Annotated in this window: 27 protein-coding genes and 1 pseudogene; 16 read left to right on the top strand and 12 right to left on the bottom strand. The window is 59.4% G+C overall.

Translation table 11 applies throughout. The features are described 5' to 3' along the window. The coding region (locus JZY06_RS11825) for a hypothetical protein (protein ID WP_207279753.1) at positions 1–290 on the top strand (290 nt) is incomplete at its 5' end. A gap of 1,025 nt (positions 291–1,315) precedes the next feature. On the opposite strand, the gene JZY06_RS11820 is transcribed toward JZY06_RS11825, so the two are convergent. After that, positions 1,316–2,569, bottom strand: a complete 1,254-nt coding sequence (locus tag JZY06_RS11820; protein ID WP_242517024.1) for an ROK family transcriptional regulator — start codon at positions 2,567–2,569, stop codon at positions 1,316–1,318. A gap of 266 nt (positions 2,570–2,835) precedes the next feature. On the opposite strand from JZY06_RS11820, the gene JZY06_RS11815 reads away from it, so the two are divergent. From JZY06_RS11815 to JZY06_RS11795, 5 genes are all read left to right on the top strand, one after another. After that, on the top strand, positions 2,836–4,275 hold the full coding sequence (locus JZY06_RS11815; RefSeq protein ID WP_207279779.1) for a xylulokinase: 1,440 nt from the start codon (positions 2,836–2,838) through the stop codon (positions 4,273–4,275). Next, the gene (locus tag JZY06_RS11810; protein WP_207279751.1) at positions 4,272–5,399 is read left to right on the top strand and encodes an ABC transporter permease; all 1,128 of its coding nucleotides are present in this window, start codon (positions 4,272–4,274) and stop codon (positions 5,397–5,399) included. Before JZY06_RS11815 ends, JZY06_RS11810 begins: the two co-directional genes overlap by 4 nt. Positions 5,400–5,568: 169 nt before the next feature. Further along, positions 5,569–6,597 carry a substrate-binding domain-containing protein gene (locus JZY06_RS11805; protein WP_207279750.1) on the top strand — a complete coding sequence of 343 codons (1,029 nt, stop codon included), beginning with the start codon at positions 5,569–5,571 and terminating at the stop codon, positions 6,595–6,597. Positions 6,598–6,603: 6 nt separating this feature from the next. Next, complete coding sequence (locus JZY06_RS11800; RefSeq protein WP_207279749.1) at positions 6,604–8,127, top strand: sugar ABC transporter ATP-binding protein; 1,524 nt, start codon at positions 6,604–6,606, stop codon at positions 8,125–8,127. Positions 8,128–9,619: 1,492 nt separating this feature from the next. Further along, on the top strand, positions 9,620–12,391 hold the full coding sequence (locus tag JZY06_RS11795) for a polysaccharide lyase family 8 super-sandwich domain-containing protein (protein WP_207279748.1): 2,772 nt from the start codon (positions 9,620–9,622) through the stop codon (positions 12,389–12,391). A gap of 292 nt (positions 12,392–12,683) precedes the next feature. On the opposite strand, the gene JZY06_RS11790 is transcribed toward JZY06_RS11795, so the two are convergent. The 4 genes from JZY06_RS11790 to JZY06_RS11775 all read right to left on the bottom strand — a co-directional run bounded on the left by JZY06_RS11790 (position 12,684) and on the right by JZY06_RS11775 (position 16,719). Then, positions 12,684–13,841: an EcsC family protein gene (locus JZY06_RS11790; RefSeq protein ID WP_207279747.1), complete on the bottom strand. Its 1,158-nt coding sequence runs from the start codon at positions 13,839–13,841 to the stop codon at positions 12,684–12,686. 188 nt (positions 13,842–14,029) lie between these two features. Then, entirely contained in the window at positions 14,030–14,575 is a 546-nt protein-coding gene (locus tag JZY06_RS11785; RefSeq protein ID WP_207279746.1) for a hypothetical protein, read from the bottom strand. 359 nt (positions 14,576–14,934) lie between these two features. Then, entirely contained in the window at positions 14,935–15,276 is a 342-nt protein-coding gene (locus tag JZY06_RS11780; RefSeq protein ID WP_207279745.1) for a metallopeptidase family protein, read from the bottom strand. Between the two features lie 300 nt (positions 15,277–15,576). Continuing rightward, entirely contained in the window at positions 15,577–16,719 is a 1,143-nt protein-coding gene (locus tag JZY06_RS11775) for a septum formation family protein (RefSeq protein WP_207279778.1), read from the bottom strand. Between the two features lie 228 nt (positions 16,720–16,947). Here JZY06_RS11775 and serS point away from each other — a divergent pair, with 228 nt between their 5' ends. The 3 genes from serS to JZY06_RS11760 all read left to right on the top strand — a co-directional run bounded on the left by serS (position 16,948) and on the right by JZY06_RS11760 (position 20,331). Further along, entirely contained in the window at positions 16,948–18,207 is a 1,260-nt protein-coding gene (gene serS / locus JZY06_RS11770) for a serine--tRNA ligase (RefSeq protein WP_207279744.1), read from the top strand. A 128-nt stretch (positions 18,208–18,335) separates the two neighbouring features. Beyond that, a complete protein-coding gene (locus tag JZY06_RS11765) occupies positions 18,336–19,319 on the top strand; it encodes a lysophospholipid acyltransferase family protein (protein WP_207279743.1) in 984 nt (327 codons plus the stop codon). A gap of 127 nt (positions 19,320–19,446) precedes the next feature. Continuing rightward, on the top strand, positions 19,447–20,331 hold the full coding sequence (locus tag JZY06_RS11760; RefSeq protein WP_207279742.1) for an HAD family hydrolase: 885 nt from the start codon (positions 19,447–19,449) through the stop codon (positions 20,329–20,331). Positions 20,332–20,810: 479 nt separating this feature from the next. Here the strand turns inward: JZY06_RS11760 and JZY06_RS12610 are convergent, their stop codons facing one another. Next, the gene (locus JZY06_RS12610) at positions 20,811–23,492 is read right to left on the bottom strand and encodes an N-acetylmuramoyl-L-alanine amidase (RefSeq protein WP_207279741.1); all 2,682 of its coding nucleotides are present in this window, start codon (positions 23,490–23,492) and stop codon (positions 20,811–20,813) included. 346 nt (positions 23,493–23,838) lie between these two features. Here JZY06_RS12610 and glf point away from each other — a divergent pair, with 346 nt between their 5' ends. After that, positions 23,839–25,041 (top strand): UDP-galactopyranose mutase, encoded by a 1,203-nt coding sequence (gene glf, locus JZY06_RS11750; protein WP_207279740.1) that lies wholly within the window; start codon positions 23,839–23,841, stop codon positions 25,039–25,041. Positions 25,042–25,626: 585 nt separating this feature from the next. On the opposite strand, the gene JZY06_RS11745 is transcribed toward glf, so the two are convergent. The 4 genes and pseudogenes from JZY06_RS11745 to JZY06_RS11735 form a co-directional block, all read right to left on the bottom strand. Further along, positions 25,627–26,577 (bottom strand): AAA family ATPase, encoded by a 951-nt coding sequence (locus JZY06_RS11745; protein WP_207279739.1) that lies wholly within the window; start codon positions 26,575–26,577, stop codon positions 25,627–25,629. A 46-nt stretch (positions 26,578–26,623) separates the two neighbouring features. Further along, a pseudogene (locus JZY06_RS12660) lies at positions 26,624–26,716 on the bottom strand (hypothetical protein); the annotation flags it as partial. Positions 26,717–27,382: 666 nt separating this feature from the next. Beyond that, complete coding sequence (locus JZY06_RS11740) at positions 27,383–28,894, bottom strand: DUF5129 domain-containing protein (protein ID WP_207279738.1); 1,512 nt, start codon at positions 28,892–28,894, stop codon at positions 27,383–27,385. Between the two features lie 978 nt (positions 28,895–29,872). Next, positions 29,873–30,154, bottom strand: coding sequence for a hypothetical protein (locus tag JZY06_RS11735; protein WP_207279737.1), 282 nt, complete (start codon positions 30,152–30,154; stop codon positions 29,873–29,875). 74 nt (positions 30,155–30,228) lie between these two features. Between JZY06_RS11735 and JZY06_RS11730 the strand changes: the two genes are divergently transcribed. Next, positions 30,229–31,206: an Abi family protein gene (locus tag JZY06_RS11730; RefSeq protein ID WP_207279736.1), complete on the top strand. Its 978-nt coding sequence runs from the start codon at positions 30,229–30,231 to the stop codon at positions 31,204–31,206. Between the two features lie 324 nt (positions 31,207–31,530). Here the strand turns inward: JZY06_RS11730 and JZY06_RS11725 are convergent, their stop codons facing one another. Further along, positions 31,531–33,078 (bottom strand): DUF5129 domain-containing protein, encoded by a 1,548-nt coding sequence (locus tag JZY06_RS11725; RefSeq protein WP_207279735.1) that lies wholly within the window; start codon positions 33,076–33,078, stop codon positions 31,531–31,533. Between the two features lie 195 nt (positions 33,079–33,273). Next, positions 33,274–34,773: a DUF5129 domain-containing protein gene (locus JZY06_RS11720; protein WP_207279734.1), complete on the bottom strand. Its 1,500-nt coding sequence runs from the start codon at positions 34,771–34,773 to the stop codon at positions 33,274–33,276. A gap of 322 nt (positions 34,774–35,095) precedes the next feature. Between JZY06_RS11720 and JZY06_RS11715 the strand changes: the two genes are divergently transcribed. The 5 genes from JZY06_RS11715 (at position 35,096) to JZY06_RS11695 (ending at position 43,222) form a co-directional block, all read left to right on the top strand. Next, positions 35,096–37,069, top strand: coding sequence for a glycosyltransferase (locus JZY06_RS11715; RefSeq protein WP_330617283.1), 1,974 nt, complete (start codon positions 35,096–35,098; stop codon positions 37,067–37,069). Further along, complete coding sequence (locus JZY06_RS11710) at positions 37,062–37,694, top strand: phosphatase PAP2 family protein (protein WP_207279732.1); 633 nt, start codon at positions 37,062–37,064, stop codon at positions 37,692–37,694. The genes JZY06_RS11715 and JZY06_RS11710 overlap by 8 nt, the downstream gene beginning before the upstream one ends. 176 nt (positions 37,695–37,870) lie before the next feature. After that, positions 37,871–38,851: a decaprenyl-phosphate phosphoribosyltransferase gene (locus JZY06_RS11705; protein WP_207279731.1), complete on the top strand. Its 981-nt coding sequence runs from the start codon at positions 37,871–37,873 to the stop codon at positions 38,849–38,851. A gap of 256 nt (positions 38,852–39,107) precedes the next feature. Next, the gene (locus tag JZY06_RS11700) at positions 39,108–40,199 is read left to right on the top strand and encodes an alpha/beta hydrolase (RefSeq protein ID WP_207279730.1); all 1,092 of its coding nucleotides are present in this window, start codon (positions 39,108–39,110) and stop codon (positions 40,197–40,199) included. Between the two features lie 854 nt (positions 40,200–41,053). Then, positions 41,054–43,222, top strand: a complete 2,169-nt coding sequence (locus tag JZY06_RS11695; RefSeq protein ID WP_207279729.1) for an alpha/beta hydrolase-fold protein — start codon at positions 41,054–41,056, stop codon at positions 43,220–43,222. Positions 43,223–43,256: the final 34 nt, after the last annotated feature.

The raw sequence follows: 43,256 nt of genomic DNA, 5'->3' as shown, positions 1-43,256 counted from the left end.
CGACGACGACGGTGACCAGTGTGGTTGAGGAGCCTGTTGCTGTGACGACGAGGTCGACGACGACGAAGCCTGTTCCCGTCGGTGGTCAAAGCGAATCGCTTAGTCAAAACACGTCTGTCGGGGAGAACACCAACATGGCTGCTGTTCCTTTTATTGGGGGAGGCGTGGTTGGCGTAGGTATCACGGTTGCTTCGCTGTGGTTTTTGCTGCTGAACAGTGGTCTTGATATTCCTCTGATGGCTTCTCCGACGTGGCTACCGTGGCTGCGTTGGGTTCCTTGGAGGTCCTGACAGAGCTGTTAGGGAGTTTTCCGGCGCCCCACTATGGCAATGATGCGCAGTAGCGGGGTGCCGGACTACATGAGCCTTCTATTTCGGTTAAAGGCAGGACTTCACGGGTCCCAGTTGTTGTGCAGTGGTACTTGGTTCTTTATTTGACTTTTCACAATTGAGGTTGTGAATCATTCGTGCTTTCCCAGTCCGGGATCTGAGTGTGCGCTCCTACGTATAGTTTCCCCGCGTGCTGTGCGCGCCGCCGAAAAGCGCCTTTGGTGTCCGAGATGAAAAACGTTCAAGCCGTCCATTCCGGCAACGCCAAAGGTACATGGTCAATACCAGTCAGGCCTGGGGCGGTTGCGTCATCTGATCCGGTGGGATCGGGCTGAACATCGGTTGCGCCGATATCTCCGGCGACAACACCGCACAAGTGCATTGCCACTCCAGTGATATCTGCACTCGATGTCTTAACTGCAGACAGCTTGGAAAGTTATGCGACCAATGTGATCCGGGAAACTCGAAGACCTCCTGGCATCTAACCGCTCGGTCACACTGGTGGTCACAGTACCCGTGGTACACCTTGAGGCAATGCCGGCTGCGACGCGAAAACCCGGAACACCACCACTTGATTTGTGTCCAGCCCAGGGCGAGCCTTCAACGACCGCTGTATCACCTGGGATTCGATACCGCTGGCCGCCAAACGCTCAAGTGGTTGTCGACCTGCATGATCTTTTGAACACTCGGTGACATGTTTTGTACAGGTAGACCCTGATGCGGCCAGTGTTGTTTCGGGTTGGTTTCTTGGATAGTTACGTGATTGTTTTCGTTCCTTAGCCGGTTTTGGCTGGGAGTCGGCATTTTGATTCACCGGTGGTTATGATCATGAAGGCTGTGGAGAAGGAGCCTTGTGGCCAGCAGTGAGAGATGTCTTGGGGCAAGTTTCTGTCGAAACTTGCCCCTTGGGTTCTATTAGTGGGACGCGTTTTGATTTGGTGTCCGGTTAGTTGCTCTTTTTGATGGAGGCGACCTCGTATCCCGGCTCACCATTCGGAGATGACAGTCTCTGGGAATTCACCGCGGTGAAGATCCTTTCGCCACCCACCTTGAGGAGTTGTCCAGCGGGTGGGATCCGAAACAAACTCCCGGAGGGTCAGTAATGCCCCGCCTGTAGGGGCCGCGGAGTCCCCGAGTGTTGCCTGTGCAATCATTGTTGAGTCGATGCGGTCGATCAGGCACTGCTCTGCCAGCTCTTTTTCAAGCAGGGGTTTCAGGTGCGGGTATAGAGGCCGGAAGCTTCCGCCGAGGACAACTGCTGGTACATCGACCAGGTTGATGTAGGTGGATAAAGCCCTCCCGAGGTGGTGTGCTGCAGAGATAAGTGCACGCCTGCTGTTTGGTTCCCCCCGGCGTAGGCCGGCAAGAAGTTGGGCGAGGGGAGTTCCCTCGGCAAAGCCTGCTGTTTGAGCAATGGCTGTTGGGCTTGCAAGTGTTTGCAGGCATCCTCTGCTTCCACACGTGCATTGTTTTCCGTTTTCAATGATTGGGATGTGGCCTATCTCCCCGGCCCATCCGCGGCGGCCAGTTTCGACCTTCCAATCGCGAACCAGGGCGGCACCAATGCCGTTGATGCCGCCCAGATATATGAAGTCCTTGAAATCAGGATCTGTCCTGCGGGCCTGGGCTTCTGCTTCGGCGGCAAGGGTCGTGGAATTGCAAAAGCGCATGAGGCCGCTTCCACCGGCAGCATCGAGCACATTGGCGAGATCAACATTGACCCACCCGTCTGTTGGGGCGGACAGCAGTCTTTTCTGGTCAGCGGAAAAAAGCCCCGAGATGCCACAGCGGATTCCGACAAGGTTCATCCCCGCGGCTTTGATTTGTCCAGTGAGAGTTTCAAGGCAGTCGCCCAAAATACGGGTGGTGTGGTGGGCATCTTCCGAAGCCGGGTGCTTGAGAACCTCAACAAGTGACTGGCCGGTCAGGTCAACACCCCGGGCACAAACAAAATTGCGGGTGATTTCGGCGCCGATGGCTACGTGGGTGCGGGGCGCAGGACTCACCAGAACAGCCGGGCGGCCGCCACTCGGAACGTTTGTGCCCAGTTCAGTGACGATTCCCTGCTCAACAAGCTGATCGATTACCCGGGAAACCGTGGAACGGTTCAGTCCCGTTTCAGAGACAATCTCTGCTCGTGTGATTGGCCGGGAGCTGGAGGTCACCACGCCTGCGATCAGGGACGCATTGTGGGAACGCAGTGATTCCTGTCTGTAGCCAGCTGCCGGTCGTTTGTTCATGGTCACACAATAAACCGTCTGGGCGGTGACTGACTCTGCCTTGACCCATTTTGTTGCAGTCTGCACGGTACTAGTTTTGTTTCGATGCTGAGGATGCTCGTTTCTCTGACTTTTTCGCGCATTTCGCGGAGAGGGATGCCCTTTATGGGGGTGCGTGGCTGAAATTATCGGGGGTAGATTCGTTGCGGATTTATGAAAGTGCTTGGATCGGCATCTTTCGCGGGTTATCTTATGTGCATAGTGCAACAAAGTAAGGAGTTCGGATGGTGAACCTGGTAGCGGGTGTTGATTCATCGACACAGTCCTGCAAGGTCATGATTCGTGACGCTGACAGCGGCGATCTGGTGCGGGCTGGTATCGCCCGGCACAGGGCCGGCACAGAGATCTCCGCCACGGTGTGGATGGATGCTTTCAATGCGGCTGTCCGTCAGGCCGGGGGGCTTGAAGACGTCAAGGCGCTTTCGGTGGCGGGGCAGCAGCACGGAATGGTCACAGTCGATGAAAGAGGTGACCTCGTGCGGGATGCGATGCTGTGGAATGACACGAAATCTGCCGGCGCCGCGGAGGATCTGATTGAGGAGCTTGGGGGTGGTGACTGCGCAGCCGGTAAAAGAGCCTGGGCTGATGCAATCGGCAGTGTGCCGGTTGCTTCACTGACCGTGACCAAATTGCGGTGGCTGGCCGACAATGAACCCGACCATGCTTCCCGTGTTGCCGCAGTGGCATTGCCGCATGACTGGTTGAGCTGGAAAATCTGCGGAAGCACGGATATTACCGATCTTTTCACGGACCGCTCGGAAGCCTCGGGTACGGGCTACTACGACTCGTCATCCAACAAGTACCGGCGTGATCTGACTGATCTTGCCATGAGGTGCGATACCTCGGGTTTGGTGCTTCCTGCTGTGAAGGATCCCGCAGCCCGGGCGGGCAGCGGGGTGCTCGACGGCAATGAGTTTATGGTTGGTCCCGGTTGTGGTGACAATGCGGGTGCCGCTTTGGGACTCGGTTTGAAAGAAGGCGAGGTGGCTGTATCCGTCGGGACATCCGGAGTGGTATCCCTCGTGACACGGAAACCCACCCATGACAGCACCGGTCTGGTAGCCGGGTTTGCTGATGCAGCCGGTGGTTTCCTGCCGCTGGCCTGCACACTCAATGCATCCCGGGTGTTGGACGCCTACGCAACAGCACTCAATGTGGGCCACGATGATTTCTCGGCTTTGGCACTGTCAGCTCCTCCCGGGGCTGAAGGACTGGTGTGTGTCCCGTATCTCGAGGGGGAGAGAACCCCCAATCTGCCGACCGCGACAGGATCGCTGCTCGGGGTGACAGTTTCCAACCTCACCCCGGAAAACATTGCCCGCGCCGCGGTTGAAGGAGTCCTGTGCGGATTGAACGCAGGAATTGATGCCGTGCGGGCACTGGGAGTGGCTGTGACATCAATCATTCTCGTCGGTGGCGGGGCACGCAGTGAAGCGCTGTGCCGCATAGCCCCGACGGTGCTTGGTCTGCCTGTCCGTGTGCCGGAACCCGGCGAATATGTGGCTGACGGTGCCGCGCGCCAAGCCGCTTGGGTGCTCAGCGGACAAACCAACCCGCCGGTGTGGCGTCCACGCCTGGTCAGTGAGTTCGACGGGACCCATGAACCGTTCATCACCGAGCGCTTCAACGAGGTCAATTCATTGCACATCGGAAGGAACCGGAAGTGACTTCTTCTAGCCCTGCAGCCTCCACCAAACAGGAGGCACGGAAAAAGCCCATGCGCGTGCCGCAAGAATTCGGCATTCTCTTCGTGGTCATTGTCGTCGGCATCATCATGTCGGTTCTTGCACCGGAATTCCGGACCCTCGACAACGCACGTGTTCTCTTACTCAACGGCACAGTCGTTCTTTTCCTGGCCCTCGGTCAGACTTTTTGCCTTCTGACCGCGGGCATTGACCTGTCCGTGGGATCGAATATCGCGCTCACCGGTGTGATAGCTGCCTTATCCATGTCCGCCGGTGTGCCCTGGTGGGGTGCGGCACTTATCGCCATTGCGGTTGGTATCGCTGTCGGCGCATTCAACGGTGCGGTGATCCACTACGGCAAGATGCCACCATTTATCGTCACTTTCGCGACATTCGGTATCTCCGCATCGATCCCGAAGATTCTGACAAATGCTGCATCCGTCACCATCACCGATCCCATGTTCGCCATCTTTGGTCGCGGTTCCCTCTTCGGTATCCCCTTCCCGGTGATTGGTGTCCTGATAGCGACTGCGATTTGTGCGTTCTTCCTGAAGCGGACGGTTCCCGGCGTCCACATCTACGCGGTCGGCGGAAATCCCGACACGGCACGACTCGGGGGTGTCAATGTCAGGAACACCATTTTCCTCGTCTACATCGTGTCGGGTATTTGTGCTGCCATGGCAGGAATCATCACCGCTTCCCGTCTGATGGTCGGTTACCCGACAGCCGGCGCCGGCACCGAACAGTTCTACTCCATTGCTGCAGCTGTTGTGGGTGGAGTGTCATTGTTCGGCGGAACGGGAAGCATCCTGGGTGCTTTCCTCGGTGCCCTGTTGATCGCCGAAGTATCCAACGGAATGAACGTGATCGGTGTATCCAGCTACTGGCAGCCACTGGTGATCGGGGCGATCATTCTGGTCGGTGTCCTGATCGACACGAACAGGAAAAACCTCAAACTGTCCTCGCTTTTCAAAAAAGCCCAGTCCCAGGAATCCGTTGAGTCTGCAGCGACGGGCGCAACGGCAGATGCCGTGGCTGCACCTGAAATACAGCCGACAGGTGACATGGACGGCCACCCCGGAAAACCGAAGCCGGGTTCGTCATAGGGAACCTGGGATGCCGGCGGGGATGGCCGACAGTAAATATCCGGCCAGACGAACCGGCATACCGGTGCCGCGGCAAACCAACTGAATATACGGGCAAGGCTGCACGTGCAGCACCCCGCAGGACTTGTTTCATTCCAATCATTTTGTTTCGCGATCCGAGGAGATCCACATGACCAACACATCAAGAAACGCACTCGTCACTACCGGAATCATCGGTCTCGGACTTGTTCTCGGGGCCTGCAGCGGAGCTGTTGATACCGGTACCTCATCGGAATCTGATTCTTCCGGCAGCGCATCCAAGCAAGCTGATGCTTCAGCGCTGCCCGAATCATGTTCATCCGACAATCCCAGTATCGCGGTGCTTCTTCCCAACCAGACCAACCCGTACTACGTTGCGATGAAAAAGGGATTCGAAGATGAAGCCAAAGCCAAGGGTTTCACCACCAACGTCCAGATCGCCAACGATGATGATGCGAACCAACTTGCTCAGGCGCAGGCTGCCCTCCAGTCGAAGCCCTGTGCCATGGCGCTCAATCCGGTGAACTCCGAACCGGCAGCTGCGATCGTCAAGGCGGCCAATGACGCCGGTGTCCCGGTGTTCACGGTCAACGTCGGTGTTTCCGAGAAAGCACTCAAAGCACAGAACGGACACATCGTCCAGTACCTTGGCGCCGACAACGTTGCCGGCGGGAAAACCATGGCGGAACAAATTCTCAAGGACATGGGCAAAGACACCGATCTCAAAGTCGGCCTCGTTACAGCTCCCGACCAGACGATCGTGGTCAGCCGCGATGACGGATTCAAAGAGGTTCTTTCCGAAAACCCGAACGCAGAGGTCACCGCTACCGTTGACGGCAAAGTCCAGTTGGACACTTCTCTCAACGTGGCATCCGCCATGCTGCAGGGCAACCCGGACATGAATGTGATCTTCACCTCCACCGGGCCGGCCACCCAGGGATCAATCGAAGCGGTGAAAGCATCAGGTCGCGACGTCAAGGTTTACGGCTTCTGCGCTTCTGAAATCACCCTCACCGATCTTTACCCGGGCTGTGTGGCCCAGGAACCAGAGGACTACGGCAAACGGGTTGTTGACCAGATTCGCAGCTACGCCGACGGTGAGGAAGTGGAAGCCGAAATCCTCCGGCCGCTGAAACTGTTCACCACCGGTGAAACACCGGCTCCCGGGGAGGTTGGCTAACACACAATGACCACGAACGAGCGTGAAGGCTACAAAGCCACCGGCATCACCAAGAGCTATTCCAATGTTCCTGTGCTCAAAGGCGTCGACCTGACAGTCCGCCCCGGTGAAATAGTCGGTCTGATCGGCCATAATGGCGCCGGCAAGTCGACTCTTCTCAAAGCCCTGTCAGGCGCGCACTCACAGGATTCCGGTGAACTGAGCATAGACGGAACAGCCGTTCATTTCAGTGGCCCCGGTGATGCCATAGAGAAAGGCGTTGCAACCGTCTACCAGGAGCTATCTCTGCTGACGAACCTGACAGTGGCGGAAAATGCTTTTCTTGGGCGCGAAATTCGTGGTCGTTTTGCAATGGACCGTTCGGCCATGCGGGCCAAGACCCAGGAGATGGTCGAACGGTTCAACCTCCCGGTTGATCCGGATACGCCGGTGGGCGTTTATCCGGTGGCGGTCCGGCAGCTGCTGGAAATCGCCATCGCCACCACCAAAAATGTCAGGTACCTGTTGCTCGACGAACCGACAACATCGTTGGAAGGTAAACAGGTCGATCGGCTTCTCGATTATCTGAAAGAACTGGCAGCGTCCGGAATCGGGATTTTGATCGTCGACCACAAACTGGATGAACTCTACCGTCTGGCCGACCGGATTGTTGCAATTGTCGACGGTCAAGTATGCCTCGACCGCCGGGTTGATGAACTCAACCATGACGATGTTGTGGAAGCAATCGTCGGACATGGGGCCGAAGAGCAAAAAGGTGAAACTGAAAGCTCTGCTGCCGATGATTCGCATGCTGTCGGCCTGGAGGTGAATCATCTGGCGGCACCCGGCTGCACTGATGTCTCCTTTACCGCCAGGAAGGGAGAGATTCTCGGGTTGTACGGCCTGGTAGGCGCCGGGCGCACGGAATGTTTGCGGGCTATCGCAGGTATCGACCCGGTAAACAGCGGGACGATCCTTCTCGAGGGGGTCGAAGTCAAACCGAAAAATCCCGCGCAAATGGCCAAGAAGGGAATCGTTTACGTCACAGAAGAGCGGAAAACCGATGGTATTGTTCCCGGCATGTCGGGACTCGACAATGTGGCGCTGCCGATTCTTGACCGTTTCCTCAGCTTCGGCTTTCTGCGGCGTAGAAAGCTTTATGAAGAGTGCCACCGTACTTTGGACTCGCTCGCTATCAGAGGCGATGTCACTGCACCGGTCGTGTCACTTTCAGGTGGCAATCAACAAAAGGTTCTTCTTGCCCGGGCTATCGCCCAGAACCCAACAGTTCTTCTCCTTGATGAACCGACCAAGGGCGTTGACATCGGTGTAAAGGCGCAAATCCACCGAATTCTCTCGGATATGGCCCATGAACACGGAATCACCCTTGTTATCGCCTCGTCCGAAGAAGAAGAAGTTTTGGCGGCGTCCGACCGAGTGGTTGTATTCAGCCAAGGCAAGACGATTTCAGAACCTATTCCGGCAGACCAGTTGGATGTGGCGGGGCTACGGGCGAAGGCATGGCAGCAGGGGCACCAGCTTTCAGCCTAAAACAGGAGGAAGTGGAACGGTAGCTTTCTGAGAACGTGTTCTGTCATGTTTTAGTGCGCCAAGTTGGCAAGTTTGTGTGAGCCAGGTTGCCAGGCTCTGTTAGTTCATGAGCGCGTGGCTCATTGATCAGACATCGTTTAAAGCCCTTCCAATCGGCACGATCCGGCTAAGGATTGCCGGGATGATTGCACCGGCGCCGAATACGATGTCCCATCTGAAAACCCAACGTCGTCGTGATCACTAGGGTGTGGTGCAAGTAGGCGTCATTGATGACCCGGAACAGCAGGTGGGTGCTGCCGGTATCGATGGAGCAGATGCCCCAGCTTGTTGATGGCCGGGATCTTAAGTCGTGCCGATGGCGCCAGCTGCCGGGCCACCCAGCCATGACATGCAAGGTTGTTACCAGTCCGGTGGTGGTGGACTTCGCCGTGATTCCCCGTCTGCATGCGGTATTGACCACGGGCTGTAGCCACGTGTGCTTTCCCGTATCCCACGGCAGCCCAACGCACTAAAATCTCGGGCGCGATCAACAAAGGCCAGCTGTGTCTCCTTGTGTTGAGGAGAACCGGCTGGAAGATGGTATTGAAACAGTCGTAGTCGGCGAAGATTCTCATCGCACCCGACAACTGACAGTTTTGTGCCTTAGTGATCAGGCGTATCAACACCCAAACAAAACCACGGTGTCAAGGTTCGACGCGGCTGAGCACAGCCACTGGAAGGTACTCAGATGTGGCGTAGCTTAACCGACGACTGAACACCTAGGGTTTGAGCAGCTCGCCGGCAGCCACGCAAGCATCAACAGCATCGCACAAGACCCGGGCACGTCCTGGTATACGGTCCACACCTCGTCGGCATCGACACGCAAAAAGACACCAGGGCCGCTTAGCATCGCGCCAACAACACCGGCGAAGACACCAAAAAGAGCTGAAAAACGTTACAACATCATTAGGGGACTTGTCCGAGACGTGACCGGGCACTGTCATGAACATCGTTTGTTGGCTTTTGTCGGGGCTGACGAAAGCTTTTCATATGCCGCTGGTTGCTTCCATGTGTGTGAAAGAAGCCAGATATTGCCCAGTATGTGTTTGACGTCACCCTAGGTCAGGGGGGTTTATGTGCTACACGTGTGGGGGTGTCTCTGTGTGGCTGGAAAAGCGGGGAAACGACTGCTCAAAATCGATTATTTACTCAGGATGTGGTGGGAACAGCTCCCCCCGGTCCTGGTTATTCATTTGGCAAAAATAGTAAAAAGCCAAAACTAATGGGTGTATTTGGCCTAGGTGGTGGATAAAAATATGGTTGGGCTGCAAGGCAGGGGTATCTCTATGCGGCATGGCGGTCTAGTATCGGGGCACAACATGATCTGCGGTACACAAAGCACTCCAATGTGTCCTGGATAACACCTTTGGCGTTGGCTGTTTTTGGGTCCGACTGTGGGGCCTCTGTGGATCATTGCACCCGCCCAACCCGAACCAAACGATTGTGGGGATCCGTGTCCGAATTATCCCGTTTTAAAAGCTCCGGTAAACGATTGTCCGCGGTTGGCTTGGCCATCGCCCTGGGGATCGCACCCCTTTCGGTTCCGCCTGTTGCCGCTGCACAAGAAACAACCACTTCTGGGGCAACTACCACCAACGCCCAGGCCATTGACCTGATGAAAAAACGCTGGGTCGAAGGAATCATCGGTTCATCCGGGCAGTATGACTCGGATGAAGCCAAAGCCCTTGTCAGCCGTATCAACAACAAGGGCAATTCGCTGTGGGAAACAATGGTCAAATCCGATGTCGCGGATCGCGAATACTTGCAGGTCGATGAAGGAGGGAAGTGGGCTGCTGATCTGTCGCGTTATTTCCGTGACGGTTTCGACGGTTTGCGTTTCATTGCTCAAGCCTGGGCGACGCCAGGTACTGACCTGTACGGGCGCGAAGATGTCAAAAAAGAACTGATCGCCGGCCTTGACCATATGGTGGACAAGGGATATGACGGTGAGCAAATGATCGGTAACTGGTGGCCCTGGCAGATCGGTGGTGCCCAACGTTTCACCGATATCCTGCTTCTTCTTGATTCTCAAGGCGCGCTCACCCAGCAGCAAATCGAACACTACACAGGCATTATCAACAAATATGATCCAACGCCGCAGAAGCAGCTCACACGGGGACCGAAGCAAGCCGACGGTACTGAAACATGGGGGCCGTTGACGTTCTCGGACAAAGAATCGGCTGGCGGCAACCGTCTGGACATTGCGGTGGTTGTTCTTGGAACAGGTTTGCTGCGCAACGACACCGATCGTGTGGCGATGGCTGTCAAGGGCATCGAACCGTTCATGCTCAACACTGACGGAAACGGGTTCCGTGATGACGGCTCCTACGTCGACCATGAATCATTTGCCTACACCGGTGGCTACGGTGAGTCACTGATCACGGCATTGTCCCGCATCCTGTCTGTCACCGCGGGCACTGACTATGCGGCCGGTGATGAGTATGCCACCAGCTTCGGACACTCACTGTCCTATGGGGTTTTGCCGAACATCTACCGTGGTATCGGAATCCCTGCACTGAAAGGGCGGGGACTGACCCGGAAAGTGGCATCCGGCCCGGATGCATGGTGCAACTCGGTGGTGTTCCGGCTCATTGATCTGGCGGATTCCATGCCGGAAAGTGACCGGAAGGAGATTCTGGCGGCCTCGAAATACTGGATCGAGAACAGCAAAGAATGCTTCAACCGCAAGGCTGGTTCCTTCACTGATCTCAATGCCATCAAAAAAGCTGTTGAACAGGGCGAAACACTCACCAGCCGTCCTGCTCAAGGGGCCTACATTTACCCGCAGATGGACCGATTCATAGACCGGGAAGAAAACCATGTTTTCAGCCTCGGTCTTTACTCCGACAGAATTTCATCCTATGAGGTCGGTGCCCACGAAAACATTCGTGGATGGCACTTCGCAGACGGCATGACCTACCTCTTCAACGGTGACTCCATGCAGTTCCTCGGGGACTATTGGCCGACTGTTGATCCGTACCGTCTGCCGGGCACCACAGTCGACACCAGGGCGCTGCCGGATGATGACTCCAGCTACCGGGAACGACCCGGCAAGAACATGGATGCCACAGGTGGGGTAGCCACAGACAACCTGTCCGCAATCAGCCAGTACATCGACAAGTCAGATTGGGTACTCAACGACAACACACCGAATGAGAAATCTGCGGATATGGATCTGCAGGCGACCAAGTCCTGGTTTGTGTTCCCCGACAGGATCATTGCCCTCGGCGCCGGTATCTCCGGCACGACTACAGGGAACAAGGACGCGGACGGTGCGGATGCCAGCATTGAGACTGTGGTTGACAACCGGATCATCGGGGATGGACTGTACAGCGTCACCGACGGAACCGGCACTGATCTTGGTGGCGGAAAAAATAGTTTAGACACAGTCATCTACCAGCCGAGCGGTGATGCCACACCGATCGCGTACCGGATGCTCGACGGCACACAAGCAAGCTTTAAACGCGTGGATCGCACCGGTGCCTGGAATGACATCAACCAGCGTGAAAAGCATATGGAGACCGTGTCCAACACCTTCGGTACCGTGACCATCGATCACGGTGCAGAAGCCAAAGACGCCTCCTACGCCTACTCGATTGAACCCGGGGCTACCGTAGAATCGCTGGCAAAGGAAAAAGATGCTGATCCGGTGAAGATCGTGTCCAATACCGCCGATGTTCAGTCGATTGAGACCACCGACGGCTCCAAGTTCGCCGCTAACGTGTTTGCGCCTGATGGGGCGAAACTGCCGCAGGGCTTCAAAGCCACAACCAGACTGTCGGTTGTTGCAGAGAAAACGGCTGCTGATTCCTACACGTTGACGATTTCCGACCCGAGCCAGAAACAGGATTACGTCACCATCGTCACGCCGGACAGCGTTCTCTGGGCCACCGGAGAAGGCGTCACTTACGACGCTGCCACCCATGAGCTAAAAGTCCCCACGGCCAACAAGAAAGGCTCGGCAGTCGCTGTTTCTCTTACCGTCAAACCGAAAGAGGAAGAGATTCCCTCCGATGGCGAAGAGACAACAGTACCCACCGATGATGGACAAAAATCTCCCGGAACCAGCGCGAGCGTGACCCAATCCTCTGATTCCGGAAAAACAAGTTCCGGCGGCAACCTTCCCGTCATTGCCGGTGGCGTATTTGGTGCTCTGGCACTACTGATCGGTGTCCTGTGGACCTTCCTGGGCCAGTTCCCCAATCTGATTCACCAGATGAGGTAGCCACTACGGGCAATCAGTTCGGCAACGAGTTTTGTAGTTTCAACTGAAGGCAACCCAACACCCCGGCAGACATCTTCTGCCGGGGTGTCACTGTGCACTCCGTTTTCCGGAAAGAGGGTGGTTCTTCTTTTTAACTCTGAGTATCTACATCTCCCGACGCAGGAGGGAGTTGGTAAATTCTTCGGGGCGATGGTGTGACCGAACTTTTTGTATATGCATTGAATTGGACTTCAGTGGTCCGGATCCCTGGTACTTGTTGAGGATGCTGGATAGTCGTCGTTGTACCTGACTACTAACTAGCAGTTCCGTCTATTTCGGCGCCGGATGGGGCATTGGTCTGAGTGCTGGATTCAGGTGGGGTATCTGAAGATGGCTGGCCTGTTGTCGCTCGTGGTGCAGCAGCCGCGTCTTTCAAAGAATTTGTGGTGTCATTTTTAATGGCGTCTAAGAGTTCATCAGCTGTCGCGATGATGTCTGCTTCTTCGATGTCTTCACGGCCATCGCGGACGCCGTAACGCTCGATGAGGAAACGCTCGCGGTAGTAGTAGCGGGCTCTTTCTGTGGCCGAGTGCAGCGTCCACATGTCCAAGCCGGCATTCACTGCAACATTGGCGACAGGGATGGCTTTGACCAATTGATGTTTTGCCAAATTCTGTCCCATAGCTTTGAACAGGGATTTAATCAATTTCGCAAAAATGTGTTTGTTGAGCTGGTCCCATTTCTTCTTCCGTGCCAGATCGAGCATCAATCGGTGCATAGCCGCCTCGTAGGCGATCTTTTCGCCGGCGGTTGTCCCGGTGATGACAGCGGTGGCGAACATCTGTTCTTCCGGAAGGCTCAGATCGTAACCGTAGTTGTAGGCGATTTTGGTGACCGCTGACGAAGAGTTTGCTATCAGAAGACTCAAGTCCGCACTAAGCGCTGCCAGCACAACACTGACACCGGGAACTGCCCCTACCACGGGAACCGCATTTCCGGCGGCGGCTAAAGCAAAACCGGCGCTGGTAGCGGCGCCTGCGGCAGCGCCCACCACGCCGGCCACCCCTTTGTGTCCCAGTCCCAACTGAGTTTTTGGCTCGTTGCTGACCAATTGTTCAAGACTGAGCTTTTCCCGGATGTCCGACAGTGTCTCCAGTTCCACCCCTGTTTTCTTGTGAAGACGGCGGACAACCTTTTTCTGGCTGGCAGTGGCCCGGCCAGCATCTTCCAGGGTGGTGATGAACCCAATTGCAGCCTTGTTGACGATCTTATTGAACTTGTCTAGCTCTTCGATTTCCTGGATAGCGGCGGCGGCGTGTTTCACCGGCTGCGGCACAGCGGCAGCGACTGCTTCTTTCGCCTTTCCGGCAGCGAAATCTGCAGCTTGTTTCCACCTGCGGTCCTTCCATTCCTGGATCGAATCCCACTGGGCTCGTTCATAAGCTGTCATGCAGTCAAAGCGCATCTCCATGACAGAAGAATAGCACCGTCAAAACAGCTGGTGAAGGCCCTTTCAGGAATATGCGGTAGTACATCTGGAAAGCAAGGAACGCAAGGAATTTTGGCTGGCTGGGGATGATCAACCGGCTATGGGATATCGATTGCGCCCAACCGCCGTCCATCGTGTGTGGGTGCGGACTGGATCATAAAAAAGGACCGCTACAAACCCTCAAATGGATTGCATGGTGGGGCCGGTGTATCAAGCAGCATCAGCACCCGCAGGTGTGAAACGGTGCCGGGGCTGTTGACGTGGTGGGCGAAGACCTTCGCGTCGCCTGTTTTTTCGATGAGATTGTGGAACGGTGGCACAAGATAGTCGGGGATGCGGCCAACCGGGACTGTGGTGCCGTTGTGGTTGGCGCAGACGAGCAAGGGTTGTCTCTGTTTTTCGTCTCTGACTTCAGGCAGCACGAACAGGCGGTCATGAGGTTTGATGCTCGTGAGAGTCCTCTCGTGCAGGCTGCGACCTACCCGCACCGGTGTTGTTTCAAGATGGATCTCTTCCTGGGGGATGCGGTCCACCCCGCTGAGCAGAAAATGTCCCCGCAGTCGGCCACGGTGTTCCACCGGTTGTTCCACCAGGAAAAACGGGCTGGTGAGTCTGCGGCCGGTGGAACGGATGATCTCATCGACGGCCGTGGCGGTGGAGGGATCAAGCCCCAGCTCCCGGATGGCCTCGTCGTAGTCCAGTTTCCCGCGGTGCATGGTGTGCTGTTTGATGAACGGGAAAAGCCCTGTCCCGTGGTAGGTGGCTCGGGTATTCGGAAACTGCCGCAGGCCCGTGAAACCAGGAATTGGATGAGTTGCCGCAGTGGCTGTGTAGTGCAGCTGCCACGAGTCTTCATCCGCTGCTACATGACCCACACACTGTGATCTGCCGGTGTCCGGGTTACGCCACACAAGAAGGAACCTGTGGGCGGGATCGGTCTTGTCCGTGTGGGGTGTGTCTGCAGTGTGGATCATGGGAGCAGTGGTCCTGGCGGCCAGACGGGCTGACGGTGGTGTGGCTGTTTTTCTTTTCCTGTGAAGGATTATGCTCCCGGCCGGATGGAGGGGTTGTTTTATCACCACCCCAGGCGGTGCAGCTCTTCATCGTCCAAGCCGAAATGGTGGCCGATCTCATGGCCGACGGTGGTGGCCACTTCCTCGATGAGTTCTTCTTCGGTGCGGCAGTAGTTTTTCAAGGCCTCTTTGTAAATGGTGATCGTTGACGGAAGACCGGTGTGGTTGGCGAGACGTTCCGGCAGTGCGGTTCCGTGGTAGAGACCGAGGATGGTGTTCGATTTCGGTGACCATTCCTCGATGAGGATGGCCACATTGTCCAGGCGGTCAATGAAGTGTTTCGGTATCCGGTCCAGGCCCATATCCACGAGTTCTTCGAAACGTTCGTCGCTGACGTCGATCATGGCTGCTCCTTGAGGGACGGGACAACAGATACCCGGGGTTGTGGTGGTCACTTATTTCAACGGCGTGCATGCACAGTGTTGTTCCCGGGTTCGCTGAACGCGAACCCGGGAACGGTCAAGCTTTTCTTTCAAAGCTGTTGTGCCCGGTTCTTTTTAAGAGCCCGTCCGAGGCGTGGGGGTTTGGTTTCCGTAAAGGATCGTTGTGTCAGCCACTGGCGGGAACTGAAGTGGCCGGGGGATTTGCGTGGGTGAAGCGCTGCCGGTTGTGTTTGTGTCCCCAACGTTTTTTCGGATGGTGTTTTAAGGGCCAAGGGGCAGCGGTGGTGGTGGCGGGTTCTCATTGTCAGCCAGCTCCGGTGCGGGTACTTGAGGCGCCGGCGCTTCCGGTGCCTCGGGTGCCGGCTGGTTGTCCTCTGCTGCATCTTCTGGCGGGGGATTGCGCAGCGGACGCCGGGGTGGCTGTGGTGGCGGGGGAGCACCGTTGATGGTGAATTCCCCTTTGGCTGATCCGTTGAGAGTTGCGAAGCCGTCCTCGCTGCTTTTGATCAGTGCGCATTTCGCGGTGTGGGAACCACCCTCCCAGCTGCGGGGCTGGATCACTGTCCAAAATGATTCGAGAGTCGAGTTGTACAGATTGTCATCCCCGCCGACATAATCCTGGGCGGCCTGCTGGCAGATCGGTTTGAGGTACTCGTCCTGCTCATCGACGGTGGGGGTGGTCTCCGGGAACTGCTGTTTCAGATCCACCACCTGGGTGATTTCCAGGGCATGGTCGGCTTGGCAGTCGACAATCTTGGTGGCATTGGCCCGGTCGACGGCAATGCACTGGCCGGGGTATGCCGCACGGGACTGATCCTGTTCCGCGGCTTTGCCTCTCGTCAACTGCGGAATGCCCTGATCATTGGGGGCCTGGACACCGCACAGCATGGTGCGGTCCCCGGCTTTCCAGAAAGCGGGCTGGGGAAGAATCGGGGCAATGATGTAGCGGCCGTTCGGATCCCAGGTGCCCTTCAGATAATCGATGGTCGGTTGCTTGCACAGCTGTTCCCTCAGCTGCGCCTGCCGGGTAATCGACGGGGGCTCCGCCTCGGGCCCGAACTCGCTGGCCGGGAAAGCCGCGAGATTTTCCCGGGACGACACTTCGAAACGGTGGTCTTTGGCACAGTCGGTTTTGTGGAAGTTGCTCACCGTTGCATCGGCACCGACATCCCAGGTCAAACAGTCACCCGGTTGGGCGTCGGAGAAAACCGGAATATTTTTGGTCGTCGGTGCCGCCAGCTCCACCGGGTGGCGGGGAGCGTTGTCAACCGGTGTCACCGACTCCTCGACAGCCCGGATACTGACATAGTCGTAGGCCCCGGTGGCTGCGGCGCCCACCAGGGCTGCGACCAGCGCCGTCACAACAGCTGGCTGTGACCGGAAAGTGTCGTTGATGTTGCCCATATCAACAGCCATCATGCCGCAGTGCACCCTGCACGATCAACACACCCGGCTTCCGCCGGCACCGGGTGTGGTCGGGCCATCGGAGTTGAGACAGATGTGCAGCTTTCAGGCTGTTGGGTGCAGGTGCCTGTCTGTCATGGGATGCAGTGGGGGTGAAAGATAAAAACGGGTAGCTGTGGTGCGGGGTCGTCGGGTTTTCACCGGCCGCCAGAAGGTAAGGTGTGGGGTGTGATTGACCTGAAAGCCTTGAGAGAAGACCCCGATACCGCCCGCCAGTCGCAGATCACCCGCGGCGAGGATCCGGGCCTGGTTGACCAGCTGCTTGACGCCGATGAGAAACGGCGCAGTTGCATTGCCGCGGCAGAGAACCTGAAAGCGGAGCAGAATGCGCTGACAAAAAAGATCGGCAAAGCAACCCCGGAGGAGAGGAAAGAACTTCTCAAGGGCACCAATGAGCTGAAAGAAAAGGTCAAACAAGCCGCCCGCGAGGCAGAGGAAGCTTCCGAAGAAGTCAACCGTCTGGCCTGGCGTATCGGCAATATTGTCGAGGGCGCCCCGGCAGGCGGCGAAGACGATTTTATTGTTGTGGAAGAAGTGGGCGAGAAGCCGTCTTTCGATTTCGAACCCAAAGACCACCTGGATCTGGGCGAGTCCCTCGGGCTGATCGACTGCGAGCGGGGCGCGAAAGTATCCGGTGCCCGGTTCTACTACTTAACCGGCAACGGCGCACTGCTGCAGCTGGCGATGCTGAATCTGGCGGCGAAAAAAGCCGTCGAACACGGTTTCACACTCATGGTTCCCCCGGTGCTGGTGCGCCCGGAAACCATGCAGGGCACAGGCTTTCTCGACGCGCACGCCGATGAGATCTACCACCTGGAAGAAGACGACCTGTACCTGGTCGGCACCTCCGAGGTGGCGCTGGCCGGCTACCACTCGGGCGAGATCATTGATCTGTCCGACGGTCCGCTGCGCTACGCCGGCTGGTCGAGCTGTTTCCGCCGGGAAGCAGGCTCCTACGGCAAAGACACCCGCGGTATTTTGCGGGTCCACCAGTTCGACAAAGTCGAGATGTTCACCTGGTGCAGGCCGGAAGACGCCCAAGACGAGCACCAGAAGCTGCTTGCCATGGAAAAAGACATGCTGGCCGCCTGCGGGCTTCCCTACCGGGTCATTGATGTCGCCGGTGGTGATCTGGGGTCGTCGGCTGCCCGTAAATTCGATACCGAGGCCTGGGTTCCGACCCAAAACACCTACCGGGAGTTGACGTCGACGTCCAACTGCACCACCTTCCAGGCCCGTCGGCTGAAAGTGCGCTACCGGGATGAGGATGGCCGCACCCGGGCGTGCGCGACACTGAACGGAACACTGGCCACCACCCGCTGGCTGGTCGCGATGTTGGAAAACCACCAAACCGCCGATGGTTCGGTGGCGGTGCCCGCGGCACTTCAGCCCTATGTCGGCACGGACATGCTGCGCCCGGCGCCGTAAGACTGTCCCGGCCCGGATGGCCTTGAAGGCCTGCAACAGCCACCACCGGGCTTGGGCTAGCTGCCCCGGCAGTCGACCGCACCCCATATCCGCCTTGTGTTTTTTCCACTACGAACCAGGAACCACCAGTGACACCTGCCAGCCGCGAAACCGATTTCACCGCCACCGGGGTCTTCCGTGTCCCCACCGGTTACACGGAAGTTCCCCCGCACCCGCGGGAATCACGTGAACGCTTCTACAAAGGTGTCGTTGCCCTGGCCCGCACCATGATGCGGGCACAGGCGACCACCATCACCGTGGAAGGCGTCGACAATATTCCCCTTCACGGCGGGGCGCTGCTGGCTGTCAACCACATCTCCTACCTGGACTTCATCTACGCCGGGACCGCGGGATACCTGCGGGGGCGCCGCCTGGTGCGGTTCATGGCGAAAAAAGAAATATTCTCCGTGCCGGTGGCAGGGTCGATGATGCGGGCGATGAAACACATCAGTGTCGACCGGGCCGCCGGGCGGGGATCCCTGGAAGAAGCCGTGGCCCGCGTTCGGTCGGGTCAGCTTGTCGGTATTTTCCCCGAATCGACGATCTCCCGGTCGTTTGACATCCGCGACGAGCTGAAAACCGGCTCCGCCCGCATTGCCCACCGCGCCGGGGCGCCACTGATTCCGGTGATCATGTTCGGCCAGCAGCGGCAGTGGACCAAAGACCGTCCGGTATCGATGGGGCGGACCCACACCCCGGTGCTGATCCGGATCGGTGAACCAATCCCCACCACCGGTGATGCGCAGGCCGATACCGAGCAGCTGAAAAAAACCATGGATGCCATGCTCGATGCCGCGGTTGAGCGCTATATCGAGCTGTTCGGTCCGTTCGCCGGCTCCCCGTGGTGGCTTCCGGAATCCCACGGCGGATCAGCCCCCACACCCGGGCAGGCGGAAGAGCTCTACACCACGGAAAAGCGTGAACGGGCAGAGAAAAAAGCCGACCGCCTGGAAAGAAAAATCGAACGCAAATCGATGTGGGCGATCCAGAAACTCACCCCGGCCGGCCACAGCCTCAAAGGGCGGGTCGTCGTTGCGCTCAAACGCATCAAAGCTTTCCTCACCCGCTCCTGACCACTGTCACAGGCGCACCCGCGGCAGGGACCGGACATGATCGCACCGATTGCCGGATGCCCGTTTGTTGTTGAAAAAAGCGGTGGCCGTGGCGTCATCTGCCTGGTCCACCCACCGGAAGGCCCCCATGAGTCTTGACTACCGTGACCGAACCATCAGGCTGGTGGCCAGCGATCTGGACGGCACATTTTTGAACCCGCAGGAAAAAGTCACCCCGCGGCTGAAAGAAGCCATCAACCGGATCATTGCCGCCGACTGCGGGTTTGTCATCGCCACCGGCCGGCCGCCCCGCTGGCTGGCCCCGGTGGTCGACCAGCTCGACTATGCCCCGTTGTGCATCTGTGCCAATGGTGCGATGGTCATTGATCCGAACCGGGATGAAATCACCGCCAGCCACCGGCTTGCCCCGGATGCTGCCGCCCACATTGTTGAGGTGGCCACCACCCTGTTCCACGGCCGGGGGACAACCGGATTTGCGGTGGAACGCGGCGGTGATGTCGGGCAAAGCCCTGCCGTGGACAGTTTTTTCATCAGCCCCGACTACACCCACATCTGGCAGCCGGAAGGCAAAGCCCCCGGCGAGACCGTCGCCCCGAATATTGTCGGCCTGGACGAGTTGACCAGCCAACCGGTGGTCAAACTGCTGGTGCGCAATGTCGATTTCACCAGCCGGGACATCTTCGATGCATTGGCGGCCCACATTCCCGCGGGGACCGCGCACATGACTTTTTCCATCCCCGACGGGCTGGTGGAAATAGCGGCCCCCGGGGTCACCAAACGGATGGGCCTGGAAGATGTGGCCCGCCAGCGCGGTATCACCCGGGGCAGCATTATCGCTTTCGGCGATATGCCCAACGACACCGAGATGCTGCAGTGGGCCGGAATCGGGGTGGCGATGGGCAACGCCGACGAGAAAGTCAAACTCATCGCCGATATCGTCTGTGCCGACAACGCCCACGACGGGGTGGCAGGCATCCTCGAAGAGATCCTCGGCCCCACCACCGGTCCCTGATTATTTCCCGCCGGGTTTGTGCTGAAAAAAGCTCACGCACTTCCCGGCCGGTGTCAGCCGGTGGTGCGGCTGTGTGTTGCAGGTGCTGTTGTTTCCCGGCTGCAGCCGGGCGGCGGATCCGGCTGCCCCGCAGGGCAACCCGCGGTGTGTGCAGCGGTAGGCGGGGCCACACAGGGCAAGCGCCACGCAGAAAAAAATCGGCGGGGCCGGGAGAAAAACATCCCCGCCGGTCACCGGAGTCCTTTTTGCTCTTTTCCGGTTTGTCTGCCGGGCATCCCAGGGAGATGATGATGCCTGCGGCAGCCCGGCCGGTGAGGGCAAAAACTGCGGTGAGGGGCTTGATGTGGGGGAGGAATTCGTGTCCCGGCCCCGCCGAAGCGGGAAAGTCGTTGCGGGGATGGCGGTGGGATGCGCACAGCGGGTTGGTCCACTGTGCGCCCCGCCGGATCACACGGGAATATGCGGCAAAGATGCGGCCGCTACTGCGAGGAGCCGACAAGCCGGTTGACGGTGTCGGCCTGATCAGTCTGCCCGGTCAATGCGGCAAGCACGTGTTCGACGGATAGCTGGTCACCGCCCGGCAGATGAACCTGGGTGGTTCCGGTTGTGCGGTCGAAGGTGATGAAACCGTTCTGGAAATCGGTGCGCAGGGTGGTGGCGTCAACCGCGTATTCCTCGTTGACCGGAAGGCCCAGCACAGTATCGAAACCGTGGGCCGCCCAGGCGTCACCGATCGCACCCCAGATTCCGTGGGTTCCGGCCTCCGGGGAGGAGACAATCAGACCGTGTTCGAAGGGCACATAGGTGATCTGTGAATTCAGGGCGCTGACCGGTGTGGCCGTGGTCGGCCCGCCGAGAACCTTGCCCAGTGCCGGGCCGACGGTGGCGTCGATGCGCTGCCAGGTGCGGGAGTATTTGGTGTCACCGCCCAGCGACAGCAGTTTGGTGACCATCACCGGAATATCCCTCACGGTTACCCCGCTGACCAGTTCGGCGTTGCCGACCTGTTGCAGCTCATCGGGCACCAGGCCGCGCGATACCGCCACCGTGGCACCAATGGCCAGCAGGGAACCGGCGACTTTCAGCACCGTCTGGGTGGACGGATCAGCCAGTTTCTGATCGACTTTCGACATCGTCGAGGAGCCGTCATTGTCATCCCAGCCGGCCAGTCCACCCAGGTAGCGTGACGCTGCCCCGGAAGGGTCGGTGCGCAGGGAATCCGTCAGACGTTTCGTCTCTGCCTTCTTGCGCTGTTCATCGCGGAATTTCTCCAGCGACCGTGACGCCTCGGCGTCGAAAGCACCGGCTTTGATCGCCTCATAGCGGGTCTGTGCCCCGCGGGTGATCGCCGGAATATCGCCGGCGACCTCTGTGGCGGGAAGACCGGTCACAGTAGAGGATGCGAACACATTCGGCAGGTTCACCGGTGTTCCCTCCGGGTATTTGTTGTTGCCCTCGGAAAAATGGGTGTCGGTGCCGCTGGGGCTGAAACCGGCGACATGCGCCCGCCAGCCGGCCAGTTCACCGGCGGCGGTCACCGCATTTTCTGACGGGGCGGTCGAAGAGAAATCACCCATGAGGGAAATACCCCAGGTGTTGGCGTTGAAGCCGGGGGTGTGCTGGCCCTGGACGGCTTTGTTCAACCCGCCGGCACGGCCCTCGAAGATACGGCCGAACTTGTCGATGAAGGCGTTGGATCCCACATCACACCAGCCCAACTGCCCGGTCTGGTACTTGTAGATCGACTTCAGCATCGCCGGAACCTGCTCCGGGCTGTAGTCGTTTGACCCGCCGGTCGACTGCACCGCGATCGCCGAGACTTTGTCGTTGAAGGTGGTGCACTCGGTTGATGCCTCCGGAATCCAGCCCTTGCGGGTGATGATCCGCGGAATGCCCTTCAGATCATCTTCGATACCGGCCAAATCCATCATCGGGGTGTCGGTGTCTTCGGCGGAAGCGAACACGGCGGTGACATCGACGGGTTTGATCAGATCGACCACACGCTCGATGCTGCTTCCGGTCAGGGCACGCGGCTGGGCCACAGACACGCCACGGGCAGGCTGCGGGGCGGTAAAGCCCAGCGGAATGGTGGCCACTGCTTCACCCACAGCGGGAACAGTGCTCACACCATTGGGATCAGTCACCGGCCCCTGTACAGCAGCAGGTGCGGGAACCGGTGCCGGAGCAGGTGCGGGAACCGGTGCCGGAGCCGGGACAGGTGCCGGAGCCGGGACAGCGGCTGCATCAACCGGTTGTTGCGCCGGTGGTGCATCCACGGGCTGCCCGTCACCTGCCACCGGCTGATCGGCGGGGCCGTGCTCTGCCGCGGGCTGGTCAGGCGCGGGAGCAGCAGGTGCGGGTGCCGGGACAGCTGCCGGTGCAGGTGCCGCTTCCACCGGTTGCGGTTGTTCCGGTGCAGTCTCACCCGCCTGTTCCGGGGCAGGCGCGGCAGCAGGTGCCGGTTGTTGTTCCGCCGGTGCCGGTGCCGGCGCCGCCGGTTGATCGACGGGCTGTTCCGGTACCGCAGGGGGCGCAGGCTGGTTGTCCGGGGCGTTGTCAATGGCCGGGACAGCGCTGTCAACAGCTTCCGGCGGCACAGGCCGGGTGTATTCGGCCGGGTGCTGCGGGCCGGGGGCCGCGGGCTGGTCTGCCGGCGGCTGCTGCGGATCAGTGGCCCCTGGGGGCAGCTCAATATCGACACCATTGGTCGATACCTGCACCTTGGTGGTCGGCTCCACGTAGATCATCTGCGTGCCGTTGATCCGGTCCGGCCGGTCGGGATCGGTGATCGGTGCAGCGGCAAACCAGTCGGTCCATGTGCCGTCCTCGCGCAGTGAACGGACCATCGCATCAATATCGCGGGGCCCTTTCCAGGTCAGGGCAAACATGTCGAAGGTGTCATCGCGGGTGAATTCCTTGACCACCCGTGCCCCGTCGCCGAGATCGCGCTGAATATCCGGATCCCCCACAAGCACGCTGAGACCCTCGGCGAAGTTCTGGGTGGCCAGTGCGACAGCCTGTTCCATGGGGGTGGCGGCTTCCGCCTCCCGCATCTCATGGCTGCCGGTGACCCCGACAATTGCTGTGGTCGCCAACGCGGCGGCGGTTACCCAAGCGGTGACCGGGCGCTTGAAGGCGCTGTGTTTTTTGCGTTGCTGCACGTTATCTCCCTGGTATGTGTGCTGCACGGTGCCGGTGGTCGATGGCGGCAACATCGAGCGCGGGAAAAGCTTCTGGGGGCGCTCTGCTGCCGCATCCCACCGGCATGGACTGCGTGGTGTTAGTGGTTGTCCTCTGCCGCACCACACCTGTGGTGTGGCGGACGGTGTGTAAAACCATCATAGGTATGGATGAGGCTTATGTTACTTGTGTTGTTTGTGTGAATTGATGAGGCTGACGGCGTGTCGCGAATGAAATATCGTCTCCCCCGCCCCCGGCGGTGGGCGACTGGCCGTCATCACCGCCGGATGGGCCACCGGCGGGCGGGCAGCTACTAGGGTGGGGGCCATGACTTGTGCACCCGGAAACCGCGCCCCCTATGACCTGATTGTTGTCGGAGCAGGTCTGTTCGGTCTGACCGTCGCTGAACGCGTCGCCAGCCAGCTGGGAAAGAAAGTGCTGATCATTGAGCGGCGCTCCCACGTGGGCGGCAACGCCTACTCGGAAACCGAACCCGAAACAGGCATCGAGGTCCACACATACGGGGCGCACCTGTTCCACACCTCAAATGAGAAGGTGTGGAGTTACGTCAACCAGTTCACGACGTTCACCGGCTACCAGCACCGGGTGTTCGCCATGCACGACGGGCAGGCCTACCAGTTCCCCATGGGGCTGGGGTTGATCGCCCAATTCTTCGGCAGGTACTACAGCCCCGATGAGGCGAGAAAGCTCATTGCCGAACAGGCCAGCGAAATCGACACCGATAAAGCGGAAAACCTCGAGGAAAAAGCGATCTCGTTGATCGGCAGGCCGCTGTATGAGGCATTCATCCGCGACTACACGGCCAAACAGTGGCAGACCGACCCGAGGGAACTGCCCGCCGGCAACATCACCCGCCTGCCGGTGCGCTACACCTTCAACAACCGGTATTTCAACGACACCTACGAGGGGCTTCCCACCGACGGCTATGCCGCATGGCTGGAAAAAATGGCCGACCATGACCTCATCGATGTGGTCACCGACACCGACTGGTTCGAGGTCAAAGACGATGTCCGGGCCGCCTCACCGAAAGCACCTGTTGTCTATACCGGGCCGCTGGACACATACTTCGGTTACTGTGCCGGGCGCCTGGGATGGCGCACCCTCGACTTTGAAACGGAAGTGCTCGATACCGGCGACTTCCAGGGAACACCGGTGATGAACTACAACGACGCCGATGTGCCCTACACCCGGATCCACGAATTCCGGCACTTCCACCCCGAACGCGGTGACACCTACCCGGATGACAAAACCGTCATCATGAAGGAATACTCGCGCTTCGCCGACGACGGTGACGAACCCTACTACCCGATCAACACCCCGGAAGACCGGGAAAAACTGCTCACCTACCGGAAGCTGGCACAAAAAGAACGCGAGAACAACAACGTCTTCTTCGGCGGGCGGCTGGGCACCTACCAGTACCTGGACATGCACATGGCCATCGCCAGCGCACTGACCCTGTTCGACAATCAACTCGCCGGGCTGCTGACCGGCCAACAGCCACAGCGCTAGGCGTGCGGAACCGGTTTGCTGCTGCTCACGCCGTATTACCTGTCCCAGTGCTTGTGGCGGGTCTTAGGGTCGCGATCAACTGTCCAATGTGTCGTTTCTGTCCCGTTTTGTTTCGAACATGACACTGTGGGGTGTGGCATCTTCAATGGGCGCAGTGCTTTTTTGAGCCTGCGTTTATGTTCTGCGAGAACAGGATAGAGGACTTTCTGGAATTGGCCGCCATCAGGGAGTTCAATGTTCAGGCACACCCGTGCGGTCCTGCATGAGAGGCTCTTTCTCGCAAACTCATGGTTTTGGCTGTTCTCACTCAGCGCAGTGCCCCCCAAAACCGCGAGGGAATGAAAGACTTTTGCGGCGATTGTGTCATGGAGATCGGCGGGGATGGACGCCTCGCGGTAGGTGTAGTCCTTTGCTTCGATCAGCCACAGCTCGTCACCGTGGATGGCAACAATATCGCAGGCCTTGCAGCAAAAATGGTTGTGCTGTCAGATGCCTTTGCTCCGGCCAGTCGTCGATTTTCGAAATGACCCATCCCGGTGGAAACGTGAAGATCAACCCCATCAGTCAGGAGTGTGTTCTTTTTGCTTATGCGAAATCCATTTCGAGATAACGCATGGCCTGATCGCTTTCTTCCTCGTGGGCGACGATCGATGCCGGCCCTTCGGGATCCGTTGTGGTGGTGACGCGAATCTTTCCGCTGGCGGGGCCGTCTTCCTGCTCTGACCGGTCGCGCTGCATGCTGATGTAAGTGGGAGTAATCGCTTTCCGGACTTGGCCGTCATTGAGAAGCATTTCGATTTCCCGCAGAAGGAACACACTGTGTGACGCGACGAATACCTGTGTGCCGCTTTCCGCAAGCCTGATGATCGCCTTGGCGGCAGCCCGCTGGGTTCTCGGGTTGAGGTTTGCTTCTGGTTCATCCCAGAACAAATAGCCGCCTTCCAACAGGACACCGTTGGAGACGAGCCTGATGATCATTACCAGTTTCCGGTAGCCTTCAGAGACCAGCGGGGCCTCAAGTTTCGCGGTTCTCGAACCGGAATTGGGAAGTCGGACGTAAAACCGCCCGTTTTCTTCCACAACATTCCCTTCAATTTCTTCGGAGATTGGTTCGAGGATGTTGTTTGCGGCAACGCTGCGCGGACCACGAAGAGCACTCATTCCGAGGTACACCGCTGTGTCCCGCCATGTCTCATCGAACGCGGTTTCCCGGGTTTCAAACAACGACACGAGGCCGGGGTAGAGAGAAAGAAGCTCCCTCGAGGGCAGGAACACAGCGTTGTCGGCAAGCTTCGTTTTGGGGAATGAGCCGATTTTCACCTCAGACCGGGCTGCTGAATTGAATGTGAAGGACAAAGGATCATCGAGTCCACCGAAGGCGACGGAAATCGATACTTTTCCTCTGCCTTGTACCCGACTTGCCAGTCGTCCCAGTTGTTCCGGCCGGAACACCCCGTTCAGCCTTGAGGCAACCGATGACCCGAGAGCAGTCTTGGTCAGCGTCGGATCGTGGCTCAGGGGTTCTGCTTGTGGCATACAGAAGTTTGAGCAGCAGTGATTTTCCGGTCGCATTCTCGCCCACGACAATGTTCAGCGAAGGACTTGTAGTGATACTCAGATTGGCGAACGGGCCGAAACCATCGACCTTCAGGGTTTCGATTGGGTACTGTGGCATATCCTCAACCTACTGCCTGCGATGGGAAGCAACCTTCACTATCGGGACCGGGGCGTCAACAGTGCCATCATCGCGGGGCCGACAAACAGGTAAACGAAAACCGAAGATGACCTCCAAAGTTGCCGGTTGCCAGTCGGCCGATGGATACAGACCGGTAGTCGGGGACTTGTCGGTTGGCTGATGATTCACCGCGGGAGAGCGCGCCGGAATAGGGGCCGCTGATGGCAGACGGGGACTGAGTGAGGAGATAGATGCTCCTTCAGCGCCGGGCACGTGGGCCTGGTTGTTCCAGCCGGTTCCAGCTGGACATCATCGGGTGGAAGACGAAAAACCCGGTAGTCGTAGCCCGGGTTTCACTGCTGAACGGTCAGCACTGGGCGACGGCTCTGTCATCAATGCGCCTGGAGTGGTTGCCTATCTGCTTGTCGGTGGCTGCACGTATATCTCATCCCTGCTGTTGTGTCGGCCGGTAATGATCTGCTGCCACCGGGGCCTGTATCCGCTCCCCGGAAGCACCCCGTTGCGTCATGCTGCTGCACCACGGGAAATAAACGCCGGCCCCACCGTTTTCCCTCTTGAAGGAGGAAGGAAACGGTGGGGCTGCAGCGTGTCTTGTATTTGCCCGGATCCGGATACGGCGTGGGGTGTAGACGTCTGGTCAGCCGGTCACAGTTTCGACGAAGAACCCGAACCGGAAAAGCCGTCCCGGGAGAAACTGCGGTCGGGCTGGACCGACTTTTCCAGGCGTTCCCGCCGCTGCCTGTTGGCGTGCTCTCGTTCCAACCGCCTGAACTCCCGCCAGGTCATGTAGCCGGTGTAGCCGTAGGCGGCATTGGGACTCCAACACTCGTCGTCCAGCCGCGGAAGCCGGAAAGCGACAGACTTGTCGTCCCGGCCGGCAGCGTCGGTTTCCGCCGTTTGTTTCACGGCTTTTCCGTAGTCGGCGACCAGTGTGCAGTACCGGTCGATGAAATCGGGTGCATCAGGAGTGCTCCGCAGGGCCGTAATGCGGTTGTCCAGTTCCGTGAACCGGTCGGCCACACCACGGTCACCGGCGGTGCGCGCGGCAGCTGGGGCATCCGCGTGCATGTCATCCAGCTGCGCGGTACGGACAGCCGTGTCTCCGCTCCCCAGCCCGGACAACAGCTCCAGATTGTCCTTCGCCCTGATCATCGTCAGGGAGGATGTCCGGATTTTCTCGATGGTGTCGGCGTGGTGGACAAGCTGTTGTTGATCTGCATCCTGACCCACCTGGCGGACCGTATCCACCAGTGGGCGGATAGCCGAAAATTCTTCCTTGACGGCTTCCCAGTCGCAGCGCACATCCAGGGTGGCCAGCTGGGGGCACAGTGATTCAAGGAGAACATCGCCGGCGGAAACCGCCGCCTCGGCCCGGTTGACGACCTCGATCAGATCCGCCAGGTGGTTGCGTGCCGTGGCCGCCTTTTTCTTCTCGTCCCGTTTGCCCATGACAACCCCGGCACCCAAAAGACCCACCAGGGCAACACCACACACCGCCAGCATCTTCATGTCGTCTTTGTTGGCGGCATCCTGCAGTTCCGCGACCTCGTCACCAACCTGTTCCGGGTCAGCGGCGGCTTTCGCCCCGGCCAGGAAAGCCGCGGCATAGTCAGGGGGCGTGGTTGCTCTGACGGTTTCTCTGATTGGTGTGTGGACACCCAATTCCCGTCCCGGCCAATCGAGTTTGAGGGCATCTTTCACATCAGCACCGGAGTAGGCGCCCACCGATCCCGGGTCAAGCCCGATGGCAAGAATAAGCGTTCCCGGGGCGAACCTGGTGCCGTCGCTGCTGAGCAGGCTCGGGTCGGTTGTCGTGGCATAGTTGAGGACCGCGTCGTTGAGGCTCGTGCCGTAGTCCTTGAACATCAGATACGCCACACGGGTGACTTCCGTCGGGAAATCGATGGCTTTCGTCTCTTTGTCCAGCCGGGCGATATCGGTGGGGCTGAGGTTGCCGGAGCTGTCAAAAACAGTGACCTCAGCACCGTCGGCCACGGATTCGGTGTTGCCGTCTGCCCGGCTGCCCGCATCCTGTCCCTGTGCCAGGACTAAAAGAGCCGGTTTCTTGCCGGCAGGTGCGGATGCGGAGGGGGCCGCTTTTGCGGGCAGGGCCAGTACCGCCAGCAGGAACAGGAAGATGGCGGCGGTAGCCGTCACAGCCGAAATACTTCTGCACGTTTGATTCCGCATACCCCCTATTGTATTTTTCAGGAAGGGAAAACACAGTGGCGCGGGCCACATGTGACGGATAAGTCACGTGCCGGGACTGATACGGGCCGCGGAGACCATGGCCGTGGATTCTTCTTTGAACAGGCAGTAGGAAGATGCAGCCCTGCCGGCGAACAGGTGCATCGTCTTGTTCCGCTGAGGACGACTTGGGGGGCGGGCAGCCATTGTGCTGTCCGGAAAGCCCCTGAAATTTCCTCTACGGCGTTTTGACGATGCAGTCCAGCGGCTGGCTAGCATTGTTGGTGAAGATTCTGTGCACGTAACTCAAGCTAAACGTCTCAAGGCCGGAATGTCATCAGAGGAGTCGTCCACTGGCTAGTTTCCGGGTCGGTGGCCGTGTTGACATTGGTTTGTTGTGGTTGGTCAGATGTGAATCAGAAATTTGTACTTGCCTAACACATCAATCCAGTATGGCTATGGGTGAAACGGTCGCAACAACTCCGGTGGGCAGCTTTACACGCCTTCATGAGATGTAACAAAGGGGGTAGTTTAGGGTGGTGTTGATATGGGGAAACTCGTTTTTCCTCAATGGACGGGGGGAATTGTTTGGCGGATGGTCTGCAAGAAACGGTAGGGTGGGGGCATAAACACAGCCCTCGTCTCATGCATCAGCAAGATCGTGCATGACGGGGCTGTTTTCTTTTGTCTCTGAAGCCTTGAGTTCCGGGTGGTTGTTATAACGTCCAAACTTAAGGGGTTGTCGTGTCAGGTGTTCGGGGTTGGTTGAGCGGGCCGATAGCCTTGCTGCATTCTATTCAGCGGTATCGGTGATTAGCGTGTGTCGTAAGATGGGGGTGGGCTATTCGGTGGCTTGGAATGTGGCGCGTGACCCAACTGCATGGTGGAACTGGGACAGTGGCATCGCGTCGAGAGTGGCTGCGGTGTGGGTGAGGTATCTCGTCTTGGCTAGCGGGTAAAACCTAGAAGGTTGGCCGCAGGTTTGATGGGGGTGAGTAAACTCTTGTCGACTTCACCAAGGAACTGAGGAAAACCAAAGGTCGTGCGGGGTGGTGCTGCTGTCTGGTTGGTTCGCTGCCTATCTGGTACAAAAACGGCAATTATTCTTGCAGGGCCAAAAACCAGTGAAACTCCTAAATTGCCCAATACTGACATTATTAGTTTGGTGTTGTATTCTTTCTTACTGTATTCCAACCCATCCCCGTTGCTGGGGTTAACAACAACACTCACACGGTTTTGTGAAAAGTCAGTAAAATCAATACAAATAACCTGTCGCAACGACCAATGGAGCCAATGGATTCGTTATGTACTCTAAGCCGCACCTATCCTTTGAGAAGCAGTTAGATTTACTTGCTAGTCGTGGGCTGCTGTACGACGATCGAGTTTTTTGTGTGACTGCTCTAAAGAGAATCGGTTACTACAGGTTATCGGCGTACTCGTATCCTTTTCGACTTTTATTGCCGCCGGAGCAGCGTGAGACTGAAACTAATTTCAGAAGCGAGAAGTTTAAACAGGGTGTTAAGTTTGAAACAGTCATCCAGCTTGCCGACTTTGATTCTAAGCTTAGGCGATTAATATTTGAGGCAATTGAGGAAATAGAAATTGTACTTTGCACTCGTGTGGCTTACATAGCGGGGCGTGTTGCTCCTTTTATGCATGAAAAACCAGCATCCTTGGATGCTGAAAGATGTCGCTCTAAGGTAACTCAAAATGGAAAAGAGATTACGCGCTGGAAGGCGTGGAAAAATAAATTTAAAACTTTAAAGGCTCAAGCAAGAAATGAAGACTATTACAAGCATTTTGAACAGAAATATGATGGGAAAATGCCCATCTGGGTCGCTATTGAATTTATTGACTTTGGCGGTATGGCGCGTCTTTTTAAAATTATGCCCACGAAGGTTCAGAGCGACGTGGCAAAACTTTTTAATGTTCGCTCTGGGGCAACGTTTAGCAAATGGCTTGTTGCTTTGAATTATCTTCGAAATAAAGTCGCTCACCATAATCGACTATGGAATCGAAAAATGACTTACAGCCTTCAAGTTCCAAATGTTAATGAGGTTACTAGCGAGCTTGAGCATTTGCGGTCGCGGGATTCTGACCTGAATTCTACTTATGACTATATTGCAGTAGTTGCTTATTTGATGTCCTCCATTTCCCCACAATCACACTGGAATCATGAAGTGTGTTCTCTGATGGAGTCGTTTCCTGTCTCCCCGCATGTTTCGCCTGAGAATGATATGGGATTTCCTCCAGGGTGGAGATTATTGAATCTCTGGAGTTAATTAGGAGAATGTACTGCGTCGGTACTCGTACTCGAAGCTTTTAGTCAATGATCTATCTCGAGCCAGCTAGTCGTCTGCCTTTAGTAATTGAAACTTGGGCATTCTACTTGAGCTGCTAAGTATGGGGATCAGTTGTTGGTGGCCTACAGCGCAGCTGGGAACATTGGCGTGCGCAAGGGAAACGTTGATGTCAATGCCGTTGGTTGCTTGATCGTGTTGGATTATATCTGCGGTGCGCGTGGCCAATACGCGGACATTGGCTCGTGGCTTTGCGCGGTAGGAGTGAATCCTGGGAAGACGTTGGTTAAGGGAATATGGGCCGTCTCACCAGCTCGACGATGAACCCCCGCCGGAGAACCCGCCCGAGGAATAGCCACTGGTCGTGCCCGAGGAAGAGGAGCTCGATTCCGCTTCGATACGGGCTTCGTGAGCCTCGTGGTTCCAGGTGGACATCGTCGAGTAGAACACGAAATCCCGGTAGCCGTAGCCCGGCCGCCACTGCCGGTCGGCAAGCCCCGGGCGGCGGTAGGACGACGGATCGTCTTTTTCCGCGCGGACCAGTTCCTCCATGTCGCGTGTCTTCGCCGCCTGCACCGCCGAGGCGTAGTCGGCCAGCACCGCACAGTAGCGGTCCATGAAATCCGGTGCCTCCGGGTCGCTGCGCAGTGCCAGCACTTTTCCGTCGATGTCCCGGAAGTGGTCGGCCATCTGGCTGTCGGTGGTGCTCATCGCCGCGGTGGTGACATCGTTGTGCAGGTCATTGACTTGCGCGATACGGGTGGCTGCGTCACCTTTTTCCAGGTTGAACAAAATATCGATGTTGTCTTTGGCCGCCATCATCTCTTCGGTGGCTTCATGGACGGTATCAATGTCGTCGCGTCGTTCGTAGAGGGCATCGGCATCCGATCGCGCGTTCAGCCCGTCGAGAGTGCCGACAATGTCGTGGGTGGCGGCAAACTTGTTTTTCACGGTCTCCCATTCACGGCGGATTTCGGCGGTGGCCAGCGGGGAGGACAGCTGCTGCGCACGGATGTCGATGCTGTCCAAATCCATGGCAACAGCCGCGTAGTTGCTGTTGACTTCCTTGATGTCGCCGCGCAATTGTTTGACCTTTTTATCCTTCCTCATCTTCCGGTCGATCCCGAAGATTCCGGCGAGTAAAGCGGCAAACCCGGCGATACCGCCGCCGATCAACCAGCCGCTGGGGCCGTCACCGCCGTCACTGCTGCGTGAGGACTCAGCCACCGCCTGCGGGTCGGCGGCGGCTTTTGCGCCGGCGAGAAATGCCAGGGCGAAGTTGGGGTCGCCGTCGGCCCGCAGCACATTTTTCATCGGGTTCTGGATTCCCAGTTCCCGGCCTTTCGCGTAGTAGTCGATGGCGGTGAGTACATCATCGCCGCCGTAGATGCCGACCCTGCGTGGATCCAGGCCGATGGCGATGATGAGGGTTCCGGGGGCGAATTTTTCCCGGTTGTCGCTGATGAGGCTCTGGTCGGTGGTTTCGACATGGGCGCGTACCGTGTCGTTGAGGTTGTCGTCGTTTGACCCAAACAGCAGATAGGTGACTTTTGTCACCTCAGCGGGAAAATCAATGTCGGCGGTCTGTGACTGCAGGGTTGAAATATCGTCGTCGCTGATCAGCCCCGTACGGTCGAAGACAACCACCGACAGCGAGGTGGCGGTGTGTGTGCCACCGGCTTGTGCCTGCACCATCGACCCCGCGGACAAGCCGGGCTGATCGGCCACAAACACAGGTGGGGTCATGGCCTGTTGCGCGGCGGCGGTACCAGGCAGCGCCAGGGTGATGAGCATGAAACATGCTGCTGCCGCACGGGCTGCGGCGGGGATGATCCTTCCGGATAGGTTCTCCATGCCCGGAGATTGTATGTGCGGGCACCGAATAATGCAGCAGGCTGATTGTGGCGGCGGTTTTTTTACCGCTGTGATCCCCGGCCGGCGATCACACCGGTTGCTGGGACAGGCCCCGCCGGTGGGGCAGGCATGACAAGGCCCCTGCCCGTCATGTGCCGCGGGCGGGGGCCGCTCCCGGTGCTACTGCAGCTTGTTTTACCAACTGGACGAGGATCCGCCGCCGGAGAACCCGCCCTTGGAGTAGCCGCGGGTGGTGCTGCCGGATGAGGAACGCCTTTCGGCTTCCCTCGCAAGCCGCTCGGCGCGAAGCTGCGCATCCCAGTCGCGCAACTGCTGGTAGTAGACGAAGTCCCGGTAGCCGTAGCCCGGCCGCCAGCTGCTGTCGTACAGACTCGGTGTGGTGCGGGTCGTCGAGGAGCGTTCCAGATCATGCAGCTGGCGTTTCGCCGACACATCGACCGCGGAAGAATAGTCGGCGAGAATCCCGCAGTAGTCATCCATGAAGTTCTCTCCGGTGGGATCATCCCGCAGGTCAAGCACCCGCCGGTCAATGGCGTTGAAATGCTCGGCCAGGGTATTTTCCCCGGCGGACATCGCGGCGGTGGTGATATCGCCGTGCAGTTCGTTGAGCTGGGAGATACGGGTGACCGCGTCGCCCCGTTCCAGGTTGAACAGGGTATCGATGTTCTTTTTGGCCCTGGTCATCTTGTCGGTGGCGTCCACCACCGACTCGATGGTCTCTTTGTTGCGGAAATAGGCGCGAAGACTCGAGTTCGGTTTCAACCCGTCCAATGTCGGCAGGGTCTCGTGCGCCGTGGCGAACTGCTTTTTCACCGTCTCCCACTGGCTGCGGATTTCGGCGGTGGCCAGCGGGGAGGACAGCTGCTGCGCACGGATGTCGATGCTGTCCAAATCCAGGGCGACTGCGGTGAAGTCCCGGCGGATGCGGGCGAGATCCCCGCGCAGTTTCCGGGCGTGTTTCCGGTCGGTGAAGAAACTGGACACAGTCATCCACACCAGTGCTCCTGCGGTGACCACAATGGCGATCGCCCACTCGAAGTGGCGGCGGAGGAAACCGGTTATTTTCCCGCCGGAGTCATGGGCCACCGCCTGCGGGTCGGCGGCGGCTTTTGCGCCGGCGAGAAATGCCAGGGCGAAATTGGGGTCGCCGTCGGCCCGCAGCACATTTTTCATCGGGTTCTGGATTCCCATCTCCCGGCCTTTCGCGTAGTAGTCGATGGCGGTGAGCACATCATCGCCGCCGTAGACGCCGACCCTGCGTGGATCCAGGCCGATGGCGATGATGAGGGTTCCGGGGGCGAATTTTTCCCGGTTGTCGCTGATGAGGCTCTGGTCGGTGGTTTCGACATGGGCGCGCACCGTGTCGTTGAGGTTGTCGTCGTTTGACCCAAACAGCAGATAGGCCACCCGGGTGACTTCCTGCGGGAAGTCGATTGTTGTCGTCTGCGATTCCATCAGCGCACTGTCATCGGCGCTGAGCCTGTCGGCAGTGTCGTAGACGGTGACCTCCACTGTGCCGGTGGCGGCAGGTGTGTTTTTGTCCGGCACTGTCCGGGTGTCGCTGTGCGCCACCGGCGACGGGGAGGACAGGGCTTCGGCTGCGGCAGTCACCGGCAGCGCCAGTGACACCAGCATCACCAGCGCCGCGGCAGCCGCGGCAGTGATCGGGGTCATCCTGCACGAAAAGTTCCACATACCCCCTATTGTATTTCTTCTTTGTCCGGGCAACAGTGTGTGACTGGCACATGTGACCGGTCAGTCACTCGGATGGTAGTGGCGAGGCGCCGGAAGCGGGCGGTGTTGTTCCCGCCGCGGCTTGGCGGATCACGCACCGGACGGGGCAACCGGTAGATTGGTGGGGACATACCCGGAAGGTTTTTCCACGGCCATGCGCCCTGTGGCACCCCCGGACACACGCCGACCGGGGCGAAAGCCCGGGTGGGGTCCAGGGTGGGTGGGAAAACCGTCAGCGACAAGATCGGAAAAAGGCGAAACAGTGCCGGATACGCAACAATGTGCTGTTGAAAAGCTGCAGCGGATCATTATGCCGCGGCGTGGTGAACCCCACGATGTGCGGACGCTTTATCTCTTGGAGACCCCCTCGCCGGTGGGGCGGGTCACCTGGGAAGACCGCACCTCACTGACTGTTCCCGGCGGCGGGGAAGTGTCGTTTGAAACCTATTTCAATGCTTTCCCCGCCTCCTACTGGCGGCGGTGGACCCAGCTGGAAGAAGTGGTGTTGCGCGTCGAGGTCGAAGGCACCCTGCGGGTGGATGTGTACCGCTCGAAAATCGACGGCTCACGCATCGGGGTTGACGGTGGGCTGGTCACCGACGGGGCGATTGAATTCACCGTCTCCCTGGCTCCCTTCGAAGACGGCGGCTGGATCTGGTTCGATGTCACCGCCGATGAGAAAGCAACCGTCACCTCGGCCGGGTGGTATGCCTCCCATGCGCCGAAACCGCAAGTTCTGCCCGACGGCACCACGATTGGCCCGGCTGAGCCGCGGGTAACAGTCGGTATCCCCACCTTCAACCGGCCGGCCGATGCGGTGGCCGCGTTGGAAGCGTTGGCCTCCGACGGGGAAGTGGATGCGGTCATTGATGCGGTCATCATGCCGGACCAGGGCCGCAAAAAAGTCGCCGACCAGCCCGGTTTCGCTGAAGCCTCGGCCCACTTCGGGAACCGTTTCCACTTGTTCAACCAGGGCAACCTGGGTGGCTCCGGCGGCTATTCGCGCATCATGTACGAAGCCCTGGGCGGGGTTGATGGGACGGGTCAAGCAGGTCAGGCGCAGTCGCCCTACATCCTCTTCATGGACGACGACATCGCCATTGAACCGGACAGTATCCTGCGTGCCCTGCAGGTCTCCCGGTACGCCACCTCCCCGATGCTGGTGGGCGGGCAAATGCTCAACCTGCAGGAACGCTCCCACCTGCATTCCATGGGGGAGGTCATCGACCGCGGCACATTCATGTGGACCTCGGCGCCGCATGTGCGCTACGACCATGATTTCTCGAAATTCCCCTTGAGCTACCAGGGCAAAAAAGACGACAAGCCGAAAGACCGCAACTCCAGGGATCTGCACCGCCGCATTGACGTCGACTACAACGGCTGGTGGATGTGCATGATTCCGCGGGTGGTCGCCGACACCATCGGCCAGCCACTGCCACTGTTCATCAAATGGGACGATGCCGAATACGGGCTGCGGGCAGGTCAAGCCGGTTTCCCCACCGCCACCTGGCCGGGGATCGCCATCTGGCACATGGCCTGGTCGGACAAAGACGACGCCATTGACTGGCAGGCCTATTTCCATCTGCGCAACCGGCTGGTGGTGGCGGCCCTAAACCACGACGGTGACATCAGGGGCATGATCACCTCGATGCGCAAAGCCACCCTGAAACACCTGCTGTGTCTCGAGTACTCGACAGTGGCGATCCAAAACGAAGCGATGCGCGATTTTCTTCTCGGCCCGGAGAACCTGTTCGGTGTCCTGGAATCCTCCCTGCCGAAGATCGCGGCGATGAGAAAGAACTATCCCGATGCGGTTGTTCTTCCCACCGCGGCTGATCTGCCGAAAGCCTCCGGCGCGCCGGGGGTTCCCACCAAAGATGTCGGCGGCCGGTTGGGGCCGGTGAAAAAAGCCGTGTGGCTGGCCAAGGGGCTGGCACACACCCTCGGCAAAGCCGATACCGCCCACCACGAGGTGCCGCAGGCCAACTTCGCGCCCATTGAGGCCCGCTGGTTTTCCCTGTCACGGGTTGACGGGGCCACAGTCACCACCGCCGACGGCCGGGGAGTGGTCTACCGCAAACGTGACCGCGAACAAGCAAAACAACTACTGCAACAATCATGGCGCCTGCAGGACGAGGTGGCCAGCCGGTTCGACGAGATGCGGCGGCGCTACCGCGCCGCGCATGCGGACCTGGTATCCAAAGAGTCCTGGAAGAAGGTCTTCGACAATGAGTAAACGCCCCGCCCACAGCAAAGACGACAAGACAGACACCGACAACACCCCCGGCTACCAGTCCTTCGAGACCTGCCCCGACTTCGACGCCGCCGACACAGCCGCCGGGCACACCGCCGGTGATCCTTTCGGCGAGTCGGAGATTCTGGTGCGCCTCCAGGACCGTCTCTACGACGTGCCCGGTGCCGTTCCCGCAGCCCGGGCGATGAGCCTGTTCGGCGAACACGCCCTCGGCTGGATCGGTGCCTGTGTTATCGGTGCGGCAATCGACAACAACCGCAAACAGTGCTGGATGGGCAGCGCCGGACTGGTTTTCGGCGCCCATGCCGCCAGCGTGGTCGTGAAAAGAGTCGTCCGCCGGCTGCGGCCGCACGATCAGCGCATCCGCATCGGGGTCACAACCCCGTCGAAGCTGTCGTTTCCCTCCAGCCACTCCACTTCCACCACCACCGCCCTGATCTGCATCAGTGTGCTGACCGGAAAGAAAAGTGTGCTGGCCGGCATTCCGGCGATGATGGTCTCCCGCATGCTGCTCGGCGTGCACTACCCCAGTGATGTGGCGGCCGGTGCGGCGCTGGGTGCGGCGGCTGCCGGAGTGGCCAAAGGCATGATCTGCCCGGCTGACTAGCGGCATGTTGAACAACCGGGGCAGGTGATGTGACGGCGTTTACCTGCGCCGTGGTGAATCCGCGGCCGTTGTCGGTTAGGCTGGCACGCTGGCCGCGTAGTCTATGTGGCAGATGACTGTCCTTTGCAGCCTGCTGTGCGCGGCTGCAGCAGACCCCGATTTTTGTGAAGGTACCCATGGCTTCGAGTGAGCAGGACTTTATCGGCAGCGAGCCCCACACCAGTGGGCTTGACGCAACCTCGAAACACCGCCCGCCGAAAAACCTTCCCGAAGCCATGGTCAAGGCGCTGCGGCCCAAACAGTGGGTGAAAAACGTTCTCGTGGTCGCCGCTCCCGCGGCCGCCGGGGGCGGTACTTTGGGCAAAGCCGAGACAATCGGTGATATTGCGGTTGCGTTCGTGGTGTTTTGTCTGGCGGCCAGCTCGATCTACCTGGTCAACGATGCCCGTGATGTGGAAGCCGACCGGGCGCATCCGACGAAACGGTTCCGGCCCATTGCCGCGGGCATGCTGCCGGTGGGGATGGCCTATGCGATGGCGGTGGCGCTGATTGTGCTGGCGGTCGGCGGGTCGCTCATGGCCACTTCTGGGATGAATCTGGCGGTGGTGGTGGCCGTCTACATCGGCTTGCAGCTGGGCTACTGCTTCGGGTGGAAACACCAGCCGGTGATTGATATCGCACTGGTGTCTTCCGGGTTCATGCTGCGGGCCATGGCCGGTGGCGTGGCCACCGGTATCGCCTTGTCGCAGTGGTTTTTGCTGGTGGCGGCGTTCGGGTCGCTGTTTATGGCTTCCGGGAAGCGCTATGCGGAGATTTTGCTGGCCAGAAGCTCGGGGGCGAAAATCCGCAAATCCCTGGAAGGCTACACCCCGACGTATCTGCGTTTCGTGTGGACGTTGTCGGCCACGGCCGTGGTGATGAGCTATGCGCTGTGGGGTTTTGATGTTTCCCACGCCCACGGTGCGGACGGCGGGGTGTGGTACCAGATTTCGATGGTGCCGTTTACGGTGGCGATTTTGCGGTACGCCGCCGATGTGGACCGCGGTGACGGCGGGGCGCCCGATGAGCTGGCGTTAACCGACAGGACCCTGCAGATTCTGGCCGTGGCCTGGGTGGTCTGCATTGTCATGGCCGTCTACGTCACCCCGCTGATCTGATCCGCCGGTCGTGGCCGGGTGGACCACCCGGGCAGGTGACAATGGCCTGAGTAAGCCGGGATGGGGTATTTTGTGCGGTAGCAGCCGCGGGGTCGGCCAAGCGGCTTGTCCGGCCGTGTCGGCAGCTGAATGTAACGCCGGGACCCCCGGTTGACTATGCCCCAAGTGACGGTTGTGTGGCTGGGTTATCCGGCCACCACCGAGTTTTTACGTCCCATGTCCAGTCGCGAATAGATCTCTTTTAAGGTTTCAGCCGATGAGTTTGCAGTCCACCATGACCACCGCAGGGAAAAAAGCCTGTGCTTTTGCCCTGGCCGCAGCCACCGCCGTGGGGTTCAGTCTCGCCGGCGCCGGTGCCGCCGATGCGGCCACCAACCGGGACTGGTTGCGTCCCGATGCCACCGGAACCTGTGACTGGGCGCCGGAAGGGCACTGGATTCAGCGCTGTGACGTCTATTCACCGGCCATGGAGCGCACTATTCCGGTTCTGGTGCAGCCCTCCCGGGCGGGCGGAAACGCCGGGCTGTACCTGCTTGACGGTATGCGGGCCGACGACAACCAGTCCGGCTGGGCGATGTTCACCGATGCCGGTGCCCTCTACGAGGACTCCAACATCAATGTGATCATGCCGATCGGCGGGGCCGGTTCCTTCTACACCGACTGGGACGCCCCGGCGACCTACCTGTCGAGCGAATCCTCCGAATCACCGTTGAGTTCCACCATCTCCGGATCGGTGGGGTCCTCCGCCCCGCACGCCCCGATCGTCTACAAGTGGGAAACCTTCCTCACCCGGGAGCTTCCCGGCTACCTGCAGCAGCACTTCGGGGTCGATCCGCACCGCAATTCCATTGCCGGTATTTCCATGGGCGGTACCGCCGCACTGAACCTGGCGGCCCGTCACCCCGACCAGTTCAAGCAGGCGTTGAGTTTCTCCGGGTACCTGACCACCACCGCGCCGGGCATGCAGACACTGATGCGGGCGGCTCTGCTGATGTCCGGCGGCTACAACGTCAACTCGATGTACGGCACAATCTTCAGCCCCCGCCGTTTCGAAAATGACCCCTACTGGAACATGGACGGCCTGCGCGGCACCGATGTCTACGTCTCCGCGGCCACCGGCTTCCCCGCCCCCTACGACCAGGGGCTGCCGCTGTTCAACAAGATGGTGGGCTTCGGGCTGGAGCAGATTGCCCGCAACAGCACTGTCGCCTGGGAGCTGAAAGCCCGGGCCATCGGGCTGAACCCCACCGTCGACTACATGCCGGCCGGGGTGCACAACTGGGGTATCTGGCAAGACGAACTGCACAAAACCAAAGGCCGGGTCCTGGACCGTTTCGACGCCCACTAGGCCCAACTGCAGCCACTGCAGCCACTGCAGGGCTTGTTGACACACCCTGGGGAGGGGTTCCGCCCGCTGCCGCACCACCACAGTGCGGCAGCGGGTTTTTCTCCGGCCTTCACCGGAAGGCGGGGCAGGTGCGGTTGTGCCCGGATCCGTGCGGCTTTGCCCGGGGCACGGCCGTGGTGGTTTGTGTCTTGCCCTCCCGCCCGGCCGCTCTTGTGCGCCGCGGGCGTGTCATCGAGCTGCCGGGCGGTGGGGAAAAGGGCCGGGCCAAAAGGCGGGGGGAAAAAGATTTCGCCCCTGCCGGGTGTGTCATCTGTCAAAAACCTAACCCTGAACCTAAACTTGAGACATCGCCTGTGGGCCGGTGTCTTTTTTCTTGGCCGCCACCCGCCGGTGGACAATCCACGGTTGTCGTGGCGTCCGGGCTGTAGCCGCGGTGCACCGCCGGGAAGATCCGTATCTTTCCGGTTGCTGTGTGCCCGGTGGAGATCCCGGGCGCACAGACGACCGGACATATTTTTCTTGTGCAGCACGACGCTTTGTGTTTCATGCCGGGGGAGGGGAACCCCCGGAAGAAACACCACTGCCCGGTGCCCTTTTTCCCGACGGAAAAAAGCGTGGCCGGGCCGCGGGCCCCCGCACCACGGCTGTGATCGGCCGTGCTGTTGGTGACGGCCGGGGTTTGTCTGTGGGCTGCCGGGAAAAACATTCTTCTGGGTTGGATTGTGTTCTCTACCGTGTCCATCACCGGGGCTTGACGGCCCGGGATGGTGGTATGGGGGGGGGACAATCACCTGCCCCGTTGCCGTATGTCCCTTTTCGTCTTTTCTTTCACCCCCAAGGACCGAGATACACCGATGCGCACCACCGCCACCACCGACCGCCGCCGCCCCCGCTACGCTGTTTTCGCCCTGCCGACGGCACTGGCTTTGACGATTGCGGTTCCGGTTGCCTACGGGCAGTTCGCCGGGGCTGATCCGGCTGCCGAACGGCCGGCCGGGCAGGCGGCCGAGCAGCCTGCCGAACAGCCGGCCCCGGCCCCCGCCCCGCAGGAGGCGGCCGGGCGTCCGGTCACCCCGGCCGGGGGCGATGCCACCGCCGGTCAGGCACCGGCCGGGCCGCGGGGCGCGGACCGGCCGGACCCGGCCGGACCGCCGCAGCCCGGCGGGCCGCGCAACGGCGGCGGCGATGATGCGCTGTCGTCCGGGCTGTCGTCGGTGCTGGGCAGTTCCTCGCCGCTGAACTACCTGGAAGAGGGCGAAGTCCCCAAGCGCACCCCGATCAAAACCGACTACCCCACCATTGAGGGCCTGCCCGAGGGCGTGTCGGTGGTGCGACAGGAATGGCTGTCCAGCCACCGGCTGGCACTGTTCATCAACTCACAGGCCATGCCGGGCGAACCGATTCAGGTGCAGCTGCTGTTGGCCCGCGACTGGTACTCCAACCCGACCCAGAAATTCCCCAGCGTGTGGATGCTGGACGGGATGCGGGCCACCGATGAGGAATCCGGCTGGACACTGCACACCAATATCGAGCAGTTCTACGCCGACAAAAACGTCAACGTGGTGCTGCCGGTCGGCGGTACCGCCTCCTTCTACACCGACTGGAACGAACCCGATAACGGCAGGCACTACATGTGGGAGTCGTTCCTTCTCAACGAGCTTCCCGCCGTGCTGGCCAACGGCTACCGGGCCAACGGCCAGCGGGCCATTGAGGGCCTGTCGATGGGTGGCACCGCCGCAATCAACCTGGCCGAGCACCGCCCGGACATGTTCAACTTCGTCGGCTCGTTTTCCGGCTACCTGGACACCACCTCGTCGGGGATGTTCATGGCCATTGACAGAGCCCTCAACGAGGAACACTTCCATGCGGCGAAAATGTGGGGTCCGGAAGGCACCCAGCGGTGGATCGACAATGATCCCAAGCTCGGTATCGAGGCGTTGAACGGCAAAACCGTCTACGTCTCCGCCGGTAACGGCCGCGACGACTACGGCCAGGACGGCTCGGTGGCGGAAGCCCCGGCCAACGAGGCCGGTAAGGGCCTGGAGATCATCGCCCGTATGACCAGCGAAACCTTCGCCAAGCGCGCGGAGAAAGTGCCGGGTGTGAACCTGGTGACCAAATTCCGTCCCTCCGGGGTGCACGCCTGGCCCTACTGGCAGTTCGAAATGGCCCAGGCCTGGCCCTATGTGGCTGATTCCCTGGGGCTTGCCGAAGACGACCGGGGATCGAACTGTTCGCCGATCGGGGCGATCGGGGAGCTGACCGCCTCCGGGGCGTGGGGACAGTGCGTCAACAACGAATACGATGTGCCGGGCGGGAAAGCCCAGGACTTCCGCGGCGGACAGGCCTTCTGGTCGCCGGGCACCGGGGCGCATGTGCTCATCGGCCGGATCGGTGCCCGCTACAACGAGATCGGCGGGCCGGGTTCCTTCCTCGGATTCCCCACCACCAATGAACTGACCACCCCCGACGGCCGGGGCCGGTTCGTCCACTTCGAACACGGTTCGATCTACTGGTCACCTGACACCGGCGCCTGGGAAATCCCGGCCGATATGTTCGGCGCCTGGGGTGATACCGGCTACGAAAAAGGTGCCCTGGGCTACCCGGTGGCGGAACCCCGCCAGCTCAACGGCTCCTGGATTCAGCAGTACCAGGGCGGCTATGTCATCCGCACCCCGCAGGAAGAGGTCTTCTGGTCCAGGGGGCTGATCGCCCGCAAGTACGGGGAGATGAAAGCCTCCGCCTCACCGCTGGGCGCACCCACCTCGAATGAGATTGTTATCGAAGGCGGTGCCCTGCAGAACTTCGAGCACGGCCACCTCTACTGGTCGCAGATGACCGAGGCGCACGCCGTGCCGGACGGCGCGATCTTCGACCACTGGGCCACCACCGGCTACGAAAAGGGTCCCCTCGGGTGGCCGACGGCCGACCAGGAGACCATTCCCGCCGGCGGTGTGGTGCAGCGTTTCGAACACGGCACCATCAGCCAGATCAACGGACAGATTGTCGAGGAAAGGTCATAACTACCGTGCACACCACACCAGCGACCATGACCCC

It is taken from the genome of Corynebacterium mendelii (assembly GCF_017307055.1).
In the GTDB taxonomy this organism is placed as follows: Bacteria; Actinomycetota; Actinomycetes; order Mycobacteriales; family Mycobacteriaceae; genus Corynebacterium; species Corynebacterium mendelii.
Note: the sequence above shows the minus strand (reverse complement) of the source record. Positions and strands in the feature narration are given on the sequence as shown.

Bases quoted from the DNA above. Each gene is read 5' to 3' on its own strand.
- JZY06_RS11820 (WP_242517024.1), bottom strand. From the start codon at position 2,569: ATGAACAAACGACCGGCAGCTGGCTACAGACAGGAATCACTGCGTTCC.
- JZY06_RS11805 (WP_207279750.1), top strand. From the start codon at position 5,569: ATGACCAACACATCAAGAAACGCACTCGTCACTACCGGAATCATCGGT.
- JZY06_RS11800 (WP_207279749.1), top strand. From the start codon at position 6,604: ATGACCACGAACGAGCGTGAAGGCTACAAAGCCACCGGCATCACCAAG.
- JZY06_RS11790 (WP_207279747.1), bottom strand. From the start codon at position 13,841: ATGGAGATGCGCTTTGACTGCATGACAGCTTATGAACGAGCCCAGTGG.
- JZY06_RS11785 (WP_207279746.1), bottom strand. From the start codon at position 14,575: ATGCACCGCGGGAAACTGGACTACGACGAGGCCATCCGGGAGCTGGGG.
- JZY06_RS11780 (WP_207279745.1), bottom strand. From the start codon at position 15,276: ATGATCGACGTCAGCGACGAACGTTTCGAAGAACTCGTGGATATGGGC.
- JZY06_RS11775 (WP_207279778.1), bottom strand. From the start codon at position 16,719: ATGGGCAACATCAACGACACTTTCCGGTCACAGCCAGCTGTTGTGACG.
- JZY06_RS11760 (WP_207279742.1), top strand. From the start codon at position 19,447: ATGAGTCTTGACTACCGTGACCGAACCATCAGGCTGGTGGCCAGCGAT.
- glf (WP_207279740.1), top strand. From the start codon at position 23,839: ATGACTTGTGCACCCGGAAACCGCGCCCCCTATGACCTGATTGTTGTC.
- JZY06_RS11745 (WP_207279739.1), bottom strand. From the start codon at position 26,577: ATGCCACAAGCAGAACCCCTGAGCCACGATCCGACGCTGACCAAGACT.
- JZY06_RS11730 (WP_207279736.1), top strand. From the start codon at position 30,229: ATGTACTCTAAGCCGCACCTATCCTTTGAGAAGCAGTTAGATTTACTT.
- JZY06_RS11725 (WP_207279735.1), bottom strand. From the start codon at position 33,078: ATGGAGAACCTATCCGGAAGGATCATCCCCGCCGCAGCCCGTGCGGCA.
- JZY06_RS11720 (WP_207279734.1), bottom strand. From the start codon at position 34,773: ATGACCCCGATCACTGCCGCGGCTGCCGCGGCGCTGGTGATGCTGGTG.
- JZY06_RS11710 (WP_207279732.1), top strand. From the start codon at position 37,062: ATGAGTAAACGCCCCGCCCACAGCAAAGACGACAAGACAGACACCGAC.
- JZY06_RS11705 (WP_207279731.1), top strand. From the start codon at position 37,871: ATGGCTTCGAGTGAGCAGGACTTTATCGGCAGCGAGCCCCACACCAGT.
- JZY06_RS11700 (WP_207279730.1), top strand. From the start codon at position 39,108: ATGAGTTTGCAGTCCACCATGACCACCGCAGGGAAAAAAGCCTGTGCT.
- JZY06_RS11695 (WP_207279729.1), top strand. From the start codon at position 41,054: ATGCGCACCACCGCCACCACCGACCGCCGCCGCCCCCGCTACGCTGTT.